General features: G+C 49.0%; 52 protein-coding genes, 2 tRNA genes and 1 pseudogene (2 of these 55 only partly in view). 20 read left to right on the top strand and 35 right to left on the bottom strand.

The features are described 5' to 3' along the window. Both glgB and ACTHTG_RS03595 read right to left on the bottom strand, forming a co-directional pair. Positions 1-3,438 carry the 5' portion of a 1,4-alpha-glucan branching protein GlgB gene (gene glgB, locus ACTHTG_RS03600; protein ID WP_049335546.1) on the bottom strand. Its footprint begins 849 nt before the window's first position, so the window shows 3,438 of its 4,287 coding nt (coding positions 1-3,438); the start codon lies at positions 3,436-3,438; its stop codon lies off the left edge, out of view. Between the two features lie 217 nt (positions 3,439-3,655). After that, complete coding sequence (locus ACTHTG_RS03595; RefSeq protein ID WP_003683125.1) at positions 3,656-4,138, bottom strand: FKBP-type peptidyl-prolyl cis-trans isomerase; 483 nt, start codon at positions 4,136-4,138, stop codon at positions 3,656-3,658. A 509-nt stretch (positions 4,139-4,647) separates the two neighbouring features. On the opposite strand from ACTHTG_RS03595, the gene ACTHTG_RS03590 reads away from it, so the two are divergent. Further along, positions 4,648-4,890: a hypothetical protein gene (locus tag ACTHTG_RS03590; RefSeq protein ID WP_070588359.1), complete on the top strand. Its 243-nt coding sequence runs from the start codon at positions 4,648-4,650 to the stop codon at positions 4,888-4,890. A 95-nt stretch (positions 4,891-4,985) separates the two neighbouring features. Continuing rightward, positions 4,986-6,359, top strand: coding sequence for an FAD-binding oxidoreductase (locus ACTHTG_RS03585; protein ID WP_004519497.1), 1,374 nt, complete (start codon positions 4,986-4,988; stop codon positions 6,357-6,359). A gap of 54 nt (positions 6,360-6,413) precedes the next feature. On the opposite strand, the gene ACTHTG_RS03580 is transcribed toward ACTHTG_RS03585, so the two are convergent. Both ACTHTG_RS03580 and ACTHTG_RS03575 read right to left on the bottom strand, forming a co-directional pair. After that, positions 6,414-7,244: a symmetrical bis(5'-nucleosyl)-tetraphosphatase gene (locus tag ACTHTG_RS03580; RefSeq protein WP_004519496.1), complete on the bottom strand. Its 831-nt coding sequence runs from the start codon at positions 7,242-7,244 to the stop codon at positions 6,414-6,416. Positions 7,245-7,314: 70 nt separating this feature from the next. Continuing rightward, complete coding sequence (locus ACTHTG_RS03575) at positions 7,315-7,704, bottom strand: RidA family protein (RefSeq protein ID WP_003746001.1); 390 nt, start codon at positions 7,702-7,704, stop codon at positions 7,315-7,317. Between the two features lie 170 nt (positions 7,705-7,874). Here ACTHTG_RS03575 and yaaA point away from each other — a divergent pair, with 170 nt between their 5' ends. Together yaaA and ACTHTG_RS03565 are read left to right on the top strand one after the other, a co-directional pair. After that, positions 7,875-8,654: a peroxide stress protein YaaA gene (gene yaaA, locus ACTHTG_RS03570; RefSeq protein WP_049335610.1), complete on the top strand. Its 780-nt coding sequence runs from the start codon at positions 7,875-7,877 to the stop codon at positions 8,652-8,654. 79 nt (positions 8,655-8,733) lie between these two features. Further along, positions 8,734-8,824 (top strand) — tRNA-Ser (locus tag ACTHTG_RS03565). A 243-nt stretch (positions 8,825-9,067) separates the two neighbouring features. On the opposite strand, the pseudogene ACTHTG_RS03560 reads toward ACTHTG_RS03565, so the two are convergent. Further along, positions 9,068-9,278: pseudogene (locus ACTHTG_RS03560) on the bottom strand (IS30 family transposase); the annotation flags it as partial. A 195-nt stretch (positions 9,279-9,473) separates the two neighbouring features. Between ACTHTG_RS03560 and ACTHTG_RS03555 the strand changes: the two are divergent. Then, on the top strand, positions 9,474-10,751 hold the full coding sequence (locus ACTHTG_RS03555) for an O-acetylhomoserine aminocarboxypropyltransferase/cysteine synthase family protein (RefSeq protein WP_049335542.1): 1,278 nt from the start codon (positions 9,474-9,476) through the stop codon (positions 10,749-10,751). 79 nt (positions 10,752-10,830) lie between these two features. Here ACTHTG_RS03555 and ACTHTG_RS03550 read toward each other — a convergent pair whose 3' ends face one another. The 5 genes from ACTHTG_RS03550 to ACTHTG_RS03530 form a co-directional block, all read right to left on the bottom strand. Next, positions 10,831-12,435, bottom strand: a complete 1,605-nt coding sequence (locus tag ACTHTG_RS03550; RefSeq protein ID WP_308538361.1) for an ABC transporter ATP-binding protein — start codon at positions 12,433-12,435, stop codon at positions 10,831-10,833. 24 nt (positions 12,436-12,459) lie between these two features. Then, entirely contained in the window at positions 12,460-13,368 is a 909-nt protein-coding gene (oppC, locus tag ACTHTG_RS03545; RefSeq protein WP_003683112.1) for an oligopeptide ABC transporter permease OppC, read from the bottom strand. 72 nt (positions 13,369-13,440) lie between these two features. After that, entirely contained in the window at positions 13,441-14,361 is a 921-nt protein-coding gene (gene oppB, locus ACTHTG_RS03540) for an oligopeptide ABC transporter permease OppB (protein ID WP_036472303.1), read from the bottom strand. A gap of 231 nt (positions 14,362-14,592) precedes the next feature. Beyond that, positions 14,593-16,389 (bottom strand): aminopeptidase P family protein, encoded by a 1,797-nt coding sequence (locus ACTHTG_RS03535; protein WP_070588357.1) that lies wholly within the window; start codon positions 16,387-16,389, stop codon positions 14,593-14,595. 75 nt (positions 16,390-16,464) lie between these two features. Further along, complete coding sequence (locus tag ACTHTG_RS03530; protein WP_070588355.1) at positions 16,465-18,084, bottom strand: ABC transporter substrate-binding protein; 1,620 nt, start codon at positions 18,082-18,084, stop codon at positions 16,465-16,467. 327 nt (positions 18,085-18,411) lie between these two features. On the opposite strand from ACTHTG_RS03530, the gene ACTHTG_RS03525 reads away from it, so the two are divergent. The 6 genes from ACTHTG_RS03525 (at position 18,412) to ACTHTG_RS03500 (ending at position 24,826) form a co-directional block, all read left to right on the top strand. After that, on the top strand, positions 18,412-19,485 hold the full coding sequence (locus ACTHTG_RS03525; protein ID WP_004519484.1) for a porin: 1,074 nt from the start codon (positions 18,412-18,414) through the stop codon (positions 19,483-19,485). Positions 19,486-19,609: 124 nt separating this feature from the next. Then, a complete protein-coding gene (locus ACTHTG_RS03520) occupies positions 19,610-21,127 on the top strand; it encodes a polyamine aminopropyltransferase (protein ID WP_288971003.1) in 1,518 nt (505 codons plus the stop codon). 166 nt (positions 21,128-21,293) lie between these two features. Beyond that, positions 21,294-21,761, top strand: coding sequence for an FxsA family protein (locus tag ACTHTG_RS03515; protein ID WP_039862014.1), 468 nt, complete (start codon positions 21,294-21,296; stop codon positions 21,759-21,761). A 178-nt stretch (positions 21,762-21,939) separates the two neighbouring features. Next, positions 21,940-23,787, top strand: a complete 1,848-nt coding sequence (locus ACTHTG_RS03510; RefSeq protein ID WP_308538363.1) for a lytic transglycosylase domain-containing protein — start codon at positions 21,940-21,942, stop codon at positions 23,785-23,787. A 277-nt stretch (positions 23,788-24,064) separates the two neighbouring features. Further along, positions 24,065-24,277, top strand: coding sequence for a 30S ribosomal protein S21 (rpsU, locus tag ACTHTG_RS03505; protein ID WP_003680926.1), 213 nt, complete (start codon positions 24,065-24,067; stop codon positions 24,275-24,277). Positions 24,278-24,379: 102 nt separating this feature from the next. Continuing rightward, complete coding sequence (locus ACTHTG_RS03500) at positions 24,380-24,826, top strand: GatB/YqeY domain-containing protein (protein ID WP_004519479.1); 447 nt, start codon at positions 24,380-24,382, stop codon at positions 24,824-24,826. Between the two features lie 63 nt (positions 24,827-24,889). Here the strand turns inward: ACTHTG_RS03500 and accD are convergent, their stop codons facing one another. The 11 genes from accD to ACTHTG_RS03445 form a co-directional block, all read right to left on the bottom strand. Continuing rightward, complete coding sequence (gene accD / locus ACTHTG_RS03495; protein WP_039862013.1) at positions 24,890-25,756, bottom strand: acetyl-CoA carboxylase, carboxyltransferase subunit beta; 867 nt, start codon at positions 25,754-25,756, stop codon at positions 24,890-24,892. A 75-nt stretch (positions 25,757-25,831) separates the two neighbouring features. Next, complete coding sequence (gene trpA / locus ACTHTG_RS03490) at positions 25,832-26,617, bottom strand: tryptophan synthase subunit alpha (RefSeq protein ID WP_004519477.1); 786 nt, start codon at positions 26,615-26,617, stop codon at positions 25,832-25,834. A gap of 326 nt (positions 26,618-26,943) precedes the next feature. Further along, entirely contained in the window at positions 26,944-27,291 is a 348-nt protein-coding gene (locus tag ACTHTG_RS03485) for a hypothetical protein (RefSeq protein WP_004519475.1), read from the bottom strand. Then, on the bottom strand, positions 27,275-27,577 hold the full coding sequence (locus tag ACTHTG_RS03480) for an integration host factor subunit alpha (protein ID WP_003680933.1): 303 nt from the start codon (positions 27,575-27,577) through the stop codon (positions 27,275-27,277). Before ACTHTG_RS03480 ends, ACTHTG_RS03485 begins: the two co-directional genes overlap by 17 nt. 114 nt (positions 27,578-27,691) lie before the next feature. Continuing rightward, complete coding sequence (gene pheT, locus ACTHTG_RS03475) at positions 27,692-30,055, bottom strand: phenylalanine--tRNA ligase subunit beta (RefSeq protein WP_049335526.1); 2,364 nt, start codon at positions 30,053-30,055, stop codon at positions 27,692-27,694. Positions 30,056-30,158: 103 nt separating this feature from the next. Then, on the bottom strand, positions 30,159-31,148 hold the full coding sequence (gene pheS / locus ACTHTG_RS03470; RefSeq protein WP_049335524.1) for a phenylalanine--tRNA ligase subunit alpha: 990 nt from the start codon (positions 31,146-31,148) through the stop codon (positions 30,159-30,161). Positions 31,149-31,396: 248 nt separating this feature from the next. Continuing rightward, complete coding sequence (gene rplT, locus ACTHTG_RS03465) at positions 31,397-31,756, bottom strand: 50S ribosomal protein L20 (protein ID WP_003675502.1); 360 nt, start codon at positions 31,754-31,756, stop codon at positions 31,397-31,399. Positions 31,757-31,768: 12 nt separating this feature from the next. Then, a complete protein-coding gene (rpmI, locus tag ACTHTG_RS03460; protein ID WP_003675505.1) occupies positions 31,769-31,966 on the bottom strand; it encodes a 50S ribosomal protein L35 in 198 nt (65 codons plus the stop codon). 143 nt (positions 31,967-32,109) lie between these two features. After that, positions 32,110-32,631 (bottom strand): translation initiation factor IF-3, encoded by a 522-nt coding sequence (gene infC / locus ACTHTG_RS03455; protein WP_079453677.1) that lies wholly within the window; start codon positions 32,629-32,631, stop codon positions 32,110-32,112. Between the two features lie 17 nt (positions 32,632-32,648). Beyond that, positions 32,649-34,562, bottom strand: coding sequence for a threonine--tRNA ligase (gene thrS, locus ACTHTG_RS03450; RefSeq protein ID WP_049335607.1), 1,914 nt, complete (start codon positions 34,560-34,562; stop codon positions 32,649-32,651). Positions 34,563-34,614: 52 nt separating this feature from the next. Beyond that, positions 34,615-34,691: transfer RNA gene (locus ACTHTG_RS03445), tRNA-Val, on the bottom strand. Between the two features lie 238 nt (positions 34,692-34,929). On the opposite strand from ACTHTG_RS03445, the gene tgt reads away from it, so the two are divergent. From tgt to ACTHTG_RS03425, 4 genes are all read left to right on the top strand, one after another. After that, a complete protein-coding gene (gene tgt / locus ACTHTG_RS03440; RefSeq protein WP_003745960.1) occupies positions 34,930-36,045 on the top strand; it encodes a tRNA guanosine(34) transglycosylase Tgt in 1,116 nt (371 codons plus the stop codon). Positions 36,046-36,130: 85 nt separating this feature from the next. Further along, on the top strand, positions 36,131-37,141 hold the full coding sequence (hemH, locus tag ACTHTG_RS03435; RefSeq protein ID WP_049335522.1) for a ferrochelatase: 1,011 nt from the start codon (positions 36,131-36,133) through the stop codon (positions 37,139-37,141). Positions 37,142-37,261: 120 nt separating this feature from the next. Continuing rightward, entirely contained in the window at positions 37,262-37,660 is a 399-nt protein-coding gene (locus ACTHTG_RS03430) for a c-type cytochrome (protein WP_049335521.1), read from the top strand. 204 nt (positions 37,661-37,864) lie between these two features. Next, positions 37,865-38,356, top strand: coding sequence for a disulfide bond formation protein B (locus ACTHTG_RS03425; protein ID WP_049335519.1), 492 nt, complete (start codon positions 37,865-37,867; stop codon positions 38,354-38,356). Positions 38,357-38,416: 60 nt separating this feature from the next. On the opposite strand, the gene ACTHTG_RS03420 is transcribed toward ACTHTG_RS03425, so the two are convergent. Continuing rightward, a complete protein-coding gene (locus tag ACTHTG_RS03420; protein ID WP_049329917.1) occupies positions 38,417-39,145 on the bottom strand; it encodes a YebC/PmpR family DNA-binding transcriptional regulator in 729 nt (242 codons plus the stop codon). Positions 39,146-39,509: 364 nt separating this feature from the next. On the opposite strand from ACTHTG_RS03420, the gene ACTHTG_RS03415 reads away from it, so the two are divergent. Further along, positions 39,510-40,940 carry an alanine/glycine:cation symporter family protein gene (locus tag ACTHTG_RS03415; protein WP_049335517.1) on the top strand — a complete coding sequence of 477 codons (1,431 nt, stop codon included), beginning with the start codon at positions 39,510-39,512 and terminating at the stop codon, positions 40,938-40,940. A gap of 58 nt (positions 40,941-40,998) precedes the next feature. Here the strand turns inward: ACTHTG_RS03415 and trhA are convergent, their stop codons facing one another. Then, positions 40,999-41,625: a PAQR family membrane homeostasis protein TrhA gene (gene trhA, locus ACTHTG_RS03410; RefSeq protein WP_049335514.1), complete on the bottom strand. Its 627-nt coding sequence runs from the start codon at positions 41,623-41,625 to the stop codon at positions 40,999-41,001. A gap of 189 nt (positions 41,626-41,814) precedes the next feature. Between trhA and cysD the strand changes: the two genes are divergently transcribed. Further along, entirely contained in the window at positions 41,815-42,756 is a 942-nt protein-coding gene (cysD, locus tag ACTHTG_RS03405) for a sulfate adenylyltransferase subunit CysD (RefSeq protein WP_079453679.1), read from the top strand. Between the two features lie 232 nt (positions 42,757-42,988). Next, a complete protein-coding gene (locus ACTHTG_RS03400) occupies positions 42,989-43,552 on the top strand; it encodes an RBBP9/YdeN family alpha/beta hydrolase (protein ID WP_049322739.1) in 564 nt (187 codons plus the stop codon). A gap of 134 nt (positions 43,553-43,686) precedes the next feature. Here ACTHTG_RS03400 and pyrC read toward each other — a convergent pair whose 3' ends face one another. The 3 genes from pyrC to ACTHTG_RS03385 all read right to left on the bottom strand — a co-directional run bounded on the left by pyrC (position 43,687) and on the right by ACTHTG_RS03385 (position 45,648). Beyond that, complete coding sequence (pyrC, locus tag ACTHTG_RS03395; RefSeq protein WP_070504408.1) at positions 43,687-44,721, bottom strand: dihydroorotase; 1,035 nt, start codon at positions 44,719-44,721, stop codon at positions 43,687-43,689. Between the two features lie 97 nt (positions 44,722-44,818). Then, on the bottom strand, positions 44,819-45,412 hold the full coding sequence (locus ACTHTG_RS03390; RefSeq protein WP_070588346.1) for an NMCC_0638 family (lipo)protein: 594 nt from the start codon (positions 45,410-45,412) through the stop codon (positions 44,819-44,821). An 11-nt stretch (positions 45,413-45,423) separates the two neighbouring features. Then, positions 45,424-45,648, bottom strand: coding sequence for a sulfurtransferase TusA family protein (locus tag ACTHTG_RS03385; protein ID WP_003681929.1), 225 nt, complete (start codon positions 45,646-45,648; stop codon positions 45,424-45,426). A 109-nt stretch (positions 45,649-45,757) separates the two neighbouring features. Here ACTHTG_RS03385 and ACTHTG_RS03380 point away from each other — a divergent pair, with 109 nt between their 5' ends. After that, positions 45,758-46,369, top strand: a complete 612-nt coding sequence (locus ACTHTG_RS03380; protein WP_039862007.1) for a CNP1-like family protein — start codon at positions 45,758-45,760, stop codon at positions 46,367-46,369. Positions 46,370-46,432: 63 nt separating this feature from the next. On the opposite strand, the gene ACTHTG_RS03375 is transcribed toward ACTHTG_RS03380, so the two are convergent. After that, positions 46,433-47,548: a porin gene (locus ACTHTG_RS03375; protein ID WP_004519454.1), complete on the bottom strand. Its 1,116-nt coding sequence runs from the start codon at positions 47,546-47,548 to the stop codon at positions 46,433-46,435. 388 nt (positions 47,549-47,936) lie between these two features. Here ACTHTG_RS03375 and ACTHTG_RS03370 point away from each other — a divergent pair, with 388 nt between their 5' ends. Further along, positions 47,937-48,683: a carbonic anhydrase gene (locus ACTHTG_RS03370; protein ID WP_004519452.1), complete on the top strand. Its 747-nt coding sequence runs from the start codon at positions 47,937-47,939 to the stop codon at positions 48,681-48,683. Positions 48,684-48,746: 63 nt separating this feature from the next. Here ACTHTG_RS03370 and ACTHTG_RS03365 read toward each other — a convergent pair whose 3' ends face one another. From ACTHTG_RS03365 to ACTHTG_RS03330, 8 genes are all read right to left on the bottom strand, one after another. Next, positions 48,747-50,381 carry a CTP synthase gene (locus tag ACTHTG_RS03365; protein ID WP_004519451.1) on the bottom strand — a complete coding sequence of 545 codons (1,635 nt, stop codon included), beginning with the start codon at positions 50,379-50,381 and terminating at the stop codon, positions 48,747-48,749. A 124-nt stretch (positions 50,382-50,505) separates the two neighbouring features. Next, the gene (locus ACTHTG_RS03360) at positions 50,506-52,161 is read right to left on the bottom strand and encodes an AMP-binding protein (RefSeq protein WP_004519450.1); all 1,656 of its coding nucleotides are present in this window, start codon (positions 52,159-52,161) and stop codon (positions 50,506-50,508) included. Between the two features lie 93 nt (positions 52,162-52,254). Continuing rightward, on the bottom strand, positions 52,255-53,358 hold the full coding sequence (gene mnmA / locus ACTHTG_RS03355; protein ID WP_004519449.1) for a tRNA 2-thiouridine(34) synthase MnmA: 1,104 nt from the start codon (positions 53,356-53,358) through the stop codon (positions 52,255-52,257). Positions 53,359-53,484: 126 nt separating this feature from the next. After that, a complete protein-coding gene (locus ACTHTG_RS03350) occupies positions 53,485-53,961 on the bottom strand; it encodes a copper chaperone PCu(A)C (protein WP_004519448.1) in 477 nt (158 codons plus the stop codon). 131 nt (positions 53,962-54,092) lie between these two features. Continuing rightward, positions 54,093-54,476 (bottom strand): diacylglycerol kinase, encoded by a 384-nt coding sequence (locus tag ACTHTG_RS03345; protein ID WP_039862003.1) that lies wholly within the window; start codon positions 54,474-54,476, stop codon positions 54,093-54,095. A 68-nt stretch (positions 54,477-54,544) separates the two neighbouring features. Continuing rightward, positions 54,545-55,501, bottom strand: coding sequence for a glutathione synthase (gshB, locus tag ACTHTG_RS03340; protein ID WP_039862001.1), 957 nt, complete (start codon positions 55,499-55,501; stop codon positions 54,545-54,547). 115 nt (positions 55,502-55,616) lie between these two features. Further along, positions 55,617-57,278: a DNA repair protein RecN gene (gene recN, locus ACTHTG_RS03335; RefSeq protein ID WP_039861999.1), complete on the bottom strand. Its 1,662-nt coding sequence runs from the start codon at positions 57,276-57,278 to the stop codon at positions 55,617-55,619. A 199-nt stretch (positions 57,279-57,477) separates the two neighbouring features. Beyond that, on the bottom strand, positions 57,478-57,671 hold the final stretch of the coding sequence (locus ACTHTG_RS03330) for a BCCT family transporter (protein WP_308538364.1). The gene runs 1,822 nt beyond the window's last position; 194 of the gene's 2,016 nt are visible here — the last part of the coding sequence; its start codon lies beyond the right edge, outside the window — the gene reads right to left on this strand; its stop codon occupies positions 57,478-57,480.

The raw sequence follows: 57,671 nt of genomic DNA, 5'->3' as shown, positions 1-57,671 counted from the left end.
TTTCAACATGGTGTTGGTATCGCGCAGGAAAGCGATGGCTTCAAGGTTTTCATGGCCGCCGTATTGGTTCGGAATCCACTCGCCATCTTTGCGCGAATAGTTGCGGTAAATCATCGAAGCCACCGCGTCAACGCGGATACCGTCAAAGCCAAAACGTTCTATCCAATACAAAGCATTGCCTTGCAGGAAGTTTTTCACTTCGTTTCTGCCGAAGTTGTAAATCAAAGTGTTCCAGTCTTGATGATAGCCTTCGCGCGGATCGGCGTGTTCATACAGCGCGGTGCCGTCGAATTTGGCAAGCCCGTGGTCATCGGTTGGGAAGTGTCCGACCACCCAGTCGAGGATAACGCTGATACCCTCGTCGTGCGCGGCTTTAATCAGGGCGCGCAATTCTTCCGGAGAACCGAAACGGCTGGTCGGCGCATACAAACCGGTTGCCTGATAGCCCCATGAGCCGTCAAACGGATATTCGGAAACAGGCAGAAATTCAATATGGGTAAAGCCCATGTCTTTGACGTATGCGACCAATTCTTTGGCAAGCTCTTCGTAAGTCAGCCAAAAGTTGTTTTCCGGATTGCGTTTCCACGAACCCAAATGCACTTCATAAATGCTGATCGGCGCATCAATGGCGTTGGCACGGGCGCGGAAGGCCGGTTCTTCCACTTCGTCAGGCAAACCACGCACGATAGATGCCGTGGTCGGACGCAGTTCCGCACCGAAGGCATACGGGTCGGCTTTTTCGCGTACATTACCGTTGGCATCGCGGATTTCAAATTTGTATAGGGCATTGAGTTTGACAGCAGGGATGAAGATGTCCCAAATGCCGTTGTCACGGTGGAAACGCATCACATGGCGACGGCCGTCCCAGTTGTTGAACTCGCCGATGACGGAAACGCGTTGCGCATTTGGCGCCCATACGGCAAAGCGTACGCCCTTCACGCCGTCCAACTCGGCAAAATGCGCGCCTAAAGTCTCATAAGGACGCAGGTGTTTACCTTCGGCCAACAGCCAGGAATCCATGTCTTGCAACGCAGAACTGAAATGATAAGGGTCTTCTTCAATCACTGGCTCGGTGTCTTCGGTGTAACGGATACGTAAAGCGTAATCGGGCGCATCATCGGGCAAAACGGCCACAAAGAAACCGCGTTCATCAATTTTTTCAGACGGCACGATGAGTTCGCCGCTGCGGCGGTTCACGATATCCACGCTTACTGCGCCGGGAATCAAAACGCGCACTACTTCATCGCCCTCTGCAAGGCGGTGTCGTCCCAGATAAGCGAACACATCGCTATGGGTGGCAAGAAACAGGCTTTCGACCGTATCGCGCTCGATTTGGTCAAGTTCATGATAAGCCTTGATTTGGCTGTTTGTTTTCATGCGTACCTCGTCAATAATGGCAAGTTGGCCGCCCATGAGGCGGTGTTGTAGGAAATCTTCCAAAGAAACCGGCATTTTTTGCGCCCAGTTCGGATAGCCTTCGGTTACACCCGGGACATTCAGATTGTCGATGACGCCCAGTAGGTTTTCCAGTTGTACGGCGTAAAGCTTGCTGCGGCTCAATGCGCCGTATTTGTGCAAAGCCGCCAGCAAGGTTTCATCGGCTTTTGCCGGCATTTGTACGTCTGCACCCAGACAGCCGGTTTCTTTCAATTTGTCCAGCAAATCGGCTTTATCGTGTTCGCGCTCATCCAAGGCCGTCTGAAAAGCGGCTGCATCAGGCAAAGTACCGAGTTTGAACATCGTATCCAAATCTTTGCCTATCCAATAACCTGCCAAGGGTGCGACATCGTGGGTACTGATGACCGTAATCGCCTGCTCGGGGTATTCGTCAGGTAATTGAAAACCGTTCCAGCCCTTGCTGAAATACATCACTTTGTAGGAGAACACTTGATAGCGGTTGAGCAGATAACGCGCTTGATCGGGTACCGTCCCCAAATCCTCGCCGATAATGACGCAACGGTTGCGCTGGCTTTCCAATGCCAAAATGGCAAAAGTCACTTCGGCATCGTAATGCACATATGCGCCGAAATCTGCTGTTTTATCCTTTAAAACCCACCACAAACGACACAATGCCATCACATGGTCAATCCGCAACACGCCATACAGACGCATATTTTCGCGCAACAGATGGGCAAACTTTTCATAGCCCGTATGCTTCAACATCGACGGATTAAGCGGCGGCAAATCCCAATTCTGCCCTGTCGGCCCTAAAGGATCGGGCGGCGCACCGACCGATACGTCCATACAATAATCTTGGCGGTTTAACCAAGTATCCGCGCTACCTCGCGCCACGCCGACCGCTAAATCGCCGTAAATGCCGAGTTTGACACCGTATTCGGCAGCGGCTTGGTTAACTTCTTGCAATTGCTCCGCGCAAAGCCATTGCAGCCACATATAAAAACGGATTTCCCGCTCATGACTGCGCTCGAATTTTTCTACTGCTTCGCCATCAGGTTGATGAAATTCAGACGGCCATGACTGCCAACCCACTTGTCCAGGACGGCTGTAATACTGGTCCAAAGCCTCAAACAAACCGAAGCCCTGTAAGGCTTTGCCTTTTTCCATCACAAACGATTCAAATGCAGCACGCTCATTTTCCGCGGCTTCACAAGTATCTTGTTCAAATGCATTAAACGCCATTTGCAGCGCATCACGTTTGCATGCCCAAACCGCGGTATAAGTCACCGTTTCCGTGATACGCAAAGCAGCGATGCGCTGACGGATTTTCGGTTGCGCCAGCCAGTTTTTCAGTTGCTCGTTATAAGTAAACGCCCCGACTTTCTCTATATCCAAATAAATCGGATTGAGCCATTCGCGCGAAGAAGGGCTATACGGGCTGGCAAAGGCAGGCTTGCTGGTAAACAAGGCGTGCAAAGGGTTGATACCGACAAAATCCAGCTTTTTCTCTGCAGCATATTTCATCAGGTTCAGCAAATCGGTAAAGTCGCCTATGCCCCAGTTGCGCTCGGAACGCAGGCTGTACAAATGCATGGTCAAACCATTCATCCGTCCGCCATTGGCAAGCAGTTTGGGTTGATAAACCGATTCAGGCGCAACAATCAGGCGTACAAGGCGACATTTGCCGCCGGTCTCGGCCGACAAAGTGTAATAACCGCAAGCCAGTTGGGGCAGCTTAATCCAAAGCGTATCGTTGTCGCCCAGATACAAAGTCAAGGTCTGGCACTCATCCGCCTCATCAATCAATACGACCGCTTCCGCACCATGAAATTCAGACGGCATCTGTAAAGATTCTTCGCCATTTTCATGCGCAACCATCGTATTCAAATAAAGGCCATCTGAATCCGGTTTGCTTTTATCCAAAACAGCAACAATCGATTCCAAAACTTCCGTTTTGGTCACACGATAAGTGCCGTTGATGTCGTGATAACCTAAATCAATACCGGCCTGTACCGCCTGCTGCTCCAATGTTTCACTCATTGTATTCTGCCTGTTTTACCAATATCAGAATCTTAATACAGATTCTGCCGCACCGTGATATGTAATTCATTGTAGTATCAAACAAACCCCATATTTCCCCGCTTGATTTGACCTGAGCCAAAATTTCCTATTTATCTGTCTTGTAAAAACTTAAAGGCCGTCTGAAAAGGAAGGTTTCATTCCTTTTCAGACGGCCTTCATCATGCTTCAAGCCTGATTAGTGGTGGTGATGACCGTGCGGGCCATGTACGTGACCGTGGGCAATTTCTTCCTCAGTCGCATCGCGTACACCTTCAACGGTCGCTTTGAACAATACTTTCATACCGGCCAAAGGATGGTTGCCGTCTACTACGGCTTTACCGTCGGCAACATCGGTTACACGATAAATCAATACATCGCCTGTTTCCGGATCATCGGCTTCAAACATCATGCCGACTTCAACTTCAACAGGAAATACGCTTACATCTTCAATGCGCACCAACTCAGGATCTTGCTCGCCGAAAGCATCATCGGGCGACAAAGCCACTTCGACGGTATCGCCTACATTTTTGCCGTGCAACGCTTCTTCCACCAAAGGGAAAATACCGTCATAACCGCCATGCAAGTAAGCAATCGGCTCTTCGGTTTTGTCCAACAACTGGTTGTTTGCATCGTACATTTCATAATGCAGGGAAACTACGGAATTTTTAACAATAGACATCATGTCGTCCTTAATCAATATTTATAAAGTCAAGTTCAGGCTATTCTATCACAGCTGTAACTAAACAATCGGTTTACCTTAAACAAATACTTTTAGCAAACACAACAAAACCGAAAAAGTCCATATAAAAAACAAAATCGAATGATTCCAATCCATAAAAGTTGCTTTTTCACAACACAAAGTTGCTAAATTACAAAAATTTCCCTAAACGCAAAAACATTCCAAACCCTTAAAACCTATAACAAATAAAAATACACAACTCATTGAATACAATGTATTTTTAAAATCTTCATTAATAATGAATATTTTTAGATGATTTTTCGCGCGCCAATATGATTTACATTATTTTCACTATTTTCGTATTGATTTTAGCCGGCAAACGGTTACGCAACGTTGCATTGACCTATCCCGTGGGGCATAATATTGAAAAATTCAGCAATGAATTTCTACTGTATAGGCCGTCTGACGGCTATTTTTAGTTTAAATCGATTTAAAAAAGGTTCTTAAAAATGAAAAAATCTCTGTTCGCTGCTGCTTTGTTGTCTTTAGCTTTGGCCGCTTGTGGCGGTGCTGATAAAGCTGCTGAAACTGCTGCTTCTGCCGCTTCTGCTGCTTCCGAAGCCGCTGCATCTGCTACTGAAGCTGCTGCATCTGCTACTGAAGCTGCCGCTTCTGCTGCTACCGAAGCTACTGAAGCTGCTGCATCTGCTACTGAAGCCGCTGCTTCTGCTGCTTCTGAAGCTGCTAAATAATATTCTTTTGAATATAAGAAAAGCAGGATACCATTGCGTATCCTGCTTTTTTACATTCCTCACACTCCCCTTCCCGACTTTTCCGCCTGACTGCCATGCACCTTCACGACCGTTTTGCAACGTTTCTTTCCGCCTCTGAAATCATCGAAGCCACTCCGGCCTTGTTAAACGACCAACGCCGCCGTTTTGTTTCTTCGCCGGATATTGTCTTACAGCCGAACTCTGTCGAAAGCGTGCAGAAAATCATGCGTTTCTGTTTTGAAAACCGCATCCGCGTCACCCCGCAAGGTGGCAATACCGGATTATGCGGCGCAACGGTAACCACCGAGGGCGTACTGCTCAACCTCTCCAAGCTAAACCGTATCCGTGATATCAACCTTGCCGACAACAGCATGACGGTTGAAGCTGGAGTAATTTTGCAAAATGCTCAAAAGGCGGCAGCCGAAGCCGGACGACTGTTTCCACTCAGCCTTGCCAGCGAAGGCTCTTGCCAAATCGGCGGCAATATCGCCTGTAATGCCGGCGGTTTGAATGTCTTGCGTTACGGCAGCATGCGTGATTTGGTATTGGGTTTGGAAGTCGTTTTACCAAACGGCGAACTGGTTTCCCACCTTCAGCCCCTGCACAAAAACACGACCGGCTACGACTTGCGCCATCTTTTTATCGGCAGTGAAGGAACATTGGGCATCATTACCGCCGCCACACTCAAACTCTTTGCCCAGCCCAAAACCAAAGCGACCGCATGGGTAGGTTTAGACGATATTGAATCCGCCGTTTCGCTTTTAACTGCGGTACAAGGCCATTTTGCCGAACGCTTGATCAGCTTCGAGCTGATCAGCCGCTTTGCCCTCGATTTATCTTCGGAATTCAGCCAACTCAAAAAGCCTGCCGACGCGGAATGGCATATTTTGATTGAACTTGCAGATTCCATTCCCGATGCCGGACTGGATGAAAAACTTGCCGAATTTCTCTATCAAAACGGGTGGGAAAACAGTATCTTGGCGCAATCCGAGCAAGAGCGTTCCGACTTATGGACCTTACGTGAAAATATTTCCGCTTCCCAACGCAAACTCGGTACCAGCATCAAACACGACATCGCCGTCCCTATCGCCCAAGTGGCCGCCTTTGTCCGCCAATGCGCCCCTGCCTTGGAAATCCATTTCCCCGGCATACAAATTGTCTGCTTCGGACATTTAGGCGACGGCAGCCTACATTACAATACATTCCTGCCCAACGTATTGAGCAACGAAGCCTACCAATACGAAGACGCCGTCAATACCATTGTTTATGAAAACATCCTTGCCTGCCACGGTACGATTGCCGCAGAACACGGCGTAGGCATCATCAAAAAACATTGGCTGCCCCGCGTACGTACACAGGCCGAACTCGTTCTGATGCATGCTATCAAAAATCAACTTGACCCTTATGGCATCATGAATCCGGGCAAACTCCTGCCTTCTCTGGATTAAGTAATATAAAAAGGCCGTCTGAAACATTTCAGACGGCCTTTTATCTTATCCAAACTATTTCAATGCCGTTTTCCAATCCAATCCGCCCAACGACGGTACCTGTATCACTTCATTGGTATCCAAATTGACCGCTGTCAGCTCTCCGCCCCACAACGCGCCGGTATCCAAAGCAATGACCTGATCGGTATTAACGTAGCCCAATGACGACCAATGTCCAAACACGGTAATATAATCCAAATTCTGCCTATCAGGCGCTTTAAACCAAGGGCGCAGGTAAAGCGGCATTTTTTTTAAAGTGGATTTATATTCGTAATCCAATTCGCCTTTGTACGTCAGCGCACGCATACGGGTAAAGACGTTGATAATCATGCGTAGACGCTCATAGCCTGTCAAATCATCTGTCCACTCGGTCGGCTTGTTGCCGTACATTTTGCCAAAAAATTTCCTGTACTTTTTACCTTGCAATTCATCCTCAGCTTCACGGGCAAGGCTTTCGGCCTTATCAACCGACCATTGAGGCAAAATACCGGCATGCACCATCACATGCCTGTCGCCGCGCACCAAAAGCGGTTGATGACGCAGCCAGTCCAATAGGGATTGACTCTCGGGATGGGTCAAAATCGGCTCAACCGTATCGCTGCGCTTGAGCGTTCCTTCACCGCAACCGACGGCCAAAAGATGTAAATCATGATTGCCCAAAACCATTTGCACGCTGCTGTCATGCTCTTTGGCAAATTTCAGGGTTTCCAATGACTTTGGGCCGCGATTGACAATATCGCCGACCAGCCAAAGGGTGTCCGTACCATGATTAAAGCCGATTTTGGCAAGCAACAAAGTCAGCTCGTCAAAACAGCCTTGAATGTCTCCGATTGCGTAATGTGCCATTATTATTGTTTTCCGTTGTTATTCTTTTCAGACGGCCTCAAGCCCAGCCCAGGCCGTCTGAAAACATCAATTATGCATTTAAAACCAATACTGCCTCTGCTTCAACCTGAACGCCTTTAGGCAGGCTGGCCACGCCAACCGCCGCACGTGCAGGGAAAGGTTGTTCGATAAATTCAGCCATCACTTCATTGAACACGGCAAAGTTAGCCAAATCAGTCAAATAAGCATTGAGTTTGACGATATCATTTAAAGAACCGCCGGCTGCTTCGGCTACGGCTTGCAGGTTTTTAAATACTTGCACGGCTTCTGCCCGGAAGTCGCCATTGCCGACCACAGTCATCGTAGCCGGATCCAAAGGAATCTGACCGCTCATATAAACCGTATCGCCTGCGCGGACTGCTTGGCTGTATGCGCCAATCGCGGCAGGGGCTTTGTCGGTATGAATAATGGTTTTAGACATGATATTCTCCTCAAGTAGAAATGTCAGAAACAGGGGGAAGCTTCGAATTTTACTTTCAACAGAAATACGTTTCAATAAAAGCATTCAATTAATGCGTTTAGCCCGTCTTGTTCTTCCTCGATTTTAAACCTACAATCCCACACATTATTCATTTCAAAGCCGAAATTATTATGTTTTTTGTCTTATCCCCAGCCAAAAACCTCAACGAAAAAGACCCCTCCCCCGTCAGCAGCTTTACCCAGCCCGACCTTCTACCCGAAGCGGAAATCCTGATGCAGGAGTTGCGTCAGCTTGCCCCCCAACAAATCGCCGAGCTGATGCATGTTTCCGACAAAATCGCCCTGCTCAACGCCGAACGCAATGCCGCATGGCACACGCCGTTTACGCCTGAAAACGCCAAACAAGCCGTATTTATGTTCAACGGCGACGTCTATGAAGGCATTGCCGCCGATACGCTCAAACCGAAACAAATCGACTACCTGCAACAACACGTCCGTCTGCTCTCCGGCCTATACGGCGTACTGCGCCCGCTCGACTTGATGCAGCCCTACCGCTTGGAAATGGGCACAGCCTTTACCAACACGCGCGGCAAAAACCTCTACGAATTTTGGGGCGATAAAATCACCGACCTGCTCAACCAAACGCTGAAGCAGGCAGGCAGCGACGTTTTAATCAACCTCGCCTCACAAGAATATTTCAAATCCGTCAACACCAAAAAACTCAACGCACGCCTGATTACGCCGATTTTTAAAGACGAGAAAAACGGCAAATACAAAATCATCAGCTTCTACGCCAAGCGTGCGCGCGGTTTGATGGTGCGCTACGCGGCAGAACACGGCATTACCGAGCCTGAAATGCTCAAAAACTTCGACTACGAAGGCTATTCATTCAATGAAGCAGCTTCAAACGAAGCCGAATGGGTATTCATGCGTAAAGAACAATCTAAATAAAAACAGAATCCTAGATATTTTTTCTAAAATACCTCTTGGCAAAGGCCGTAAGTTCCATTAGTATTACGGCTTCAAGAACGGAAGCGTGGCAGAGCGGTTTAATGCAACGGTCTTGAAAACCGTCGAGGGTTGATAGCCCTCCGTGAGTTCGAATCTCACCGCTTCCGCCATTCTTGATATTTTTTATCCAGTAAAAATGAAATGCGAGACTTGATGATTCAAGTCTTTTTTTATTTTCAAATCCAAAGAATACCCAAGGGCCGTCTGAAACTTTCTATAACGCAGTTTCAGACGGCCTAAAACCTTTAAAACTCCCCCAAATCCCTAAAGTCCTACCCAGACATTTAGGAATTTGAGGGATTTTTGCCAAGGTCTCCGCTTTTCTAATCTTTGCCGTCAATGGTATCTGCCTACCCATCACCAATGCGGAATTTTTGCTCAACCATGTGGGGCTTTTCCTATGCCGACGCGATCGTGCATTTTGCCTCAGAGCCGTGTGCTGCCGTATCATTTGCGGTAGGGTTTGCTGCATATTCTGAGCTGTTGCCAAAGAGTACTGCCGTTGCTTTTATCTTGGAGAAGGTCGCGGTAAACGGCATTATGATGGGGTGTCATTCGATGATGGTGTGGTGGTAGGACAGGTCTTGAATGTGATATCGTTCTTCTTGGGTCAGTTGAGTGTCGCTCAGGGTAATCTTTCTTATAGGAAAGGCTGTATGCTGCTACATACCGAACTTTTCCGTTATGGAAAGTTTGCCCTTCAAATCCGAATCTGCTGGCCTCTATTTATCATTATTTAATCGCTACAAGGATATTTAAATGAAACGGGAAACCATTGCCCTGCATGCAGGCTATCAATCCGAACCAACTACCAAATCCGCTGCTGTCCCCATTTACCAAACCACTTCCTACACTTTCGACAACACGCAACACGGCGCAGACTTGTTCAACCTTGATGTAGCGGGCAATATCTACACCCGTATGATGAATCCGACCACTGCCGTTTTGGAAGAACGCGTTGCCCGTTTGGAAGGCGGTATCGCCGCATTGGCTGTCGCCAGCGGTATGGCGGCAATTACCTATGCCGTTCAAACCTTGGCTGAAGCAGGCGACAACATCATTGCAACCAAAACCCTCTACGGCGGCACATACAATTTCTTTGCTCACAGCCTGCCGCGCCAAGGCATAGAAGTACGCTTTATCGATCCGGCCAAACCCGAAGAAATCGCCGCCAATACCGACAGCCGCACCAAACTGGTGTATTGCGAATCTATCGGCAATCCTGCCATCAATGTCGTTGATATTCCAGCATTCGCCCAAGCCGCGCACGCTCAAGGGCTACCACTAATGGTGGACAACACCGTTGCTACGCCTACATTGTTCCGCCCGATAGAACACGGAGCCGACATTGTTATCCAATCTCTGACAAAATACATCGGCGGCCACGGCACAACGATTGGCGGTGCCATTATCGACGGCGGCAAATTCCAATGGGCAGGCAATCCGCGTTTTGAAAAAACCTTCAATCAGCCTGATCCGTCTTACCACGGCGTAAACTACTGCGAACATTTTGGTGCGGCAGCCTATATCGCCCGTGCCCGTGTCGTCCCATTGCGTAATACCGGTGCCGCCCTGTCTCCGCACAGCGCATTTTTACTGCTTCAAGGTTTGGAAACCCTCGCCCTGCGTATGGAACGTCATTGCGAAAACGCCCTAAAAGTAGCCGAATTCTTAAAGAAACATCCGCGGGTCGAATGGGTGAACTATCCTGCACTGCCTGACAGTCCGTATAAAGCTTTGATTGACCGCGACTACGGCGGAAAAGCCTCAGGTTTGCTGAGTTTTGGTATTAAAGGCGGTCGTGAAGCCGGCGCGAAATTCATTGACGCACTGCAACTCTTCCTGCGTTTGGTGAATATCGGCGATGCCAAATCGCTGGCTACCCATCCTGCCACAACGACCCACCGTCAGCTTGACGATGCAGAACTCGCCGCAGCAGGCGTCAGCCCCGACATGGTACGCCTGAGCGTGGGTATCGAGCATATCGACGATTTGCTTGCCGACTTGGCGCAGGCATTGGATGCCGTACAGGCATAAGCAATCGCTCATTAGATGAAAAAAGCCTCCGCTTAAAAAGGCCGTCTGAAAATTTCTTTTCAGACGGCCTTTTCCTTTTCTACAAATCAAATGCGGCGTTAATCAAACGTTTGGTGTAATCGTTTTGCGGATGGTGGAAAATCTGATCCGCGCTGCCGTACTCAACCATTTCGCCCTGCTTCATCACGATCACATTATCGCTAACGGCGCGCACGACAGACAAATCATGACTGATGAACATATAAGTCAGGCCGTATTTCTTTTGCAAATCGCGCAAAAGCTCGACTACTTTGGATTGTACGGAACGGTCAAGTGCAGAAGTCGGCTCGTCCAAAAGAATGAATTTCGGGCGCAGGATAACGGCGCGTGCAATAGCTATACGCTGACGCTGGCCGCCGGAGAATTCATGCGGATAACGGTTGAGCGCGTCAAGCGGCAGGGACACTTCCTTCATGACTTCCAAAACGCGCTGGATACGTTCTTTTTTAGTCATCTCAGGATGATGAACCGTCAAACCTTCACCAATAATTTCACCAACTGTAAGGCGTGGGGAAAGCGAACCGAACGGATCTTGGAACACAATTTGCCGTTGCGATTTCAGACGGCATGCTTCCTCGGCTGTATAGTTTTTCAGGTCTTTGCCTTCAAAGAAGATATGGCCGGTATAAGGCAGCATCTGCATGACGGCTTTGCCCAGCGTGGATTTTCCGGAACCGGACTCGCCGACAACGCCCAATGTTTCCCCTTCTTTTATTTTGAGGCTGATGCCTTTGACGGCGTCGAAAGTTTTGAGCGGCTTGCCAAAAAAGCTTTGCTTCAATACGAAAGAAACATTGACATTATCGGCATCGATTAACACACCGGCGTTGTTTTCTTCCGGCTCTTTCATGCCTTTGGGAATGGCATTGATGAGTTCGGCGGTATATTCGTGCTTCGGATGGGCAAAAACTTCTTTGATTTTGCCGCGCTCGACAATTTCGCCGTTACGCATGACGCAGACGGTTTTGGAATAGTGTTCCGCCAAACCCAAATCGTGGGTAATGAAGATAATCGCCATGCCCATTTGCTGTTGCAAATCGTGGAGCAAATCGAGAATCTCGGCTTGAATGGTCACATCCAAAGCCGTGGTCGGCTCATCGGCAATCAGCAAGTCAGGTTCATTAATAAGCGCCATGGCAATCATAATGCGTTGCAACTGACCGCCGGAAAACTCGTGAGGATATTGTTTCATGCGGCGCTCAGCTTCTTTGATGCCCACACGCTCCAGCAATTCCAATGCTTTCTGCCCTGCTTCTTTTTTGCCAAGCTTTTTATTGTGCACACGCGCCGCTTCAATTAGCTGCGCACCGATACGCATAAACGGATTGAGCGAGGTCATCGGCTCTTGAAAAATCACGCTGATGCGGTTGCCGCGCAAATCACGCAGGGTTTTCTCATCGGCATCCAAAATGGAAATGCCGTCAAAAGTAATGCGCGAATCTTTGCCATAACGGGCAAATTTCTCAGGCAACAGGCGCATAATGGACATGGAGGTTACGGACTTGCCCGAGCCGGATTCGCCGACCAAAGCCAATGTTTCGCCCTCTGCCACTTTAAAGCTGACATTACGAACGGCATGCACGGTTTTCTCATGCAGTTCGAAATCGATGTCCAGATTTTCTACAACCAGTAACTGTTTTGTCATTTTGATTATCCTTTTGGTTGCGGTTTAGCGGTCTTTCGGGTCAAGCGCATCGCGCAGGCCGTCGCCGATAAAGTTGAAACAGAACAAAGTGGTTACCAAGAAGAAACTTGGCACGAGCAGCTGCCAAGGTGCGGCTTCCATCGAAATTGCGCCTTCTTGCAGCATCGAACCCCAACTGGTCATCGGCTCTTGCACGCCCAAGCCCAAGAAGCTCAAGAAGGATTCAAACATAATCATGCCCGGCACCAGCAAAGAGGCATACACCATCACCACGCCCAAAACATTCGGAATAATGTGGCGCGTCACGATTTTACGTTTTGCCACGCCGCTCACACGTGCCGCTTCGACAAACTCTTTATGCTTCAAGCTCAAGGTTTGGCCGCGCACGATACGCGCCACGTCCAGCCAAGACACCAAACCCACGGCGGCAAAAATCAAAAGCAAGTTGCGGCCGAAGAATGTGGTCAGCAGAATGACGAAAAACATAAACGGAAACGCGTTCAAAATTTCCAAAAAGCGCATCATCAGCGAATCGAGCTTACCGCCGATAAAGCCGGCAATCGCGCCATAAAGCGTACCGATGACAACAGCCACCAATGCGCCGGCCACACCGACCAGCAAGGAAATACGTCCGCCGGTTGCCGCACGCGACAGCAAATCGCGGCCGAGCAAGTCCGTACCCAGATAGTGATGGGTAGAAAAGGACGGTGGAATCTGCATATTGTCCCAGTCGGTGAAGTCGTAGGTGTAGCGGACAATCCATGGCGCCACAATCACAAAAATGCTGATCAGCAACAGGATGATAATGCTGTACACCGCCGCTTTGTTTTGTTTAAAACGCCGCCATGCATCGCTCCACAGGCTTTTGCCGTGTACTTGGGCGTATTCTGCTGCCTCTGCAAGGGCCTGAGTCTGCTTCTTTTTAAATAACATAATGTTCTCTCTCGCTTTTTATTCTTTCTTCAGACCGTCTGAACGTTTCAGACGGCCTTTGCGCAAATGGGATTAATAACGGATTTTCGGGTCAATAATGGCATACAGAATATCGAGGATGGCGTTGAACAAAATGGTCATAATGCCGACCAAAATCGTCAAACCCAAAATCATGCCGTAGTCGCGGTTGAGCGCGCCGTTGACAAATAATTGTCCGACGCCGGGAATACCGAACACGTTTTCAATCACAATGGAGCCGGTGATGATGCCGACGAATGCCGGGCCTAAGAAAGAAACAATCGGCAACATAGCTGGGCGCAGCGCATGGCGCAGGATGATGCGGCTCATGGGCAGGCCTTTGGCGCGTGCCGTGCGGATAAAGGGGCTGTTCAATACTTCAATCATCGCGCCGCGCGTAATCCGCGCGATACTGGACACATAACCGATGGACAAAGTAACGACGGGCAAAATCAGGTTCATCAGTGCGCCATCGTTCCAGCCGCCCGCAGGCAGCCATTGCAGTCTGACGGCAAACACCAGCACCAATACCGGCGCCATCACAAAACTGGGGACAACGATACCGGTCATCGCACCGCTCATCAGCGAATAATCCAGCCAACTGTTTTGTTTTAAGGCGGCGATGATACCGATAAACATGCCGAAGATGGCGGCAATCAAAAAGGCGTAGAAGCCAAGTTCTGCCGATACCGGCAGGGATTGGGCAAGCAACTCATTAACGCTGAAATCTTTATATTTGAACGACGGCCCCAAATCCCCCTGCGCCAACTGCTTGAGGTAGTGGAAATATTGGAGGTACATCGGATCATTGAGGTGGTATTTGGCTTCGATGTTGGCCATGACCGCAGGCGGCAGATTGCGTTCGCCTGTGAACGGGCTGCCCGGTGCGAGCCGCATCAGGAAAAACGATACGGTAATCAACACCAGCATGGTCGGGATGGAAGCACATATCCGTTTGATGATGAATTTCAACATAATCAGGCTGTCCTGTCTGAACATACCGGACTCGTGAAAACAAGCTGACCTGAAGCGGAAATCGGATGAATGGCAGCAGGCGTCTGTAACGTCGCCGCGCCGGTTTCTCTCTCTATTCCGACCGGGTTATTGTTTTTATTCGGAGTCGGGTAAGGTTTTTTAGTTTTTAGATAATTATTGTTATAAGGCCGTCTGAAACTTTGTATCCGCCGTTTCAGACGGCCTTTCAAGTTAACGCGCCAAAGGTTCGGTGCGTTCAATCAGCCATGCTTTGGCCGCGCCTTCTGTCAAAGGCTCAAGACGGCGGCGCACTTCGGCGTGATATTGGTTCAGCCATTCGATTTCGCTGCCGGTCATCAGTTTGGTATCAATCAGGCGCGTATCGATTGGGCAGAGGGTAACGGTTTCAAAATACAGGAATTTGCCAAACTCAGTTTCCTCAGGGTTTTCAACCGGACGATTGATTACCAAACTTTCGATACGGATACCCCACTTGCCCGGACGGTAAAGACCCGGCTCGTTAGAGGTCAGCATGCCTGACTTCATCGCGTGATGCGGTTGCGGTACGGCGGCAACGGCAATGCTTTGCGGGCCTTCATGCACATTGAGGAAATAGCCCACGCCATGGCCGGTACCGTGACCGTAATCGCATTGCGCCTGCCAGAGTGATTTGCGGCAGATGGCATCAATCATCGGGCCTTTGATGTTTTCAGGGAAAATGGTTTCCGCCAGAGAAATATGAGCTTTCAGCACCAAAGTGTAATCGCGCTTCATGGCCGCACTCGGATTGCCGACGGGCACCACGCGCGTGATGTCGGTCGTACCACCCCAATATTGGCCGCCGGAGTCAATCAGCAGCATACCGTCGCCTTTGATTTTGCTGTTGTTTTCCGGTGTCGCGCTGTAATGAGGCAAGGCGGCATTGGCATTGTAGCCGGCGATGGTGTCGAAACTTGGCGAAATAAAGCCGGGACGTTGGCTGCGGTGTTTGTAGAGCATGCCGTCGATGTCCAACTCGCTCAATTCGCCGCCGTCTGCCAAGATTTGTTCAAACTCGGCAAAGAAGCCGCACAATGCTGCGCCGTCTTCCGCCATGGTATTGCGGATATGGGCGATGTCGGCATCAGATTTGACTGATTTGAAGAATGTGCTTGGGTGGATGGCTTCAATCAAACGAACGTCTTCAGGCAGGCGGCGCAAAGTACCGACGGCGGTTTTGTTCGGATCAATCAGCAATGCGCCCTTAACGCCAGCCAAATAGTCTGCCGCTTGCGCATAAGGCAACACTTCAAAACCTGCCGCTTTCAAAGCTTCGGCAGATTCGGCTTTCAGACGGCCTGCATCGGTAAACAATACGGCTTTGTCTTGGCTGATAAACAGATGAGATAAGAACACAGGGTTGAACGGCACATCGTCGCCGCGCAGATTGGTAATCCAAGCGATGTCGTCCAAAGAAGAAACCAAATGCGCATCTGCGCCCTGCTCCTTCATGGCCGCACGGATACGGGCCAGTTTTTCGGCCGCAGTTTCGGAAACGTAATCGGGATGGTGAACGTAGATTTCCTGAGTCGGCAATGCAGGACGGTCGTCCCACACTTCGTCCAACAAGGTTTCTGGGTATTCAAGGCGGATGTTTTTGGCGGCAAGTGCCTGTTTCAAACCGCGCTCGCCGCTGAGTGCGAACATATCGGCAGGCGCGCCGACTACTGCGCCCTCGGGCAGATTTTGTGCCAGCCACTCGGTATAAGGCGCATCAACGCCCATTTTTTGCAGCTCGATGCCGTTTGGCGCAAGCTGTTGGCCGGCCTGTTCCCAATAGCGGCTGTCCGTCCACACGCCTGCTTTATCGGCGGTTACCACCAAAGTGCCGGCCGAACCGGTAAAGCCGGAAAAATCGCGGCGTGCCTGCCAATGCTCGGGCAGGTATTCGGAAAGGTGTGGATCGGCGGAAGGAATGACAAACGCGTCCACGCCATGTTTTTTCATGGCTTCACGTAAAGCGGACAAACGTTGTTGTACAGATTTCATGTGTTATGTCTCCTATTGTTTCAGACGGCCCCTGTCATCAAGGCCGTCTGAAAGCTTGTGCTGTCTATCATCAATCTATTTTTTCGGTGCGAACGACCAGCTCTTGACCGTATAGTTCCGCAAAGGGTCTTTGTCGGAATAGCCGATAATATCGGGTTTGACCATACGCACTTCAACCTGATGATACAGCGGAATCAGTGCAGCGTCTTCTTGAAGCTGCTTCTCTGCATCGGCATAAAGCTGGCTGCGCGCTTCCTTGCTGACACCATCTTTCAGCGTATTGTTCATAAATGTATCAAACGCCGCGCTTTTGTAGCGGAATGCATTGTTTGAATTGTTGGATTTCAAGATATTGAGCATGCCTGCCGGATCGTTGAAATCGGAACACCAGCCGCTGAACGAAACCTTGAAATTGCCTTGTGCGCGCGTATCCAAATAAGTTTTCCATTCCTCGTTGGACAAAGTCGGACGTATAAACGGAATGGCGGCCTTCCACACCGACTGCACGGCAGTGATTTGTTTTTTAGACGCTTCGCTGGTGCTGTACAAAATATCGAACTCAAGCGGATGCTCATCGTTGTAGCCTGCTTCGTTCAACAGTTTACGAGCGGTTTCGATGCGTTTTTCAGGCGTCCACTCTTTCCACTCCGGATAAACAGGAATCACGCCCTGCATTTGCGGCGGTGTCAATTGGAAGGCAGGCGTATCGCCGCGGCCGCCCACTTTGACGACAATGTCGCGGCGCGTCAGCATATTAAGTGCCTTGCGGACGCGCGGATCATTAAACGGCGCCGCTTCGTGGTTCGGCTCCAAATACCAGCTGCACAAGGAAGTTGTACGTTTCACTTGTCCCGGAAACTCAATATCCGCCACTTTGACCTGATCGCTGGGAATGCCGTAAGTTACATCAATTTCATTGGCGCGATAACGGTTGTACTCGCCGCTGCCTGACAGAAAAACCGCCTTTGGAATGGCCACTTTGTCTTTATCGTAATAATTGGGATTACGTTCCATATTGATGTGGCTGTTGACTTTCCAATCCGTTAACAGATAAGCGCCACTGGAAACATAATGACCGGGCTGCGTCCACTTATTGCCGTATTTTTCGACAGTGGCGCGATGAACTGGGAAAGTGAATTGCTGAATCAGCATATCGGGGAAATAAGGTACCGGCGCAATCAGCGTAAATTGCAGGGTTTTTGCGTCCAACGCCTTGACACCCAATGTCTCAGGCTTGGCTTTGCCGTTTAATATATCTTCCGCATTTTCCACTTGGGCATCGACCAAATAGCTGCCGAAAGGTGCGCCGGTGGCTGGATCGGCAAGACGGCGAAAGCTGTACACGAAATCTTCGGCGGTAATCGGATCGCCATTGCTCCATTTGGCATCACGCAGATGGAAGGTCCAAATACGCTCGCCCTCGCTCTCCCATTTTTCCGCCAAAGCAGGAATGGTTTTACCTTCGGCATCCGTACCGACCAAACCATCCATCAACTGACGGATAATCGCACCGGCCGCCATATCGCCACTCATTTGAGGATCCAGCGTACCCGGCTCAACACCGTTGCTGACCACCACGCGCTCATAATCGGTACGTTTAAACTCAGGAGCAGGCTTAACATCGCGGCTGCACGCCGACAATGCGAATACGGCAGCCAATGATGCAGCCAACAGCGGATAGGTTTTTCCGGCCATATTTCATTCCTTCTTTTGGGTATTCTTCTTTTTCAGACGGCCTAATTATTCAAACTACACTCAACTACATTTATTTAGAAGTTCTCCAGCATAGTTAAATCATCTATTTCAAACCATGAAAATAGTGTTTTAAACCACATATTCCATCGAAATAATAATAGCCGTCTAAGATTGTCGGCAAATTAACACAAAAATACGTAACTGAAAACTATTTTTCAATTTATCCTACGATAAGTTACAAATGTATTGATTTTTTATGATTTGTCAAATAAGATTATCCGAACTCTTTCGCCATAAGCAAGAAAAAGACATAAAAAGGAGAATCAAATGAAGAAGTTATCTTACTTTATTGCCACTGCCCTCATAGGCTCTTCCATAAGCGCCGCCCACGCCGAACCTAAAATGAGCGGCACCATCTACATCATGACCGAGGTCGAACACAACAATAAAACCAGTGTAACCTCTACAACCATTTCCGATAAAAGTTCCAGTCTTTATCTCTCCGATGAAGTACGACTCAACAACGACTTATGGCTGAAATGGCAACTTGGCTCCTTTATTTACTTCGATTCCGACCGCTGGGGCGGCTGGGGTACTGCCGACTCATACGTCGCGCTCAACAGCTACAAAAACCTCGGCACCGTCAAAATGGGCTACATCAGTACGCCCATGAACAGCATTTATCTGAACCCGTTCGACACCAACAGCCCGATTTTGGAGTTCGGCAAAATTTCCCGCTTCGGCCAACGCCGTGTTTCCATGGCTTATGAGTCGCCTTGGAAAAACGGCTTCCAATTCAAATTCAACGTTTCCCCCGGTTCCAATGCCGCGCGCAATAACAACAACTGGAATCCGGACAAAAAACGTGACGGTGACTGGGTCTTCGGCTGGGGTGTGGACTACTACCACCCCAACAACGGCTTTAACGCGCACTACGCTGCCGAATACGCACCCAACGACTCTCCGACCGAAACCAAAGACTTCCAAGCCCACGCATTCATGGCCGGATACAGCAAAGACAAAATCTCCGTCGATGCCGCGTTCCAATACGCCAAAAATACTTGCGACGGCTTTAGCTGCTGGGGGCCATGGGAGGAGGAGAAGAATGGTATAAAAATAAAACACGAAGACAAAGAAATCAACAACACCAAAGAATTTATGGTGTCGGGTTCATATAAAATCGGCAATTTCAAACCTCAAATCGGCTTTGCCTACGGTAAAAGCTCTATCGGCGAAGACTACAAACACGTCGCCGTCAGCACCGATTACAGCTTCTCCAAACGGACAACTGCCACACTCGGCGCCGGCTGGTTGAAAGAAAACGTCAATCCGAAATACGAAGAAGATTTGCCGAAAAAATCTTCTTACGCCGTGGGCATGGTATTCAAACACCGCTATTAATGCCTGACAGATTAAAGGCCGTCTGAAACAATTTGTTCAGACGGCCTTTTCTACATCCTATAATTAAACTTGCAGCCCACCTTAAAAATCATTACATTGCCCACACTCAAGCAACAAAAACGTCATCATGAACGCCCACCGCACCCTCATCATCTCCGTTTTTATCGTCGCCAGCTGCGGCCTCGCTTATGAGCTCATCATCGCCGCGCTCGCAAGCTATCTTTTGGGCGACAGTATTTTGCAGTTTTCCTCCGTCATCGGGCTTTATCTGTTTTCAATGGGTATCGGTGCCCACCTGACCCAATACATCAAAGATAAAGACGTGTTGCACCGCTTTATCGAAATCGAACTTCTGGTCGGCATCATCGGCGGTATTTCCGCACTGGCATTATTTGTGGCCTTCGGTTTATCCGCCGCCCCGTTCCGCACCCTGCTCTACGCTTTTGTACTGATTGTCGGCATGGTTGTCGGCATGGAAATTCCTTTGGTCATGCGCGTGTTAAACCAAAAAGGTGCGGAATTTAAAGAACTCGTTTCCAAAGTATTGACCTTCGACTACTTGGGCGCACTCGCCGTTTCCCTGCTCTTCCCGCTCCTCCTCGCACCCAAACTCGGCATGGCGCGTTCCGCCCTTTTGTTCGGCATCCTCAACGCCGCCGTTGCCTACCTGACCGCGCGCGTATTCAAAGCCGAGCTACCCCGCTACCGCGCCATCCGCCTGCGCGCGCTGATTGTCTTGTCCGTCCTCGCCGCCGCCTTCGCCTACGCCGACCGCATCTCATTCAAAGCCGAACAAAGCTATTTCGGCGATCCCGTTGTCTATCAAAGCCATTCGCCCTACCAACGGCTGGTCGTGACCCGCTGGAAAGACGACACCCGCCTCTATATCAACGGCAACCTGCAATTCTCCTCACGCGACGAAGCCCGTTACCATGAAGCACTCGTCCTGCCTGCCATGCAGATGGTTCCCAATGCCGAACGCGTCCTGATTCTCGGCGGCGGTGACGGATTGGCGGCACGCGAAGTCTTGAAATATCCGCAGGTCAAAAATGTTACTTTGGTCGATCTCGACCCCGACATGACCGCCACTTTTAGAACCTCCGCCACCTTGAGCGCACTCAACCAAGGCTCGCTGTCCCATCCCAAAATGCACGTCGTCAACGACGATGCCGCCAAATGGCTGGAAGGGTCGTCTGAAAAATTCGACGTTATCATCATCGACCTGCCCGACCCCTCCAATTTCTCGCTGGGCAAACTCTACTCCGTCCCCATGTACCGCCTCGTTGCCCGCCATCTTGAACCGCATGGCAAGATTGTTGTGCAATCCACTTCGCCTTATTTCGCACCCAATGCCTACTGGTCGGTCGTTACCACCCTCGAAGCGGCCAAGTTGAATACCGCGCCATATCATGTCTACGTCCCCTCATTTGGCGAATGGGGATTTGTGTTGGCAGGGTTTGACCAAAACTTCCCCATTCCGCAAAAATTCGACGTACCCACCCGCTATCTCAATGCCCAGACTGTCGCCGAAATGTTCCGTTTTCCGCCCGATATGGCAAGGCGCAAGGTGGAAGCAAATTATTTGAACAACCAAATTCTCGTCAGTTATTTTGAAAGCGATTGGAACAATGTGATGCGATAAAATATCTAAAGGCCGTCTGAAACATCTGTCTTCTTTTATCTCCGTTCAGACGGCCTCATCGCCTGTTTACCCTTTTTCACACAGCATTTGCTTGAAAAAATAAGGTTTATCTTTATCTAGATAGAACACAATCGACACTATCCGTTGAATGAAGGAACAAACTCTTATGCAGTATTTTGGAATCGGTTTTTTGGTTTTAATCTTTTTGGAAATCATGTCCATCGTATGGGTTGCCGACTGGATAGGTGGCGGCTGGACGCTGTTTGTGATGGCCGTCAGCTTTATCAGCGGTATCTTTATGCTGCGCCATACCGGCATTTCCGGCCTTTTGCTCGCAGGCGCAGCCGTCCGCAGCGGCCAAAACATTTCCCTCTATCAAATGCTGTGGCCGATTCGCTATACTGCCGCCGCGGTTTTCCTGCTCAGCCCCGGTTTTATTTCAACCGCCGTTGCCCTGCTCTTGCTGATTCCATTTAAAGGCAACGCGGCCGTTTCTTCTACGCAGTCTTTCCAAAGCCGTCAGACTTACAGCTCCGCCAAAGAGGATGAAGACATTATCGAAGGCGAATATACGGTTACGCGCACCAGCAAAGCCGACAAACCGCAAGACTATATCGAACACAAACCCGATTGACGACTTCCTTTATAAAAGGCCGTCTGAACTAGGAATACCTCAAAAGTGTTTCATATTTCAGACGGCCTTAGTCATTTCTGGGCTTTGAAAATGTAAATATCGGTTTGTAATTCGGTTATTCCGCATAAATCATTTAAAATAAGCAACTATTTTGATTCTAAAAACGACACGGTATCTAATGAACGTTCAACGTCTTTTCCCTCTCTCCCTCAGCTTGATTACCGCCGCTGTTTTATCGGCGTGCGCCACCCAAAACACACCGACTGCTTCGAAAACCGAAACCGTCGTTCAGCCTAAATCTACTTCTATTCCTTCACGCCGCGCCGACAGCGAGTCCAAAGTCCTGTCCGATTACAGCCAATACCAAAGCGCCATCGATGCCGCCAAACGCGGCGACGATGCTTGGGTACAACAATTTTTATCCCAAGCCAGCGACAGCGCAATGGCTGAAAACGTCCGCAACGAATGGCTGAAAACCTTGGGCGCGCGCGGCCAATGGGATTTGTTCCGTCAAGAATTCAGCAAATTGAACGCCGCCGGCGTCGCACAAGAAGTGCAATGTTATGCCGATTTGAGCAGCGGCAATTACAGCAAAGCCACCGAGCTGGTTCGCGTGACCAGCAAACTGCCTGCTGGCTGTACCCGCTTGGTTGAAAGCGCGGCAGCTTCAGGCCGTCTGAACACCAACGACGCATGGCGTCGCGTACGCGGCTTATTGAGTAACAGCCAAACCACAGATGCACGCAATCTCGCCGCCGCATTGGGCAGCCCGTTTGAAGGTGGCGCGCAAGGTGCGACCGAATACAGCCTGTTGAGCGTGATCGGCAAAGATGCACGCAAATCCGCTTCTGCCGCCGCTACCCTGTCCGACATGGAATCAGGCCTCAGCCGCGAACAACGCAGCTTCGCATGGGGCGTATTGGGCCACTACCATGCACAAAGCCAAAATATGCCGACCGCTTTGAGCTACTACGGTCGCGTTTCCGACCGCAAACAACTGACCGACGAACAATTGGAATGGTACGCACGCGCCGCTTTGCGTCTGCAACGTTGGGACGAATTGGCAAGCGTGATTCAGCATATGCCTGAAAAACTGCAAAAAGACCCGACATGGCAATATTGGCTGGGCCGCAGCTTTGCCGCACAAGGCAAAAGCAGCCAAGCCAAAGAAATGTATGAAAAAGCTGCCGCTTCCGGCCGCAATTTCTACGCCGTAATGGCAGGTGAAGAACTGGGCCGCCGCATCAATACGCGCAACAATGTTTCCGATGCCGATGCCAGAGACGTCCGCCGTATGAGCGAAGACGGTGCCATCAAACGCGCATTGGTTCTGTTTAAAAACAGCCAAAGCAACGGCGATTCCAAAATGCGCCGTCAGGCACAGGCGGAATGGCGTTTTGCCACCCGCGACTTCAACGAAGACAACCTGCTGACTGCCGCACAAGTCGCTTTCGACAACCAGTTCTACGACATGGCAATCAACAGTGCCGACCGTACCGACCACAAACTCAACTACGAATTGCGCTATATCTCTCCATTTAAAGACCTGACCGTCCGCTATGCCGCACAGGCAGGCGTTGACCCGGCATGGGTTTACGGTTTGATTCGTCAAGAGAGCCGCTTTGTCATGGGCGCGCAATCCAGCGTCGGCGCGCAAGGCCTGATGCAGGTCATGCCTGCAACCGCCCGCGAAATCGCCGGCAAAATCGGCATGAGCAGCAGCGAACTCTACACCATGGACGGCAACATCCGCATGGGTACTTGGTACATGGCAGATGCCAAACGCCGCCTGCAAAATAACGAAGTAATGGCCACCGCAGGCTACAATGCCGGCCCAGGCCGCGCCCGCAACTGGCAGGCTTCTTCGCCTTTGGAAGGCGCCATCTACGCCGAAACCATCCCATTCACCGAAACCCGCGACTACGTGAAAAAAGTCATGACCAACGCGACTTATTACGCGTCATTGTTCAATGAACCGCAAACTTCGTTGAAACAACGTATGGGTACGGTTCCCGCCCGCTATTAATACCCGATATGCCGTCTGAAAAGTGAGACAGAATCAAACGTTCAGACGGCCTGCAATCTTGACAGACTATCGGGTTTATAAGATAATCGCCCGATTGTTTCTGACCGAAAAGGTCACTTGCACGGCAAAAGCCGACTTGTTAGGAGGTGATGTTTACATCACGGCGCGTATCCCGCCCTGCCCTAGGCAAACCAGCGATACAACAACTCCCCCATTATGACAAACCGTCCTCTATTTCTTAAAACGGTTTGATTGAACAAAATTTAAAGGAAATAAAATGCCTGCTATTCGTGTTAAAGAGAATGAACCATTTGAAGTTGCCATGCGTCGTTTCAAACGTGCCGTAGAAAAAACCGGTCTGTTGACCGAACTGCGCGCCCGTGAAGCGTACGAAAAACCAACTACTGAACGCAAACGCAAAAAAGCTGCTGCAGCCAAACGTCTGCAAAAACGTCTGCGCAGCCAACAACTGCCTCCTAAAATGTACTAATTACAGGCCTGCCCTGTGATAAACGACACACCGCAAGGGCAGCTTTGCGGTGTGTTTTGTTTTTCAGACGGCACCTTTTTATTGATATAAAGTGAGCACATTATGAGCCTAAAAACACAATTAACCGAAGACATGAAAACCGCCATGCGTGCCAAAGACCAAGTGTCTTTAAGCACCATCCGCCTGATTAATGCCGCCATCAAACAATTTGAAGTAGATGAGCGCACTGAAGCCGATGACGCAAAAGTCATCTCTATCCTGACCAAAATGGTAAAACAGCGCAAAGACAGCGCCAAAATCTACACCGAAGCCGGCCGTCAAGATTTGGCTGACAAAGAAAACGCGGAAATCGAAATCCTCAATCGCTACCTGCCGCAAATGATGTCCGCAGAAGAAATCAAGACTGTCGTTGAAGCAGTCATTGCAGAAACCGGTGCATCAGGTATGGCAGATATGGGCAAAGTCATGGGCGTATTGAAGACCCGCCTGGCCGGCAAAGCCGACATGGGCGAAGTCAACAAGGTTTTGAAAACCGCATTGACTGCTTAATCCTCAATAATCAAAAAGGCCGTCTGAAATATTATTTTCAGACGGCCTTTCTTATTGTGCCAATCAAGCAGCAGTTACTTTACCTTCATGACGCAACAAAGTAATCAAATCGCTGATACGTTTTTTCATGGAACGGCGATCGACGATTTGGTCGATTGCCCCCTTCTCCAACAAGAATTCTGCACGTTGGAAACCTTCCGGCAAGGTTTCACGTACAGTCTGCTCAATAACGCGCGGACCGGCAAAACCAATCAGCGCATTCGGTTCTGCCAAAACCACATCACCCAAGAAGGCAAAGCTGGCAGACACGCCGCCCATGGTCGGGTCAGTCAATACGGAAATAAACGGCAGACGTTTTTCAGTCAGCAAATGCAAAGCCGCGCTGGTCTTCGTCATCTGCATCAAAGAGTTAATCCCTTCCTGCATACGCGCACCACCGGAAGCCGCCACGCAAATAAACGAACAATTATCTGCAACAGCACAGCGTACACCCTGCACAAAACGCTCGCCCACTACCGAACCCATAGAGCCGCCAATAAAGCGGAATTCAAAAGCAGCCACCACGACAGGCAGGCCGTTCATGGTGCCTTTCATAACAACCAATGCATCGTCTTCGCCGGTTGCTTTACGCGCAGCCGCGAGGCGGTCAGGATATTTTTTGCTGTCTTTGAATTTCAGCGGGTCGGTCGGTTTAATATTGGCTGCAATCTCTTCACGGCCTTCTTCATCCAAAAGTAGATTCAAACGTTCGCGCGCAGAAAGCGGATTGTGATGATTACATTTTGGGCAGACTTCGCTGTTTTGTTTCAACTCGGTTGAGTAAACCGTTGCCGAACAAGACGGACATTTGTGCCACAGGCCTTCAGGGACGCTGGACGAACTGCTTCGGTTTTTAATTTTCGGAGGAAGAATTTTATCTAGCCAGCTCATGAATGACTCCTTGGAATTCAGAATTCAGACGGCCTGTTGAATGTAAGGCCGTCTGAAATAATGGAATAAAAAATATTAGCGAATCGCGTCTTTCAACTCTTTAACCAACACGCCTACCGCTTCGGCCTCGCTACCTGCGTGGCTTTCAATCTCTTTGACGATACGGCTGCCGATAATAACGGCATCCGCTACCGCACCAATCTTACGCGCACTCTCCGCATTATTGATGCCGAAGCCGACACCAATCGGAATATCGATGTATTTGCGCAAAAGCTCTATTTTACGCGAAACTTCTTCAGTATCCAAACTTGCCGCACCGGTCACGCCTTTGAGCGATACATAATACACAAAACCGCCGGCTACTTTGGCAATCGTTTGAATACGCTCCTCAGTCGTTGTTGGCGCAATAAGGAAAATACAATCAATACCTTGCGCTTTCAATGAGTCATGCAGCGGGGTAATGGTTTCTACCGGAGAATCCACAGTCAATACGCCATCCACGCCCGCGTCGGCAGCCGCTTGCGCAAACGCCTGATAGCCCATTTTATGTACAGGGTTCAAATAGCCCATCAAGACAACCGGCGTTTTATCATTGGTTTGACGGAACAAGCGTACTGTTTCCAATACGTCGTGCAAAGAAACATGATTTGCCAACGCCCTTTCAGCCGCACGTTGAATAGTCGGGCCATCCGCCATCGGGTCAGAAAACGGCACACCCAGTTCCAAAATATCAGCACCATTAGCCACCAGGCTATGCATCAATGCCAAGGTTGTCTCAAGGTTGGGATCACCCACTGTAATATAAGGAATCAGTGCTTTTGCGCCATTGAGCACTGAGAAAGTTTGTTGGATTCTGCTCATTTTCTGCTATCCATTTCATCGATTTGAATGTTGTCCGGCAGCCTGTTTATTCTGCCGTTACATTTGTTTTAAAAACCTCAGTCTGCCATGAAAAAGCGGCATTTATCCGCATTATCTAATGACTGTTTCTTCCCAATCGGCAAACAAGAGGCTAAGTATAACATTTACGGCTATTTCATAGAATCATTTGCAATCAAGATTCTGATATTTTGAAAGCAATATAAAACAATAAAGGCCGTCTGAAAATCATTCAAACAGCCTTTATTAGAATCAATTATGCAAATCTTTGTATGCTTTCGCACTTTTGATCAGAGTTTCCCTATCGATTACAGCTCAACATGATGGTTTTGTTGTTCAGAACCTAGATGACGCTCCAAATCAGACAAAATTTGCGTCAGACCATGACGGACTTCTTCCGCATTGGCGGCAGGATTGCCGTTTGCATCCAAAGCGCCACGGCTGAACGTATCGATATACGGTTCAAACGTATCTTTCAGTTTCAACAACTTAACAACATCTGAGCGCGTATATCGATCGCCACCGTATCCAATCACAACATTATTTTCATGTTGCCATTGGGCAAACTGAGCCGGACTGATTTGCACCAATTGGCACATTTCATCCAACGTAAAATAACGCTTGGCAGGAATAACCGGATTATTGTTGTTTGTCATAGTAATGCTCCACCATGCCTTTGAGTTTTTGGCTGGCATGGAAAGTTACCACACGGCGTGCGGTAATCGGCACTTCTTCGCCTGTTTTAGGGTTACGGCCAGGGCGTTGAGGTTTGTCGCGCAATTGGAAATTGCCGAAACCGGAAATTTTAATTTCTTCACCACGCGCCAAAGTGCTGCGGATTTCTTCAAAAAAGAGCTCGACGATTTCTTTGGCATCATTCTTGGTGACGTTGCTGACTTTGTCGACCAAAATATCAGCCAATTCTGCTTTAGTTAGTGTCATGTGTTTACCTTCATTCAAACTGGTGCAATTATTACCAAAATTCTTTTAAAAATCAAGTCCTCACCAAAAAATCAAATATTATTAGTGATTTTTAGCGACAACTTTTATCTTATTTTAAGCGCGAAGCTGTGCGTCTTTTTCGGCTGCCGCTTTAATCATTTTCGCAACCAAAGGCTCGATGACCTCATCTGTCAACGTGTTTTCCATATCTTGCAAAATGATTTTGACGGCAACGCTCTTCATGCCTTCAGGCACGCCCGTACCGCGGTAAACGTCAAACACACTGATTTCTTGAACCAGCTTGTTCGCCGCCGCTTTCAGGACATTTAACAAATCATCATGCGTCACAGCTTCAGGCATTACAAATGCCAAATCTCGGCGTGCAGGTTGGAACTTGGATACGGATTGATAACGGGTTTTCTCACGACCCAATACCGCATCCATATCGATTTCAAATACCAGCGGCGCTTGTGGCAAATCATATTTTTGCAGCCATTTCGGATGCAACTCGCCAACAAAACCAACTACTCGGCCGTCTGAAACAATATTAGCAGCACGTCCAGGATGCAATGCCGGATGTTCGGTCTTAACAAAGGATACTTCCTTGCTTTTCAAAAGGCTCTCAACATCAGCTTTCATATCGTAGAAATCCACGTTGCGTGTTTTCTCGCCCCATTGCTCAGGCAGCACGGAGCCATACCACAAACCGCCGATACGTTCGTTTTGAACAAATTGATCAGCCGAATCTTTGCTGAACACGCGGGCAATCTCAAACACGCGTACTCGGTTTTGCTTGCGGTTCAAATTGTTTTGCAAAACTTCCACCAAACCGCCGATAAGCGTAGAACGCATGACGGCATACTGCGCCGCCAACGGATTTTGCAGGCGGATAGGATTGGTATTGGCAGCAAAGTCTTGCTCCCATTGCTCATCCACAAACGCATAGCTGACCACTTCGCGGTAACCGCGAGCCGCCATTTCATTATAAACCGCAAAACGCGGACGTTTGGTTTCAGGCAAAGCCAACATTTTCAGACGGCCTGAAGTATAGTCGTCGGGAATATTTTCATAACCGTAAACGCGGCCGATTTCTTCAATCAAATCGGCTTCGATTTCGATGTCGAAACGGAAGCTAGGAGAAGTGACACGGAAGCCTTCTGCAGTTTTCTCAGGCTTCAAACCCAAGTGTTGCAAGATAATTTCGACTTGATCGGCAGGGACTTCAACGCCCAATACCGTTTTCAGACGGCCTAAACGCAATTCGACCTGTTTTGCCTCGGGCAATTTGCCTTGTGCTTCAACCATTTCACCGGCTGCGCCACCACAAATCTGCAACACCAATTCGGTAGCACGCTCAATGGCATCAGCTTGCAAGCGGCAATCCACACCACGCTCAAAACGGAAAGAAGAATCCGAACCAAAACCGTATTGACGGGATTTACCTGCAATAATCTCCGGGGCAAACCAAGCAGCTTCCAACACAATATTTTGCGTCTCATCAGAAACCGCGCTTGCCTCGCCGCCCATCAAGCCGGCCAAGCTCAACGCACCTTTTTCATCAGCGACCACCAGTGTATTGTCCGCCAAAGTAACCGTCTTCTCATTCAGACACGCCAAAGTCTCACCATTTTGAGCACGGCGGACAATCAAGCTGCCTGACAGCTTGTCAGCATCGAAAACATGCATAGGCTGACCGATTTCCAGCATCACATAGTTGCCAATGTCCACCAATGCGGAAATGCTGCGGATACCGCTGCGTTCCAAACGTTGTTTCATCCAATCGGGTGTAGCCGCTTTCGCATTGACATTTTCAATAATGCGGCTGATAAAACGACCGCAATCGGCCGGTGTATCAATACGGACAGCCTGTTTTTTCTCACTGTCGATAGAGGCCGTCTGAATTTCAACAGGCGTAAACGCACATTGAGTCAACGCAGAAACCTCACGCGCAATACCCTTAACACTCAAGCAATCAGCGCGGTTAGGCGTAATTTTCAATGTAAACAGCGTATCGTCCAAATCCAAGTATTCACGGATATTGGTACCGACAGGCGCATCTTCAGGCAGAATGTGCAGGCCGTCTACACCGTCATCAGGCAAACCCAGTTCATTGGTCGAACACAGCATACCGTTTGATGGCACACCACGCATTTTAGTCGGCTTAATTTTGAAATTGCCCGGCAAAACGGCACCTGGCAACGAACACGGCACTTTAATGCCCGGCTTGACATTCGGCGCACCACAAACAATCTGAACCAACTCGCCCGTACCGGCATCAACTTGGGTAACGTTCAAACGGTCTGCATCAGGGTGTTTTTCAACGGATTTTACTTCGGCAACAACCACGCCACTGAAAGCAGGGGCAGCAGTATCGATTTCTTCCACTTCCAAACCGGCCATGGTCAAAAGATGTTCCAGTTTATCGGCAGAAAGATCAGGATTGGCTTGGGTTCTCAGCCATGAATAAGGAAATTGCATATTATTTTCTCTACTATCAGGCCGTCTGAAACAAATTTTTATCAGACGAAATCAGTAATATCTATTCACTTTTCAGACGGACTATCAAAAGACCATCTGAAATTTATTTAAACTGCTTCAAAAAGTTCAAATCGTTATCGAAGAATAAACGCAAGTCATTGACGTTGTAGCGCAACATGGCAAAGCGGTCGAGACCGATACCGAAAGCGAAACCGGTATATTTTTCAGGGTCGATATCGACGTTTTTCAACACGTTAGGATGTACCATACCGCAACCGCCGACTTCCAACCATTTGCCGTTTTCGCCCATGATGTCGATTTCGGCAGAAGGCTCGGTGAACGGGAAGAAAGACGGACGGAAACGTACTTGCAGGTCATCGCGTTCAAAGAAGCGACGGATAAAGTCAGTGAACACTGCTTTCAAGTCGGCAAAAGTCACACCCTCTTCTACCCACAAACCTTCGGCCTGATGGAACATAGGCGAGTGAGTGGCATCACTGTCCACGCGGTAAACGCGGCCGGGAGCAATAATGCGGATAGGTGGCTCTTTTTTGTCGAGCATATAGCGGATTTGAATAGGCGAAGTGTGTGTGCGCAAAACGTCGCCATTTTCAACATAGAAAGTATCTTGCATCGCACGCGCTGGGTGATTTGCAGGAATATTCAAGGCTTGGAAATTATGGAAATCGTCTTCGATTTCAGGGCCGTCCGCCACTTCAAAACCCATACCGTGAAACAGCTCAACCACACGTTGCAAAGTCAAAGTAACTGGATGCAAACCGCCATGTTCTTGTGCACGGCCCGGCAAAGTAATATCCAAGGCCTCTGCAGCCAATTGAGCTTGCAGCTTGGCTTCATTCAGGGCATCGCGTTTGCTATTAAATGCCGTCTGAAACTGATTTTTACATTCGTTGATGTGCGCGCCTATGGTTTTACGCTCTTCAGGAGACATTTGACCCAAAGTTTTCAAAAGTCCGGTCAATTCGCCGGTTTTACCAAGATAGCGTGCTTTAATTTGTTCTAAGGCATTGAAGTCTTGCGCGGCTTCAATAGCGGCAATACCTTCTGCAACGATACGGTTTACATTTTCCATGGTGGTTTATCGTCTGTTTGTTGATGGCAGGCCGTCTGAAACAACAAAGCCGTCTGTTGGATTTGATTGCAAACCCGTTCAGACGGCCTTTTGTCTTACTGCGGCCAATCCGTTTGATAAGAGAGGCCTATTTTATCGCAAATTAGTATAAAAAAATAGAGTTTAAAGAAAGAAAATCAACTACATAGGATTTCTTTAAGAAAAGAAAAAAGGAAGCATACGCTTCCTTTTTAAATAATCTTATCGAATTAAGCAGCCAAAGCAGCTTTAGCTTTTTCAACCAATTGTGCAAATGCAGCTTTGTCGAATACAGCCAAATCAGCCAATACTTTGCGGTCGATTTCGATAGCAGCGCGTTTCAGGCCGTTCATGAATTTGCTGTAAGACAGACCATTTTCACGGGCACCTGCGTTGATACGAACGATCCACAGTTGACGGAATTGACGTTTGCGTTGGCGACGGTCACGGTATGCGTATTGACCGGCTTTCATTACCGCTTGTTTGGCAACACGGTAAACGTTTTTACGACGACCGCGGTAGCCTTTGGCTAACGCGAAGACTTTTTGGTGACGAGCACGAGCGGTAACACCGCGTTTTACGCGTGGCATATTCTAAACTCCTTAAGCGTAGGGCAACATTTTAGCAACAGAAGCCAAATCGCGTGAATCCACCATAGCGGTGCCGCGCAATTGACGTTTAGTTTTAGTGGTTTTTTTGGTCAGGATGTGACTTTTGAACGCATGACCGCGTTTTACACCACCGTTACCCAGTACTTTAAAGCGTTTTTTCGCGCTAGACTTGGTTTTCATTTTAGGCATTGGAAAACTCCATTCGTTATTAGATAAGGTATAAGGGGTTTTGAAATAAAATTTCAAACACTTGGAACCCAAAATACCACGGTTTTTGCCGCTAATTAAACCTTATTCCGAGCGGCAATCGAAATAAGCCTTGCATTATAGCTTTATTTCTTCTTAGGCGCAATCATCATCACCATTTGGCGGCCTTCCATTTTAGGGAAGGACTCGATTTGTGCCACTTCAGCCAACTCTTCTTTTACGCGTTCAAGCAGTTGGGCGCCCAATTGTTGGTGGGCCATCTCACGACCGCGGAAACGCAATGTCACTTTGACTTTGTCACCATCGGCAAGGAAGCGGTTGATGTTGCGCATCTTGATTTGATAGTCGCCTTCATCAGTACCCGGACGGAATTTAATTTCCTTGATTTGTACCTGCTTTTGGTTTTTCTTGGCTTCGTCGCGCTTCTTGGCTTGTTGGTATTTGTATTTACCGTAATCCATCAGTTTGCATACGGGCGGTTTGGCAGTCGGGGAAATTTCTACCAAATCGACATCTTGCTCTTCGGCCATAGCCAGAGCTTCACGAACTGAAACGACACCAAGCTGATCGCCTGACTCACTGATTAATCGCACTTCTTTGGCGGTAATTTCACCATTGATTCGTGCTTCGCGTTCTTGAGCGATGATGAATACTCCTATAAAAATTAATGATTGACGAGGGCGTCAGTGATTTCTTGCTGCAATTGCGCAATAAAATCATCGACATTCAAAGAACCCAAGTCTTCTGCTTTGCGGCGTACCGCAACTTTGTTTTCTTGTTTCTCTTTATCGCCGACAACGATTTGATAAGGGAAACGGTATTGGCTGTTGTCACGGATTTTGTAACCGATTTTTTCGTTACGCAAATCCAATTCGACACGGAAGCCTGCAGCCTGCAATTTGGCAGCCACTTCGCGACAATAATCTGTTTGGTTCTCGGTGATATTCATAATCACCATTTGAACCGGCGCAAGCCACAATGGGAATGAGCCTGCATGGTTTTCAATCAGAATACCGATGAAGCGCTCCAATGAACCCAAAATAGCACGGTGCAACATTACAGGACGCGCACGGTCGTTGTTTTCAGTTACATATTCGGCATTCAAACGCTCCGGCAATACGAAGTCCAACTGCAGGGTACCACACTGCCAAGAACGACCCAAAGCATCTTTAACATGATACTCAATCTTAGGACCGTAGAATGCGCCTTCGCCAGGCAGCTCTTCCCACTCTACGCCGCAAGCGGTCAATGCATCACGCAGACCTTGTTCGGCTTTATCCCAAACTTCGTCAGAACCTGCACGTTGTTCAGGGCGGAGTGACAGCTTCACGGCAACATCATGGAAGCCGAATTGTTTGTAAATGCGAACCAGCAATTCATTGAATGCGCGTGCTTCATCAACGATTTGATCTTCGGTACAGAAGATATGCGCATCATCTTGCACAAAACCGCGAACACGCATCAGACCATGTAACGCACCGCTTGGTTCATTACGATGGCAAGAACCAAACTCAGCCAAACGCATTGGTAAATCGCGATATGAGCGCAGGCCGTTATTAAAAATTTGTACATGACCCGGACAGTTCATCGGCTTAACCGCGTATTCGCGTTTTTCCGAACTGGTCACAAACATATTGTCTTTATAGTTTTCCCAGTGGCCAGATTTTCCCCAGAAGGTTTTATCCATAATCTGAGGCGTTTTCACCTCTTTATAACCGGCAGCATTCAACTCTTTGCGCATATGCTGCTCAATCACCTGCCACAAAGCCCAGCCTTTAGGATGCCAGAACACCATACCCGGCGCTTCATCTTGCAGGTGGAACAAATCCAATTGTTTACCCAGCTTACGGTGGTCGCGTTTTTCTGCTTCCTCGATGCGTTGGATATAGGCTTTCAATTCGTCTTTACTTGCCCAAGCCGTACCGTAAATACGTTGCAACATTTCATTATTGCTGTCGCCGCGCCAGTATGCGCCTGCCAGTTTGGTCAGCTTGAAGTTTTTCAAGAAACGGGTATTGGGAACGTGAGGACCGCGGCACATATCGACGTATTCCTGATGATGATACATACCCATTGCTTCCACTTCAGGCATGTCTTCAATCAGACGCAATTTGTACTCTTCGCCGCGATCTTGGAAAATTTTGATGGTTTCTGCACGGGGCGTCATCACTTTAATGACGTCATAGTCTTGTGCAATCAACTCTTTCATGCGCGCTTCGATGGCGGCCACATCATCAGGCGTAAATGGTTTTTCAGTTGCGATATCGTAATAGAATCCGTCTTCAATGACCGGGCCGATAACCATTTTGGCATCAGGGTAGAGCTGCTTGACCGCATGACCGACCAAGTGCGCGCAGGAGTGGCGGATAATTTCCACACCTTCTTTGTCTTTAGGCGTAATGATTTGAACGTGGGCATCTTCGGTAATCGGATCGCAAGCATCCACCAATTTACCGTTAACCTTGCCCGCTACCGTTGCCTTTGCCAGACCTGCACCGATAGACGCTGCAATTTGCGCCACGGTAACGGGTGATTCATATTGGCGGACCGAACCGTCCGGCAAGGTAATGTTCAACATCAGAAAGCTCCAAAACATTAAAAAATAACGGCATAAAGCCGTTATGGAAATTTGGTAGGCACAATTGGACTCGAACCAACGACCCCCACCATGTCAAGGTGGTGCTCTAACCAACTGAGCTATGTGCCTTCATCTAAGGCGCTTATTGTAACGAAGCGTGTTCCCTTTTGCAAGCATCTGTAAATACTTTTCAGACGGCCTAGATAATTTTGTTTGATTTATGCCTCATTGTTTTATTTCTTCTATTATTCAGACCGTCTGAAGCATTGTTTTAGAGAAGATAAAATCCAGCCGTCAACCAGCGAAAAATCCTTTATAATCTGCCCTTTCATTTCGCACACACGCGAACATCCAATCTCTTATTATTATGCTCAAATTTACCTTACACAAAAAAGACGGTCATGCCCGACGCGGTACTTTGGAACTGAACCACGGCAAAATCGAAACGCCTGTATTTATGCCGGTCGGCACATATGGTTCGGTCAAAGCGATGAACCCGCAAAACCTGCATGACATCAAAGCACAAATCATCTTAGGCAACACTTACCATCTGTGGCTGCGCCCCGGTTTGGAAGTCATCGAACAATTCGGCGGCCTGCACGAATTTATCGGTTGGGATAAGCCGATTTTGACCGACTCAGGCGGCTTCCAAGTATTCTCGTTGTCCGACATGCGCAAGCTGACCGAAGAAGGCTGTACCTTCCAAAGCCCGATCAACGGCGACAAACTGTTCCTCTCGCCCGAAGTGTCGATGAAAATCCAAACTGTGTTGAATTCCGACATTGTGATGCAGTTAGACGAATGTACCCCTGGAGAAGCAACGCACAGCCAAGCGCAAAAATCGCTGCAAATGAGCCTGCGCTGGGCGGAACGAAGCAAAAAGGCTTTTGAAGACCTGAAAAACCCAAATGCGCTGTTTGGCATTGTACAAGGCGCGATGTATGAAGATTTGCGTGAAGAATCGCTGAAAGGTTTGGAAGAGCTCGACTTCCCCGGCTTGGCCATCGGCGGCTTGTCCGTTGGCGAACCTAAGCCCGAAATGTACCGCATGTTGCGCGCCGTCGGCCCTATCCTGCCGGAACACAAGCCACATTATTTGATGGGCGTCGGCACGCCTGAAGACTTGGTGTACGGCGTGGCACACGGCGTGGATATGTTCGACTGCGTCATGCCTACCCGCAATGCGCGTAACGGCTGGCTGTTTACCCGTTTTGGCGATTTGAAAATCAAAAACGCCAAACACAAACTCGACAAGCGTCCGATTGATGAAAGCTGCACCTGCTACGCCTGTCAGAATTTCAGCCGCTCCTACCTGCACCATCTGCACCGTGTCGGCGAAATCTTGGGCGCACAGCTCAACACCATCCACAATCTGCACTTCTACCAAGTCATCATGGCAGAAATGCGCGAAGCCATCGAACAAGGCAAATTTGCCGATTGGCAGGCGCAATTCCATGAAAACCGCGCCCGCGGTGTGGATTAATCCTTTAAAAGGTCGTCTGAAATCAGGTTTTAATTCAAACTGCTTTTCAGACGGCCTCAATATTCTTAATTAATAAAGCACAATCATGTCCCGTTTCCATACCGAACCTCCCTTAGCCTACACCGCACAAAACCGCACCGCCGTCCTGCTGCTCAACCTCGGCACGCCTGACGCGCCGACGGCTGCCGCAGTCAAGCCTTACTTGAAAGAATTTCTGTCCGATCAACGCGTTGTCGAACTGCCTAAACTTTTATGGCAACCGATATTGCGCGGCTTGGTATTGACTTTTCGCCCGAAAAAAAGCGCGCATGCCTATGAAAAAGTTTGGTTTAAAGAAGGTTCGCCGCTTGAGGTTTACACACACCGCCAAGCAGAAGCCCTAGCCAAACATTTGCCCGATGTCATCGTCCGTCATGCCATGACTTACGGCAATCCAAGCGTTGCCGATGTTTTGGCGGAACTCAAAGCCCAAGGCGTGGGCAAATTGCTGGTCATCCCGCTCTATCCGCAATATGCCGGCTCTTCTACTGGCGCGGCTTTGGATAAAGTGTTTCAAGAGTTATTGCTGCAACGCAACCAAATGAGCGTCCGCACTGTCTCCCGTTATTACGACGATGCCGCCTATATTCAAGCCATGAAGCAGCATATTGAAGCCTATTGGGCCCAAAACGGACGCGGTGAAAAACTGATGTTGAGTTTCCACGGTATTCCGCAAAAGCATCACGACGACGGCGACCCCTATCCTGACGAGTGCCACCATACTGCCAAACTGCTGGCGCAGGCATTGGGCTTGTCCGAACAAGAATACATCGTTTCTTTCCAAAGCCAGTTTGGCAAATCCCAATGGGTCAAGCCCAGCACGCAAGCCCTGTTTGATCAGCTACCGAAACAAGGCACAACCAAACTCGACGTATTCTGCCCCGGCTTCCTGGCCGACTGCCTCGAAACCATGGAAGAAATCGCCATTATGGGACGCGAACAATTCCACGCCGCAGGCGGCAAAGAATACCGTTACATCCCCTGCCTCAACGATTCCGCCGACTGGATTGCCGCACTTGCACAATTAAGTCGAGCCAATCTGCAAGGCTGGATTTGACTTAAACCAAAGGCCGTCTGAAAAATCCACTTTCAGACGGCCTTTAGCGTTATCATCAAGCTATTAAAACGCAAACCAAGCGTGTGGCCATCAAAAATACCACTCAAAAAGGAACACATCATGACTGCACTCCGCCCTATCCTGCTCCTTCTGACCGCACTCAGCCTCCCAACTGCTTTTGCCGCTGATGCCGCGTTGATGAGCAAAGGACAAAAAATTTACGAAACCAACTGCGCCGCCTGCCACGGGAAAAAAGGCGAAGGCCGGGGTGCCATGTTCCCGCCTTTATTCCAGTCCGACTATATTAATAAAAAACCGCAAGTGCTGTTGCAAAGCATGACCAAAGGCATCAACGGCCCGATTAAAGTAAACGGCAAATCCTACAACGGCTTTATGCCTTCTACCGCCATCAATGATGCCGATGTTGCCGCCGTTGCCACTTACATCATGAACGCCTTTAATAATGGCGGCGGTACGATTACTGAAACAGATGTCAAAAAATCTCACGGGAAAAAATAAAACGTCTCTCCCCTAAAGGCCGTCTGAATATTTCAGACGGCCTTTTCTGTACGACACATTTTTGTTTCTATATTTATGGTTACGTAACATCAACAAACATACGCAAAAAACCGTCAAACCGAAAAAAAGCATATGCGTTTTGTGTTAAAGTAAACATTATTTATCGGCTGTTTTGCGTCCAGGCCGTCTGAAAGGTTTTATGTCATGAACTTTTTCCGCAAGACTGTTTTATTTTTAGTCGTCCTCTCCATATTTGCCGCCTGCGGCTCCTTTATTTCCCAATACGTTTTGGGCATGAACCCGTGCGTATTGTGCATCCTGCAACGCTTGTGCGTATTGGCAGTCGGGCTGTTGGCCATTGTTACGGCATTCAGTTCTCAATCTTCCAAATTTGCCCGCTCGCTCTCGGCATTGTTGATTGCCACTCCGGCCGTTTACGGCGCCGGTGTCGCCGCCTATCAAATTTGGCTGCAAAGCCTGCCGCCCGGCACCGCCCCTTCTTGCGGCGCACCTTGGACCTTCCGCCTGCGCGACTGGCCTTTGTTCGATTGGTTTGAACCTATCGTCCGCGGCTTTGGCAACTGCGCCGAGCCGGACTATCTATTCGGCGTCGCCCTACCGGTGTGGAGTATTTTGTATTTCAGCTTCGTGGTATTGCTGCTGCTTTGGGCTTGGTTGAAAACCAGAAAAATCTGATTGGTTTCGATATAAAAAGGCCGTCTGAAATTTCAGACGGCCTTTTGTTCTTTAAACTGTTTAGTCCAGATTCAACACGGCAGAAGTGTAAACGTCTTGTACGTCGTCCAAATCTTCCAATGCGTCAATCAGTTTTTGCATCTTAACCGCATCTTCGCCGCTCAATTCAGTTTCGTTTTGGGCGCGCATGGTAACGTCGCCGTCAACAGATTTGTAGCCTGCGGCTTCCAAAGCCGATTTCACACCGGCCCAGTCGTTCGGCGCGGTAATCACTTCGATGGAACCGTCGTCGTTGGTGATGACGTCTTCCGCACCGGCTTCCAAAGCTGCTTCCATCAGCGCATCTTCGTCAACGCCCGGTTCAAACACCAAATAGCCTTGATGAACGAAGTTGAACGCTACGCAGCCGTCGGTACCCAAGTTACCGCCGTTTTTAGTGAACGCATGGCGCACATCGGCAACGGTACGGGTTTTGTTGTCGGTCAGACAGTCCACCATCAAAGCCGCGCCGCCGATGCCGTAGCCTTCGTAACGCAACTCGATGTATTCCACGCCTTCCAGATTGCCCGTACCTTTGTCGATGGCACGTTGCACGTTGTCTTTAGGCATATTGTTTTCAGCGGCTTTTTCCAAAGCCAGGCGCAGGCGCGGGTTCGCGCCGGGATCGCCGCCGCCCATGCGGGCAGCAACGGTAATTTCTTTAATCAGACGGGTGAAGATTTTGCCGCGTTTGGCATCTTGTCGGGCTTTTTTGTGTTGGATATTTGCCCACTTACTATGGCCTGCCATGTTGATTCCTTTCGTTTTTTCACGCGCTGAGGCGGAATTTGCTTCATTTGTAAGGCGTGCATTTTATCATAAGTTGCCTTTAGCCAAAATATTCAGACGGCCCGAATATTTGCAAAAACAGGCCGTCTGAAAACAAAGAAACTTTTTTAAATAAAGAAGCACATTTGCGGCAAACCTTTGTCAGTTTTTCGTTTTAATTCACGAAGGTTTACGGTATGATGACAAAATCGGTCAAAATTGTTAACAACTTAACCGGTATCGAATGGCAAAACGGCCTGCTCGCCGATATTGCCAAACGCGAAAAATGAGTGGGAGTAGTTACCCGTATCATTTTATTTTTATTGTTTTTATTAAAGGTTTTATTATGGAAGAAATATTGTCTGCTCTGGTGGGTGCAGTCAATCTGGTTCTTTGGGACTACCTGCTGATTTATGCCTTAATCGGTATTGGCCTGTTTTTTACCCTGTACTTGGGCGCGCCGCAAATTACCAAATTGGGGGCGGGTTTTAAAGCCGTTTTCGGCGGCTTGTTCAGCAAAAAAGACAAAGACCACGAAAGCAAATCCCTGTCTCAATTTCAAGCGCTTGCCGTAGCGATTTCTGCGCAAATCGGTACCGGTAACGTTGCCGGTGTCGCCACTGCGATTACTGCCGGCGGCCCGGGGGCCATTTTTTGGATGTGGTTGTCTGCCATTCTGGGCATGTCTACCATTTTTGCAGAAGCCGTTTTGGCGCAAAAATACCGCGTGGTCAGCCACGGCAAATACATCGGCGGCCCTGCGTTTTACATCACGCACGGCCTGACCCCGAAAATCGGCCGTGGCGCGGCGCGTTTCCTGTCCGGCTTTTTCTCCATCGCCTTGATTATCGCGCTGGGTTTCATCGGCAACGCAACCCAATCCAATTCCATCGCCTCGGCCATGAATTTGGCTTTCGATATTCCTCCGATGGCTGTCGGCATTGCTTTGGCGGTATTCGCCGGCCTGATCATCATCGGCGGTATCAACCGCATTGCCGGTATCGCGCAATTTGTCGTGCCGTTTATGGCGGTAATTTACATCTTGTGTGCCGTGATTATTTTGTTCAAATTCTCCGACCACATTATCCCGATGTTCCACAGTATCTTTGTTGCCGCCTTCAATCCCGAAGCGGTATTGGGCGGTGCGGCCGGTATCGGTATGCGCGAGGCAGTCCGCTTCGGCGTGGCACGCGGCCTGTTTTCCAATGAGGCCGGTATGGGTTCGACCCCGCACGCTCACGCGACCGCCAACGTCAAACACCCTGTGCAACAAGGTATGGCCGCGTTTATCGGTATTTTTATCGATACGCTGATGGTCTGCACGGCAACCGCGCTGATTATCCTGCTGACCGATGCCAACCTGTCCGGCGAAACCGGCGCAGCAGTTACCCAACTGGCGTTTAACAAAGCCTTCCCGGGTTTTGGTTCACAATTGCTCGCCGTCTGCCTGACCTTCTTCGCCTTCACCACCATCATCGGCTGGTACTACTTCGGCGAATCCAATATCCGCTTCCTGTTCCGCGGCAAACACTTGGGCATCTACCGCGCACTGGTTTTGGTGGCCATCGTATTGGGTACATTGGGCAAAGTGGATTTGGTTTGGAGTATGTCCGATATGTTCAACGGCTTTATGGTTTTGCCGAACTTAATCGCCCTCTTCCTGCTGCGTAAGGAAATCCGTGCGGTTTATGACGATTATCTGGCGCAAACCAAAGCCGGCAAAGAGTTGACCTACAACTACGAATTCCACGAATTCCACGACAAAAACCCAGATTAACGACAAACAAAAACCTCTCAGTCAAACTGAGAGGTTTTTTATTTCAGGCCGTCTGAAACTACAACACATAAAAATAAATACTGATAAATTGCGTCAAACTGCCTGCTAAGACAAACAAGTGCCAGATACCGTGGCCGTGGCGGATTTTCGTATCGTTGATAAACCAATAAATCCCCGCGCTATACAATACGCCGCCCAACACCAGCCAAAATAATCCACCAGCCGAAAGCGACTGTATCAGCGGCCATACCGCCACCACAATCAGCCAGCCCATCAACACATAAATCACCATCGACAGCAGCCGCTTCTCGCTTTTGCGCCCAATTGTCAGTTCCTGAACAATGCCTAGCAAAGCCAATCCCCAAGACACGCCGAAAAGCGACCAGCCCCAGCCGCCGTGAAGGGTAATCAGCGTAAACGGCGTATAACTGCCTGCAATCAAAAGATAAATCATACAATGATCAACCTTTTGCAAAATCGCCTTGGCCTTAGGCTGCGGAATACTGTGATATAAGGTTGAACCCAAATACAGAAGCAGCAGGCAGATTCCGTAAGTCAGTGCACCGGCAATCCGATAGCCGTCCGCCGATTCCACCGCTTTCACCAGCATCAGCACCAACGCCGCCACTGCCAATAAGAAACCGGCCAAATGGCTGTACGCATTAAATCTCTCGCCGTGATACATAAACCATTCTCATTTCTAAAAGACCAAAGTGTACGCGAAGACAGAGGCTTCGTCAGAGAAATCGGTTTAAAAATAAGTTAAAGCGCAAAGGCCGTCTGAAAAACACGGCCTTGCAATATAACAAAAACATCTTTGCAACAAACAAACCATTCTTTCCCTTTTTCAGACGGCCTCACTAAAGTATCGACTATCGCCAAGGTTGCAAAGAGAGAAAAAATGTCCATCCAAAACCACCACCTCGACTGGCTCGAAGCCGAGTCTATCTACATCATCCGCGAAGTCATTGCCAACGCCCAAAATCCGGCCTTGCTGTTTTCCGGCGGCAAAGACTCAGTCGTATTGCTGGCGCTTGCCGTCAAAGCCTTCCAAATCGAAGGCCGTCCGCTGAAGCTGCCGTTCAAACTCCTGCACGTCGATACCGGCCACAATTACCCCGAAGTCATCCAATTCCGCGACGACACAGTCGCGCGTACCGGCGTACAACTTGTGATCGGTAGCGTAGAAGAATCCATCCGCAAAGGCAGTGTCGTCTTGCGCCGCGAAACCGATTCTCGCAACGCCGCCCAAGCCGTTACGCTGGTTGAAACCATTGAAGAACAAGGCTTTGATGCGCTAATGGGCGGCGCTCGCCGCGATGAAGAAAAAGCGCGCGCCAAAGAACGCATCTTCTCTTTCCGCGACGAGTTCGGCCAATGGGATCCTAAAAACCAACGTCCTGAATTATGGTCGCTCTACAACACACGCCTGTTCCAAGGCGAAAACATGCGCGTATTCCCGATTTCCAACTGGACGGAATTGGACATCTGGCAATACATCGCACGCGAAAAACTCGCCCTGCCGCCGATTTATTACACCCACAAGCGCGAAGTTGTCGAACGCAACGGCCTGCTCGTTCCCGTTACCCCGTTGACCCCAAAACGCGAAGGCGAAATTGCCCAAATCCGTGATGTCCGTTTCCGCACCGTCGGCGATATTTCCTGCACCTGCCCTGTTGCCAGTACCTCCGCCACGCCCGAAGACATCATTGCTGAAACCGCCGCCGCAACCATTTCCGAACGCAGCGCCACGCGCATGGACGACCGCGTATCGGAAGCGGCAATGGAAGAACGCAAAAAACAAGGCTATTTCTAAACCGGTTTTTCAGACGGCCCATATATATTTCAAACCCGAACAACACGGCAAAACCATCTGCCCCTGCCGTGTTGTTTGCTTTATTATTCTTGCAAATATCATTTAACAACAAAAGCTTAATTAAAAATCCTTACCAAGCGACAAACAATAAAACATAAACAAACATGGTATAATAAACGCTTACAGGCAGAGATTTAGACAAAAGTCTCAGGCCGTCTGAAGGAGGAAAAACATGAATCGACGCGTTTATATCGTACATGGCTTTGAAGGCAATCCGCACGGCAACTGGTTTGACTGGCTTTGCGCCCAAATCAAAAGCACCGGCGCACAAGCAATCTCCCTCGCCATGCCCAATCCCGACAAACCAAGCACGACCGCGTGGCAGTTTACCCTTGACCAGCACATCGGCAAGCCCGATGCCCATACCTTCCTAGTCGGCCACAGTCTCGGCTGCATTACCCTCCTTCACTTTCTCAGCCGCCAACAGCCCCAAAAAATCGGCGGTCTGTTGCTTGCCGCCGGTTTTGCCGATACGCTGCCACCCCTGCCTGCGCTTGATGCCTACATTAAAGCAGCGTCGCCCGATTTCGACATCCTGCGCAAAATCGACATGCCCAAACACTGTCTGGTTTCCGACAACGACACCCATGTTCCGCCCGAACTGACTTTGGACATGGCGGCCAAACTCAAAAGTCCTGTTACCCATATTCCCGAAGGCGGCCATTTGATGGCTTCGGACGGCTTTACCCAACTGCCGCAGGCTTGGGAAGCACTGAAACCCATGTTGACCGAATAAACACGCAATATAATTTGGTTTTCAGACGGCCTTGTCTGTCTCCCCTCCCCACGACAGGCCGTCTGAACGACAATAAAAAAACAACCTGCCCTTTCAAGCAGGTTGTTTCTTTTTATGCCTTATTGACAGCAAATTTAATATTGCACCGTCCATTCAATCTCACCGCCGGCCCTCATCGGTACAAGCTCACCATCGCCGTAAGGTACGCTGATAGGTACGGTTTGTGTTTGTTTGACCAATGTGATGGTATCGGTATTTTCAGGCAGACCGTAGAAGTGCGAACCGTTTCTAGAAGCAAAGGCTTCCAGTTTGTCCAACGCGCCTGCTTTCTCAAACACTTCAGCATAAAGCTCAATGGCAGTCATCGCGCTGAACATACCGGCACAACCGCAAGCATTTTCTTTGGCAGTTTTGGCATGTGGTGCAGAATCCGTGCCGAGGAAGAATTTGTGCGCCTTATCACCGGTAACGGCGGCAACCAAAGCCTGACGGTGGGTTTCGCGTTTGAGAACCGGCAGGCAGAAATGATGAGGGCGCACGCCGCCGACCAAAAGGTCGTTGCGGTTGAGCAGCAAGTGTTGCGGCGTCACGGACGCGGCCACATTATCGCCAGCTTCCAATACCAGTCGGGCTGCTTCGGCAGTGGTGATGTGTTCAAACACGACCTTGAGGTTGGGCACTTGCGCCAGAACCGGCTTCATCACGCGCTCGATAAAGGCGGCCTCGCGGTCGAAAATATCGATTTCGGGGTCGGTTACTTCGCCGTGAACCAAGAACAAAATACCCTGTTTCGCCATTTCTTCCAACACGGGAATTAGCTTAAACAAGTCGGTCACGCCGGAATCGGAATTGGTGGTCGCGCCTGCTGGATAGAGTTTGAAAGCCACGATACCGGCAGCCTTGGCTTCACGCACGAGTTCGGGAGTAGCGTTGTCGGTCAAATAAAGCGTCATCAACGGCTGAAAGGCACTGCCTTCTGGCAGGGCGGCCATAATGCGCTCTTTGTATGCTTGGGCATCGGCAATGCTGACAACGGGCGGCTTCAGGTTGGGCATGATAACCGCGCGACCCATTTGTCGGGCGGTGTAGGGGGCAACGGCTTTGAGCGCGTCACCGTCGCGCAGGTGTAAGTGCATATCGTCGGGGCGGATGATGGTCAGGGTTTGCATAGCTTACTTTCGAGTGGTTTGGTTTGATAATGTTTCAGACGGCCTTTATTCGGCGGTAACGGTTTCTATCGATTTGATGTTTCAATCGTCAACCGGCCTAAGGCAAAACGGCGGCCTTATTGTCGTAAGAATGATGGGTCAAATAAAAAACAGCCTGTACCGGAAAATGCTCGGACGACGTTGTTTTGACGGTCAGCAAGGTTTCTTTCGGACTGCCGGACGCGCGCCATGCGTAGGAAATCTGACGCATAGGCAACGGGGCTTCCGCCAAATTATCGGCACGCAACTCAGCGTTCAAACCTTGCGGCGGATTTTCTGCCAAAGCTAAAAATTGTTTGAAAATCAGATGGTCGTCGGCTTTAGCCGTGCGCACGCTGCAACTGTCTTCAGTCAGGCTCAAATAATAATCTACGCCGTTTTCCGTTTTCTTCCAAATGCTTAATGCCTCCAAATCCATCATTCCGGCAGGCAAATCGGCAATATCTTTTTTCGACAATAAAACCAGTTTGTTGGCATTGGCAAACTCGCCGACAAGGGCGGCATCGCCGTCTGAGGCCACGCAGCTTTGGCGGAACAAGTCGGTTACATTTTGGGCATAATCGGCAGCGTTCTGCGGCGAAACGCCTTCCTTGCCGCATGCACTCAGGCAGACGGCCAATACGGCGGCACACAACGCGACGGCTTTAGACATTTCAGACGGCCTTATTTGTGTTTCAACACCAGCTTGAACACGCCGTCGGCTTCGCTCGATTCCAACAAGACATGTCCGGTCTGACGGCAAAACGCTTCAAAATCGCCGGGCGCGCCGCCATCGGTAGCCAATACGGTCAGCACTTCGCCCTCCTGCATTTGCGCCAAAGCTTTTTTAGCACGCAAAATCGGCAGCGGGCATTTCAAACCGATGACATCCAGAGTTTGTGTATTCATGATGAAAACTCGTCATATTAATCAGAATTAACGTCAATTATACCGCACTTACTTGCACCCCACCCTGCAAGCCCATAAAATAAAGCCGTTTTTCACTTTGGAGCTGTCTATGCGCCGTTTTGCCCTTCTCGCTCTCAGCCTTGCCGCGACTCAAGCATTTGCTTTGGGTTTCAGCCAAAAGGATACGCTGACCAACACGCGTTATCAGGAAAGCCCTGAAGAAGTTGCCGCACGCGAATTTAAAGAACATAAAGCCGAGTTGCCGCCCTTGCCCGATACCCAATCGGGCGATTGGTTCGACCTCTATGTCAACGAAACCTACGGCAAGCAGCCCAAAATCCTGCTCAGCAGCCTGCAAATCATGCCTGCGCCGGACAACAGCATCCGCTATGTCTTGAACGTACGCTCCGACAAAGGCTACGACAACCTCTCCGTCGAAGGCCTCTATTGCGCCCGTACGTCCTTTACTTACAGTAACGACAAGCGTTCTTCTTACAAAGTATTCGCATACGGCGACACAGTAAACCACCGCTGGATCGAGCCGCGTAAAGGCGATTGGAAGCTGATCGGCAATGCGTTCAGCCGCAATGATGCCCTGCACACCGCCCTGTATCAGGCATTCTGTATCGACGGTATGCCGACAACGGTCGAAGGCTTGGTACAACGTTTGAAAGAACGCGGCGGCCGTCACGGCACAACACTGACCAAGCACGACAAATAAACCGCTTTAATCAACAAAAAGGCCGTCTGAAATTTTTCAGACGGCCTTGTCTTTCAAGACGGTTTAGAATTTGTGATACAGGCCCACAGAAGCGGCTTTTTGTTCAACGCCGCCTTTGTTGGCCGCAGTCAGACGGGTTTTGTTGCCGACTTTCAGATACGCCAGTTGAGCATTGATGCCGGTGCGTTTGCTGAAGGTGTATTGGCCGCCGATAACGACTTGGTCGAATTTATCCACCAATTTCTCGCCACTGTTCACGCCCTTGGCAGGCCAGCCGTGTGCGTAAGTAATGCGTGGGGTCACGTTGCCGAATTTGTAGCCGACAGTTACCGCTGCATCAACTACTTTCACGGCTTCCTCTTTGCCTGTGTCGGTAGTGATGTCACTACCCTTGTACTGATTAAAATCATCGGTGAAATAGCCTAAATATTTGTTGGCTGTCTCATGGCCTTTGGCATATTGTACGCCGCCGCCGACAAAGAGATTGTCTTTATCGTAATAAGTTTCGACTTTGGCGATTTGCGCCGCTTTGGCTTTGCTTGATTTGTCGGTGTACGCGCCGTTGTAGTGGCCGTAAGCCGCATTGGCGGTAAAGCCGTTTTTAGAGAAACTCACGCCGCCGGTGTATTGGTCTTTGGCCGCTTGGGTATGCGTGTATTTATCTGAAGGATTGCGGTTGTCGCGCGGTGCGTAAGACACGTTGAATTTGAATCCGCCGAAATCCGGGCTGTCGTAGCGTACAGCGGCGTTGCGGTTGCCGGTACGGGTAAAGATGCCCAAGCCTGCGGCATTGGTTTTGTACATCCATGGATCGATGGTGTCCATTTCATTCAGCATATTGCTGAGTTTACCGGCGCGAATCTTACCGAAGTTACCTTGCAGGCCGATGAAGGAGTCCCGAGTGGCAAAACCTTGGGAACCGCCGGTAATGGCCGTTTTTTGTTCTACCTGCCAAATGGCTTTCAAATCGCCGCCCAAGTTCTCGCTGCCTTTGAAACCGATGCGGGAGGTATTGTCATTGATGCTGGTTGCGGTAGAGCTGGTTTCAGAACCTGCATCACCTTTGATTTTTACTTGACCGACGGTCACGCTACTTTTGATTTGACCATACAGAATCACTTCTGCAGATGCAGCCAGCGGCAAACCGGCAATAACCAAAGCGATAATCGATTTTTTCATTATTCTCTCCAAAACAAAGTTAAAATCTCGTGAAAACACGTTTAGCAATATTAATGTTTTCCAACGCTACAAACAACTACTTTCATCTTGATAAGCACTTTTATTTATTAGAGTTTAGACTTTTTACAACATTTTCAAATAAAACAGGCCGTCTGAAAGAAATTTCAGACGGCCTCTCCCATTCAAAGTCACTGCAAGGACAATCATCCCTCTTATTGCAATCATTTAATCAAAAATGATTGCTTGATAAATGTTTGCCATATATCAACCCAACATTCCCAAATTGCCACTATCATTAACTTTCTTCTTATGAAGAAGTTTTTTTATATCAATAATTTATTTGGTATAAATTTTTTCTTTTACCTAATATAAATAAACAGGAGCCCTTATGTTGAACAAACATCTCTTTTTATCTTTGCTAATGGCTGTCTCTACTGCAACGGTATCCGCCGAAACCCATCATGCACATTGGTCTTACACAGGTGAAAACGATGCTGCACACTGGGGCGATTTAAGTGAAGACTTTGCTGTCTGCAAAACAGGCAAACAGCAATCTCCTGTGGACTTCTCCGCAACAAAAGCAGTAAAAGGCAAACAACTGGCATACCGTTACAACGTCGCCGACTACAAAGTAGAAAATAACGGCCATACCCTTCAAGCCACGCCGCAAGGCAAGGCACAAACCATCGTGATTAACGGTAAAACCTATACCTTAAAACAATTCCACTTCCATACGCCGAGCGAACATACTTTCAAAGGCAAACATTTCCCGATGGAAGCGCATTTCGTCCATCAAGCCGAAGACGGTACTTTGGCGGTCATCGGCTCTGTATTTAAACCGGGCAAAAACAACCCTGCCTTGTCCGCACTCATTGCCAAAAAACTGAAAGCAGGCGAATCCGTAGATTTGAAAAACTTGAATATCCAAGCCCTGCTGCCTAAAGATAGCAAGTCATTTCAGCTGAAAGGCTCGCTGACAACGCCGCCTTGCAGCGAAAACGTGACTTGGGTTGTCTTAAAAACTCCGGTTCAGGCAGATGCGGCGCAGTTTAAAGCCATGCGCGACATTATCGGTGGCGAAAACAACCGTCCCGTACAACCTTTGAACGACCGCGAAGTCAATGAAGACAAATAACTTCTAAGGCCGTCTGAAAAGAAAAAAGCACCCGGATAACGGGTGCTTTTTCAATCACATCAATCAGGCTTTTTTGTTACCCAACGCGGCTTTCACAAACGCGCTGAATAAAGGATGGCCTTTGCGCGGATTGGAAGTAAATTCCGGATGGAACTGACACGCGAAGAACCAAGGATGATTTGGCAATTCGATGGTTTCAACCAAACGCTCACGGCCTGCGGATACGCCGCCGATGACCAAACCAGCTTTTTCCAACTGAGGCACATAGTTGTTGTTGACCTCGTAGCGGTGGCGATGACGTTCGCGGATATGTTCGCTACCGTAGATTTTTGCGGCAAGGCTGCCCGGTTTGAGGTCAACTTCTTGCGCACCCAAACGCATGGTACCGCCCAAATCGGCAGATTCGTCACGGGTTTCTACGCTACCGTCTGCAGTTTGCCATTCGTCAATCAGGGCAACGACAGGCGCAGCGCATTTCAAGTCAAACTCGGTAGAGTTCGCACCTTTCAAGCCTGCAACATCGCGGGCGTATTCGATCAGGGCAATTTGCATGCCCAAGCAGATGCCCAAGTATGGTACGTTGTTTTCACGCGCATAGCGTACGGCGGCAATTTTGCCTTCCACGCCGCGTGAACCGAAGCCGCCCGGCACCAAAATCGCGTCCATGTCTTTGAGCATGGAAACGTCGCCATTGCCCTTCTCAATGCTTTCGCTGTCGACAAAGGTAATTTGTACGTCGGTTTCAGTGTGAATACCGGCGTGTTTCAGTGCTTCGATCAATGATTTGTAGGACTCGGTCAAATCAACGTATTTGCCGACCATCGCGATTTTGACGGTATGTTTCGGATTTTGAATCGCGTGAACGATTTTCTTCCATTCGGTCAAATCGGCTTGTTTGACATTCAGTTGAAGCTGCTCGGTAATGATGCTATCGATGCCTTGGTTGTGCAGCATTTCAGGGCATTCGTAAATGCTGTCCACATCGTAGCTGCCCACGATGGCGCGTTCTTCAACGTTACAGAACAAAGCAATCTTACGGCGCTCGTCCGCAGGCATTTCTCTGTCCATACGGCAGATCAGGATGTCCGGTTGTAAACCGATGCTCAACATTTCTTTAACGGTATGCTGGGTCGGTTTGGTTTTGATTTCGCCGGCGGCGGCAATGTAGGGAACATAGCTCAGGTGGGCAAACAATGTATTATTACGGCCGAGCTGGCTGCGCATTTGACGGATGGCTTCCAAGAAAGGCAACGATTCGATATCGCCGACTGTACCGCCGATTTCAACAATCGCCACATCATAACCAGCCGCGCCTTCATGGATACGGCGTTTAATTTCATCAGTAATGTGCGGAATCACTTGTACGGTACCGCCCAAATAGTCGCCGCGACGCTCTTTGGCAATCACGTTTTCATAGACTTGGCCGGTACTGAAGCTGTTGCGGCGGGTCATGGTGGCGTTGATGAAACGCTCATAGTGACCAAGGTCGAGGTCAGTTTCCGCGCCGTCATCGGTCACAAATACTTCGCCGTGTTGAAACGGGCTCATGGTACCCGGGTCAACGTTGATATACGGGTCAAGCTTAAGCATGGTCACGTTCAAGCCACGCGACTCGAGAATAGTAGCAATAGAAGCGGCGGCGATACCTTTACCCAAAGAAGATACAACGCCGCCGGTTACGAAAATGAATTTAGTCATGATGTGATACCCATGTTGGAATGTGTGATTTTAACTTGAAGCAGCATATTCTGGCAAACGGCAAAAGCTTCAGGCCGTCTGAAAACAGCGTTTTCAGACGGCCTTATCATACTGAATCTATATATCAGCGCAGCTCGCGGCGCAGGATTTTGCCAACGTTGGATTTTGGCAACTCGTCGCGGAATTCGATGTCTTTCGGCACTTTATACGCCGTCAGTTCTTTGCGGCAGAAATCGATCAGTTCTTCCTTGGTCAAAGACGGGTCTTTGCGTACGACGAAGACCTTAATCGCTTCACCGGTTTTCTCGCTTGCCACGCCGATACAGGCGACTTCCAAGACTTTGTCGTTGCTGGCCACCACTTCTTCGATTTCGTTCGGATATACATTGAAACCGGATACCACAATCAAATCTTTTTTGCGGTCCACCAGCTTCAGCCAGCCTTTTTCATCCATCACGGCAATGTCGCCGGTCTCTAAAAAGCCGCGTGCATCGATTGCTTTGGCGGTTTCTTCAGGACGGTTCCAATAGCCTTTCATCACTTGCGGACCGCGTACCCACAATTCGCCCGGCTGTCCGATAGGCACTTCTTTGCCGTCCGCATCGCGTAATTCGACTTCGGTCGAAGGAACCGGCAAACCGATACCGCCGCTGTAAGCCTCGATATTCAAAGGATTGCAACACACACCCGGGCTGGCTTCGGTCAAACCGTAAGCTTCCACAATCGGCGTACCGGTGATTTTTTTCCATTTTTCCGCAACGGCTTTTTGCGTTGCCATACCGCCGCCCAAAGTCAGCTTCAAACGGGAAAAATCGACTTCGGCGAAATCCGGACGGTTGACCATCGCATTAAACAAGGTATTCACACCGATGAACACGCTAATCGGCTCTTTTTTCAATTCGCCGATAAACCCCTTCATATCGCGAGGGTTGGTAATCAGGATGATTTTAGAACCGGTATTCGCAAAGATCATCAGGTTTACCGTCAAGGCAAAGATATGATAAAGCGGCAACGCGGCAATAACCGTTTCTTTGCCTTCGTGCAGGCTGTTTTTAATCCATTCTTTTGCCTGCAACATATTGGCGCAGATATTGCCATGACTGAGGACGGCACCTTTTGCCAAACCGGTCGTGCCGCCTGTATATTGCAGCAAGGCAGTATCGTCACGTGTCAACTCGACTGGTTTGAACGTATTTGCTGCACCTTGCTTCAAGGCCGTCTGAAAAGTGATGGTATTTGGAATGCGGTATTCCGGCACCATTTTTTTCACTTTGCGGATGACAAAGTTCAGCAACGCGCCCTTAATCATGCCGAACATCTCGCCGACCGACGCGACAATCACATGTTTGATTTGCGTACGCGGCAACACCAGCTCCAGCGTATTGGCAAAGTTCTCCAACACGACAATCGTGGTCGCACCGCTGTCTTTCAACTGATGCTCCAACTCGCGCGGCGTATAAAGCGGATTGGTATTCACTGCCACCAAACCTGCCTGCAAAATACCGAAAAGCGCAATCGGATATTGCAAAACGTTCGGCATCATAATTGCCACACGCTCACCGCGCGGTAGTTTCAATACGTTTTGCAGGTAAGACGCAAAATCGGTCGCCAACTTGCCCACTTCGGCATAAGTCAGTGTTTTGCCCATATTTTGAAAAGCAGGTTTATCTGCGAATTTCTCGACACTTTGACGGAATACATCGCTGATGGAGCTGTATTGAGAGATATCGATTTCAGGGTTTACGCCTTGTTCGTAGCTTTTGAGCCAGAGTTTTTCCATATTGATCAGTCTTTTATTTAGTCGTTTTTTGAAATCGAGGCCGTCTGAAAGGCTTTATTCAATCTGCCGCTTCGTTTTCAGACGGCCCTTTTATTAAGCTGTAATAATGACAGGCTTGTCGGTGGACATGATGATACCGCCGCCCAAGCACACATCGCCGTCATACAGTACCGCAGATTGGCCTGGGGTTACTGCCCACTGCGGCTCGTCAAAAACAAGCTCGATGGTTTCATCATCTAAATAACGCAACGTACAAGGCGCGTCGGCCATACGGTAGCGCGTTTTGCAGGTATAGCGGCCTTCTTTCGGGCGTTCTGGCAATGTGAAGCTCAAATCGTTCATAACCAGGCTTTGCGTATAAAGCAAAGGATGGTCATGGCCTTGGACGACAATCAGTTCGTTTTTGGTCAAATCCTTGGCCGCAACAAACCACGGCTCGCCTGCGCCGCCGATGCCCAAGCCTTTGCGTTGGCCCAGCGTGTAAAACATCAAGCCGACGTGTTCGCCGACTACTTTGCCTTCAGGGGTCACCATTTTGCCATTATTGGTCGGCAGGTATTTTTGCAAAAACTCGCGGAACGGGCGTTCGCCGATAAAGCAGATGCCGGTACTGTCTTTTTTGGTTGCAGTCGGTAATTTGAATTCTTCGGCAAGACGGCGGACTTCAGGCTTCTCCAACTCACCCAATGGGAAAATCGAGCGCTCGAGTTGGAAAGGCTTGAGACGATATAGGAAATAGCTTTGGTCTTTATTTTGATCCAAGCCTTTGAGCAGGTAATGCACGCCGTTTCGAACTTCTTTGCGGGCATAGTGTCCGGTGGCAATGGTATCGGCGCCCTGCTCTATGGCATAGTCCAAAAAGCATTTGAATTTAATTTCGGCATTGCACAAGATATCCGGGTTTGGCGTGCGGCCTGCGCTGTATTCTTTGAGAAAATAGGCAAATACGTTGTCTTTATATTGCGCGGCAAAATTGACGATGTCGATGTCGATGCCGATGATATCGGCAACGGCAATGGCATCAAAGGAATCTTGTTTGATGCTGCAATATTCGTCGTTGTCGTCATCTTCCCAGTTCTGCATGAACACGCCGCTGATTTGATGGCCTTGCTGTTTGAGCAGGGCCGCGGTAACGGATGAATCGACGCCGCCGGAGAGGCCGACGATGATGTTTGCTGGTGTGTTGTGAGTATTCATGAGCGGAATGTGGGTTTTAAATACATTTTTTAAAGCGTGATTTTAGCACATTTTGATTTGACGACAGAAAAGGCCGTCTGCAAGCCCAACGACTTTCAGACGGCCTTTATATGCAAATTCAAGCAATTAGTGCTGATGTGCGCCACCGTGTGCGCCGTGATCATGCTGCATTTCGGCTTTAGGTGCGGTTTTCACTTCCAGCTCGACAGTTTGAGGTTTCGCGTTTTTGAATTTCAGGGTTACAGGCACTTTTTCGCCTTCTTTCAATTGTTTTTTCAGACCCATGAACATAACGTGGTAGCTGCCCGGTTTCAGCTCGGTTACGCCTTTTGCAGCCAAAGGCACGCCGCCTTTAACTTCGCGCATACGCATAACACCATTGTCGTTAATATGGGTGTGTACTTCAACACGTTCGGCAACAGGGCTGCTGCCGCCTACCAAGAAGTCTTGTTTGGCTTCATCGTTTTGGATTTTCATGAATGCGCCACCCATTTTCATACCTTCGACAGTGGCACGTGCCCAACCGTCTTCAATATGGATACCGGCTGCAGATACGGAAGTTGCCAAGCCTGCCAGAATCAGGGTTGCCATTAATTTTTTCATGTTTTGCTCCTTGTGTTTGCCAAATGGCTGGGATATACAGCCTTCATCTTACAACCAAAGGCCGCCTGAAAACTTTGATATAGATTAATTAATACTATCTAATCCTAACGAATTACTATATTACCACATTTTTAAGCAGTTAATGCAATAATCCAAACAATAAATAACATGAACAAAGCCATCAATTGCGCGGCCGAGCCGGCATCTTTGGCACGCTTGGCCAGCTCGTGTTTTTCAGTAGAAGTATGGTCAACGGCTGCCTCGATGGCGGTATTAAACAATTCGGTAATCAGTGAAATAAACGATGCGACAACAAGCACCATTTTGGTGACCGATCCGAAATCAAGAAACAACGCTAAGAAAATTAAAATCAGGTTCAACCAAAAAACTTGGCGAAATGCGCTTTCATAACGATACGCGGCAGCCAGTCCGTCTTTGGAATAACCAAACGCATTGATAATGCGCTTAATGCCGTTTTTACCTTTTTTTTCAGATGCGTAGGAAGATGGTTCCATCATATTCTCAACATAAAAAGGCCGTCTGAAAAGAAACGGTCGGGTCAATTTTCAGACGGCCTTTGGGTTTATTGTTTTGCCCAAGATGCTACGGCATCTGCAAACATAGCGGCAACGTTGAAATCTTTTTGCTTCATGATTTCTTGGAAGCCGGTCGGGCTGGTTACATTGACTTCGGTCAGGTTGTTGCCGATGACATCCAAACCGGCAAGCAAAATACCGCGACGCTTCAATTCAGGCGCAAGGGTTTCTGCGATCTCACGGTCGCGCTCGCTCAATTCCTGTGCCACGCCGCGGCCGCCGGCAGCCAAGTTGCCGCGCGTTTCTCCGTTTTGCGGAATACGCGCCAAAGCATACGGAACAACCTCTCCACCAATAATCAGAATGCGCTTGTCGCCATGTACGATTTCAGGAATATAACGTTGCGCCATGATGGTACGTGAATCAAGCTGCATCAGGGTTTCCAAAATACTGCCGATATTGGGGTCGGATTCGGTTAGGCGGAAAATGCCCATACCGCCCATACCGTCCAAAGGTTTGATAATGATGTCGCCGTGTTCTTTCAAAAAGGCACGGACATCGGCGGAACGTGTGGTAACCAAAGTCGGCGCGGTAAACTGGCTGAAGTTCAAAATAGCCAATTTTTCATTGAAATCGCGCATTGCCTGCCCGCTGTTAAATACTTTTGTACCCTGCTGCTGTGCCAACGTCAAAAACTGGGTCGCGTACAGATATTGCATATCAAACGGCGGATCAGTGCGCATAATGACCGCATCGAAATCTTTCAAGGCCGTCTGAACTTTTGCCTCTGATTTAAACCATTCGTGATCGTCATCGTTTTTCGCGCCGACAAACTCAAATGCCGCCACCTGAGCCACTACCAAGCCTTCACGGACGGACAATTCTCCGCTCAAGGTATGAAAAAGCTGCCAACCGCGCTTTGCCATTTCACGCATCATGGCGTAAGTAGTGTCTTTATAGGTTTTAAAACTTGCCATCGGATCGGCGATAAACAGGACTTTCATCAAAATTTCCTTGTAAACAGACGATATAATCATACCTTGTATTCGGCCCGCCTGAAAGGGTGGCAAAATATAGAAAAGGCCGTCTGAATCCTATTTTCAGACGGCCTTGAGGCTTTTAGGCGGCTGCCAAATGCAAGAGTTCGGCAGCATGGCTGCGTGTGGTATCGGTAATGATTTCGCCACCCAGCATACGCGCGATTTCCTCAATGCGCTGATGATGGTTCAAAACACTGATTTCGCTGACGGTTTGCTCCCCTTCGCTATGCTTGCGGACCTGCCAATGGTTTTCACCGCAAGAGGCGACTTGAGGAAGATGGGTTACCGCTAAGACTTGATGTTTTTTACCTAAGGCACGCAAAGCTTTACCGACCATTTCAGCAACGCCGCCACCAATACCGGTATCCACTTCGTCAAAAATCAATGTCGGCACTTGCGTGTATTGGCTGGCAACCACTTGCAAAGCCAAGCTGATACGCGCCAATTCGCCACCGGAAGCGACTTTGTTCAAAGGACGGGACGGATTGCCTTTATTCGCCGCTACTTGGAATTGCACCTGCTCCAGCCCATGTGCGGTCGGCGAAGACGGCAACAAGACGATGTCAAAACGTGCGCCCTTCATGGCCAAATGTTGCATATGCTCGGTTGTTTCTTCGCCCAAACGGCCGGCTGCCTGATGGCGCATGGCAGAGAGGATATGCGCGGCTTCATGGTATTCGGCAAGATTGCGTGCAACTGTATTTTCCAAGGCTTCCAAATCGGCAGCCGCGTGCAGGTTTTGCAGTCGTTCGTCGATTTCTGCCAGCTTTTGCGGCAACTCTTCCGGCTCAATGCGGTATTTCCGCGCCATGCTCATCAATTCGCCCATACGGCTTTCTTGTGCGGCCAATTCATTAGGATCGATGTCGCTGCGACCGGCCACATCACGCATATTGGCACTGATTTCACCCAATTCTGCTTCAATACTTGCCAACATATTCAGGCTCTCGGCAAAGCGCGGCTCAATGTTTTGCAGATTACCCAACAGTTTTTGGCATTGGTAGATTTGACGGTGGATGCCGTTATCTCCGTCTATGCTGTCGCCCACCTGCTCGGCGGTTTGCAGCAATTCGGCCGAATGCGCCAGACTGTCGTGGCTTTGGCTTAAGGTTTCCCATTCGTTGGGCTTAAGCTCCAATTGGTTCAATTCATTAAACTGCCATTCCAAACGCTCGCGCTCGATGGCCATGGTTTCTGCCTGCTCTTGCGCTTCTTGCAGGGCTTTTTTCGCATTGACCCAATTTTGATAAAGCTGTTTGACCGTTTCTGCCTGCTCTTTGCTGCCGGCAAATGCGTCCAACAACTCGCGTTGCGCAGATTCTTGATTCAACGAATGATGGGCATTTTGTCCGTGAATATCGATTAACTGCTCGCCAATAGCTTTCAGCTGCACCAATGTTGCTGCCTGATTATTGATATAACTGCGACTTTTACCCTTGGCATCGATAATACGGCGGATGCTGAGCTCTTCGGCATCTTCTTCCAAAAGGCCTTGCTCCTGCAGCTGCGCTTTCAGTTCAGGCAAACCGCTGATATCGAACAAAGCCGACAACTGCGCTTCTTTGGCGCCGCTTCGCACTTGACTGTAATCGGCTTTATCGCCCAACAACAGGCCAATCGCATCCAGAGTAATCGATTTGCCTGCGCCGGTCTCGCCCGTCAATACGGTAAAGCCGTTTTGAAAATCAAGATTCAGGTTTTCAACAATGACAAAATCACGCAAAGAAAGTGCCAACAGCATTGCAGTATTCCTTAGTAAATCACCCGCACTCATGCGGAATAGCTTTAGATAAGTTGATTATAACTAAGGTTTTTTATAGTTTAAATCAGATTTTTCTTATGATTTATCTAAGATATTTATTTTAAACAAATTATTTTTTAAGCGGGCAATAAAAAGGCCGTCTGAATATTGCTACATGTTCAGACGGCCTAAATTTATTTTACTCTGCCAGTTCTACTTGTTCATGCCCCATCAATTCCTGCCCTACTCCTGCAAGCAGGTTCAGATAACGCTCATACTGCTTGAGCATATCGGCAATCAATTCTTTTTGCGTCATATATTGCACATCGTATCCATCGCGCCCATCCGAAAAATACGTCAACGGTATGAACGTTGCTGCATATTTGAAATGAG

The sequence above is a fragment of the Neisseria sp. P0017.S009 genome (assembly GCF_051957375.1).
GTDB classification, from domain to species: domain Bacteria; phylum Pseudomonadota; class Gammaproteobacteria; order Burkholderiales; family Neisseriaceae; genus Neisseria; species Neisseria perflava.
Note: the sequence above shows the minus strand (reverse complement) of the source record. Positions and strands in the feature narration are given on the sequence as shown.

Bases quoted from the DNA above. Each gene is read 5' to 3' on its own strand.
- yaaA (WP_049335610.1), top strand. From the start codon at position 7,875: ATGTTTTTTGTCTTATCCCCAGCCAAAAACCTCAACGAAAAAGACCCC.
- recN (WP_039861999.1), bottom strand. From the start codon at position 57,278: ATGCTGTTGGCACTTTCTTTGCGTGATTTTGTCATTGTTGAAAACCTG.
- ACTHTG_RS03380 (WP_039862007.1), top strand. From the start codon at position 45,758: ATGCGCCGTTTTGCCCTTCTCGCTCTCAGCCTTGCCGCGACTCAAGCA.
- ACTHTG_RS03370 (WP_004519452.1), top strand. From the start codon at position 47,937: ATGTTGAACAAACATCTCTTTTTATCTTTGCTAATGGCTGTCTCTACT.
- ACTHTG_RS03420 (WP_049329917.1), bottom strand. From the start codon at position 39,145: ATGGCAGGCCATAGTAAGTGGGCAAATATCCAACACAAAAAAGCCCGA.
- oppC (WP_003683112.1), bottom strand. From the start codon at position 13,368: ATGTTATTTAAAAAGAAGCAGACTCAGGCCCTTGCAGAGGCAGCAGAA.
- ACTHTG_RS03535 (WP_070588357.1), bottom strand. From the start codon at position 16,389: ATGAAATCTGTACAACAACGTTTGTCCGCTTTACGTGAAGCCATGAAA.
- ACTHTG_RS03595 (WP_003683125.1), bottom strand. From the start codon at position 4,138: ATGTCTATTGTTAAAAATTCCGTAGTTTCCCTGCATTATGAAATGTAC.
- rplT (WP_003675502.1), bottom strand. From the start codon at position 31,756: ATGCCACGCGTAAAACGCGGTGTTACCGCTCGTGCTCGTCACCAAAAA.
- trpA (WP_004519477.1), bottom strand. From the start codon at position 26,617: ATGAGCAGAATCCAACAAACTTTCTCAGTGCTCAATGGCGCAAAAGCA.
- ACTHTG_RS03530 (WP_070588355.1), bottom strand. From the start codon at position 18,084: ATGGCCGGAAAAACCTATCCGCTGTTGGCTGCATCATTGGCTGCCGTA.
- ACTHTG_RS03525 (WP_004519484.1), top strand. From the start codon at position 18,412: ATGAAGAAGTTATCTTACTTTATTGCCACTGCCCTCATAGGCTCTTCC.
- ACTHTG_RS03550 (WP_308538361.1), bottom strand. From the start codon at position 12,435: ATGACAAAACAGTTACTGGTTGTAGAAAATCTGGACATCGATTTCGAA.
- trhA (WP_049335514.1), bottom strand. From the start codon at position 41,625: ATGTATCACGGCGAGAGATTTAATGCGTACAGCCATTTGGCCGGTTTC.
- ACTHTG_RS03415 (WP_049335517.1), top strand. From the start codon at position 39,510: ATGGAAGAAATATTGTCTGCTCTGGTGGGTGCAGTCAATCTGGTTCTT.
- ACTHTG_RS03345 (WP_039862003.1), bottom strand. From the start codon at position 54,476: ATGGAACCATCTTCCTACGCATCTGAAAAAAAAGGTAAAAACGGCATT.
- ACTHTG_RS03360 (WP_004519450.1), bottom strand. From the start codon at position 52,161: ATGGAAAAACTCTGGCTCAAAAGCTACGAACAAGGCGTAAACCCTGAA.
- ACTHTG_RS03425 (WP_049335519.1), top strand. From the start codon at position 37,865: ATGAACTTTTTCCGCAAGACTGTTTTATTTTTAGTCGTCCTCTCCATA.
- rpsU (WP_003680926.1), top strand. From the start codon at position 24,065: ATGCCTGCTATTCGTGTTAAAGAGAATGAACCATTTGAAGTTGCCATG.
- oppB (WP_036472303.1), bottom strand. From the start codon at position 14,361: ATGTTGAAATTCATCATCAAACGGATATGTGCTTCCATCCCGACCATG.
- ACTHTG_RS03400 (WP_049322739.1), top strand. From the start codon at position 42,989: ATGAATCGACGCGTTTATATCGTACATGGCTTTGAAGGCAATCCGCAC.
- ACTHTG_RS03580 (WP_004519496.1), bottom strand. From the start codon at position 7,244: ATGGCACATTACGCAATCGGAGACATTCAAGGCTGTTTTGACGAGCTG.
- ACTHTG_RS03375 (WP_004519454.1), bottom strand. From the start codon at position 47,548: ATGAAAAAATCGATTATCGCTTTGGTTATTGCCGGTTTGCCGCTGGCT.
- ACTHTG_RS03430 (WP_049335521.1), top strand. From the start codon at position 37,262: ATGACTGCACTCCGCCCTATCCTGCTCCTTCTGACCGCACTCAGCCTC.
- ACTHTG_RS03555 (WP_049335542.1), top strand. From the start codon at position 9,474: ATGAAACGGGAAACCATTGCCCTGCATGCAGGCTATCAATCCGAACCA.
- pheT (WP_049335526.1), bottom strand. From the start codon at position 30,055: ATGCAATTTCCTTATTCATGGCTGAGAACCCAAGCCAATCCTGATCTT.
- ACTHTG_RS03585 (WP_004519497.1), top strand. From the start codon at position 4,986: ATGCACCTTCACGACCGTTTTGCAACGTTTCTTTCCGCCTCTGAAATC.
- accD (WP_039862013.1), bottom strand. From the start codon at position 25,756: ATGAGCTGGCTAGATAAAATTCTTCCTCCGAAAATTAAAAACCGAAGC.
- ACTHTG_RS03390 (WP_070588346.1), bottom strand. From the start codon at position 45,412: ATGTCTAAAGCCGTCGCGTTGTGTGCCGCCGTATTGGCCGTCTGCCTG.
- ACTHTG_RS03350 (WP_004519448.1), bottom strand. From the start codon at position 53,961: ATGAAAAAATTAATGGCAACCCTGATTCTGGCAGGCTTGGCAACTTCC.
- gshB (WP_039862001.1), bottom strand. From the start codon at position 55,501: ATGAAAGTCCTGTTTATCGCCGATCCGATGGCAAGTTTTAAAACCTAT.
- ACTHTG_RS03480 (WP_003680933.1), bottom strand. From the start codon at position 27,577: ATGACACTAACTAAAGCAGAATTGGCTGATATTTTGGTCGACAAAGTC.
- thrS (WP_049335607.1), bottom strand. From the start codon at position 34,562: ATGTTGAACATTACCTTGCCGGACGGTTCGGTCCGCCAATATGAATCA.
- ACTHTG_RS03485 (WP_004519475.1), bottom strand. From the start codon at position 27,291: ATGACAAACAACAATAATCCGGTTATTCCTGCCAAGCGTTATTTTACG.
- ACTHTG_RS03500 (WP_004519479.1), top strand. From the start codon at position 24,380: ATGAGCCTAAAAACACAATTAACCGAAGACATGAAAACCGCCATGCGT.
- rpmI (WP_003675505.1), bottom strand. From the start codon at position 31,966: ATGCCTAAAATGAAAACCAAGTCTAGCGCGAAAAAACGCTTTAAAGTA.
- pheS (WP_049335524.1), bottom strand. From the start codon at position 31,148: ATGGAAAATGTAAACCGTATCGTTGCAGAAGGTATTGCCGCTATTGAA.
- ACTHTG_RS03590 (WP_070588359.1), top strand. From the start codon at position 4,648: ATGAAAAAATCTCTGTTCGCTGCTGCTTTGTTGTCTTTAGCTTTGGCC.
- pyrC (WP_070504408.1), bottom strand. From the start codon at position 44,721: ATGCAAACCCTGACCATCATCCGCCCCGACGATATGCACTTACACCTG.
- ACTHTG_RS03515 (WP_039862014.1), top strand. From the start codon at position 21,294: ATGCAGTATTTTGGAATCGGTTTTTTGGTTTTAATCTTTTTGGAAATC.
- ACTHTG_RS03510 (WP_308538363.1), top strand. From the start codon at position 21,940: ATGAACGTTCAACGTCTTTTCCCTCTCTCCCTCAGCTTGATTACCGCC.
- ACTHTG_RS03575 (WP_003746001.1), bottom strand. From the start codon at position 7,704: ATGTCTAAAACCATTATTCATACCGACAAAGCCCCTGCCGCGATTGGC.
- tgt (WP_003745960.1), top strand. From the start codon at position 34,930: ATGCTCAAATTTACCTTACACAAAAAAGACGGTCATGCCCGACGCGGT.
- ACTHTG_RS03365 (WP_004519451.1), bottom strand. From the start codon at position 50,381: ATGACTAAATTCATTTTCGTAACCGGCGGCGTTGTATCTTCTTTGGGT.
- mnmA (WP_004519449.1), bottom strand. From the start codon at position 53,358: ATGAATACTCACAACACACCAGCAAACATCATCGTCGGCCTCTCCGGC.
- ACTHTG_RS03385 (WP_003681929.1), bottom strand. From the start codon at position 45,648: ATGAATACACAAACTCTGGATGTCATCGGTTTGAAATGCCCGCTGCCG.
- hemH (WP_049335522.1), top strand. From the start codon at position 36,131: ATGTCCCGTTTCCATACCGAACCTCCCTTAGCCTACACCGCACAAAAC.